57 protein-coding genes (1 of these 57 only partly in view) are annotated in these 55,884 nt (G+C 64.9%); 23 read left to right on the top strand and 34 right to left on the bottom strand.

Annotated elements, in window-relative coordinates; all coding sequences use genetic code 11:
- Positions 1-34: 34 nt before the first annotated feature.
- Positions 35-478, top strand: coding sequence for a GNAT family N-acetyltransferase (locus tag KB879_RS01400; protein WP_153954946.1), 444 nt, complete (start codon positions 35-37; stop codon positions 476-478).
- Positions 479-502: 24 nt separating this feature from the next.
- Here the strand turns inward: KB879_RS01400 and dmeF are convergent, their stop codons facing one another.
- Both dmeF and KB879_RS01410 read right to left on the bottom strand, forming a co-directional pair.
- A complete protein-coding gene (gene dmeF / locus KB879_RS01405; protein WP_211980586.1) occupies positions 503-1,492 on the bottom strand; it encodes a CDF family Co(II)/Ni(II) efflux transporter DmeF in 990 nt (329 codons plus the stop codon).
- A gap of 380 nt (positions 1,493-1,872) precedes the next feature.
- Positions 1,873-3,333, bottom strand: a complete 1,461-nt coding sequence (locus KB879_RS01410) for a PLP-dependent aminotransferase family protein (RefSeq protein ID WP_211982095.1) — start codon at positions 3,331-3,333, stop codon at positions 1,873-1,875.
- Positions 3,334-3,662: 329 nt separating this feature from the next.
- Between KB879_RS01410 and KB879_RS01415 the strand changes: the two genes are divergently transcribed.
- From KB879_RS01415 to KB879_RS01425, 3 genes are all read left to right on the top strand, one after another.
- Positions 3,663-4,994 (top strand): aspartate aminotransferase family protein, encoded by a 1,332-nt coding sequence (locus KB879_RS01415; protein ID WP_153954948.1) that lies wholly within the window; start codon positions 3,663-3,665, stop codon positions 4,992-4,994.
- A gap of 109 nt (positions 4,995-5,103) precedes the next feature.
- A complete protein-coding gene (locus KB879_RS01420) occupies positions 5,104-6,621 on the top strand; it encodes a CoA-acylating methylmalonate-semialdehyde dehydrogenase (protein ID WP_211980587.1) in 1,518 nt (505 codons plus the stop codon).
- A 79-nt stretch (positions 6,622-6,700) separates the two neighbouring features.
- On the top strand, positions 6,701-7,051 hold the full coding sequence (locus tag KB879_RS01425) for a VOC family protein (protein ID WP_211980588.1): 351 nt from the start codon (positions 6,701-6,703) through the stop codon (positions 7,049-7,051).
- A 6-nt stretch (positions 7,052-7,057) separates the two neighbouring features.
- Here the strand turns inward: KB879_RS01425 and KB879_RS01430 are convergent, their stop codons facing one another.
- Positions 7,058-8,167: a GlxA family transcriptional regulator gene (locus tag KB879_RS01430; protein ID WP_371827386.1), complete on the bottom strand. Its 1,110-nt coding sequence runs from the start codon at positions 8,165-8,167 to the stop codon at positions 7,058-7,060.
- 32 nt (positions 8,168-8,199) lie between these two features.
- On the opposite strand from KB879_RS01430, the gene KB879_RS01435 reads away from it, so the two are divergent.
- The 3 genes from KB879_RS01435 (at position 8,200) to KB879_RS01445 (ending at position 11,249) form a co-directional block, all read left to right on the top strand.
- Positions 8,200-9,450, top strand: coding sequence for an MFS transporter (locus KB879_RS01435; RefSeq protein WP_153954951.1), 1,251 nt, complete (start codon positions 8,200-8,202; stop codon positions 9,448-9,450).
- A gap of 7 nt (positions 9,451-9,457) precedes the next feature.
- Positions 9,458-9,661, top strand: a complete 204-nt coding sequence (locus KB879_RS01440; RefSeq protein WP_153954952.1) for a hypothetical protein — start codon at positions 9,458-9,460, stop codon at positions 9,659-9,661.
- A gap of 190 nt (positions 9,662-9,851) precedes the next feature.
- Complete coding sequence (locus KB879_RS01445; RefSeq protein WP_153953179.1) at positions 9,852-11,249, top strand: amino acid permease; 1,398 nt, start codon at positions 9,852-9,854, stop codon at positions 11,247-11,249.
- Between the two features lie 6 nt (positions 11,250-11,255).
- Here the strand turns inward: KB879_RS01445 and KB879_RS01450 are convergent, their stop codons facing one another.
- Positions 11,256-12,662: a PLP-dependent aminotransferase family protein gene (locus KB879_RS01450; protein WP_013955375.1), complete on the bottom strand. Its 1,407-nt coding sequence runs from the start codon at positions 12,660-12,662 to the stop codon at positions 11,256-11,258.
- A gap of 209 nt (positions 12,663-12,871) precedes the next feature.
- On the opposite strand from KB879_RS01450, the gene KB879_RS01455 reads away from it, so the two are divergent.
- From KB879_RS01455 to KB879_RS01475, 5 genes are all read left to right on the top strand, one after another.
- Positions 12,872-13,210, top strand: coding sequence for a DUF2917 domain-containing protein (locus tag KB879_RS01455; RefSeq protein WP_211980589.1), 339 nt, complete (start codon positions 12,872-12,874; stop codon positions 13,208-13,210).
- A 281-nt stretch (positions 13,211-13,491) separates the two neighbouring features.
- Positions 13,492-16,782 carry a fused isobutyryl-CoA mutase/GTPase IcmF gene (gene icmF, locus KB879_RS01460; RefSeq protein ID WP_211980590.1) on the top strand — a complete coding sequence of 1,097 codons (3,291 nt, stop codon included), beginning with the start codon at positions 13,492-13,494 and terminating at the stop codon, positions 16,780-16,782.
- A 141-nt stretch (positions 16,783-16,923) separates the two neighbouring features.
- Entirely contained in the window at positions 16,924-17,361 is a 438-nt protein-coding gene (locus KB879_RS01465) for an HIT family protein (protein ID WP_013955378.1), read from the top strand.
- Between the two features lie 52 nt (positions 17,362-17,413).
- Positions 17,414-18,268, top strand: coding sequence for a 3-hydroxybutyryl-CoA dehydrogenase (locus KB879_RS01470; RefSeq protein ID WP_153953181.1), 855 nt, complete (start codon positions 17,414-17,416; stop codon positions 18,266-18,268).
- 183 nt (positions 18,269-18,451) lie between these two features.
- The gene (locus KB879_RS01475) at positions 18,452-18,784 is read left to right on the top strand and encodes a hypothetical protein (RefSeq protein WP_013955380.1); all 333 of its coding nucleotides are present in this window, start codon (positions 18,452-18,454) and stop codon (positions 18,782-18,784) included.
- A gap of 47 nt (positions 18,785-18,831) precedes the next feature.
- Here KB879_RS01475 and KB879_RS01480 read toward each other — a convergent pair whose 3' ends face one another.
- Positions 18,832-19,254: a DUF3293 domain-containing protein gene (locus tag KB879_RS01480; RefSeq protein WP_211980591.1), complete on the bottom strand. Its 423-nt coding sequence runs from the start codon at positions 19,252-19,254 to the stop codon at positions 18,832-18,834.
- 1 nt (position 19,255) lies between these two features.
- Complete coding sequence (locus KB879_RS01485) at positions 19,256-19,924, bottom strand: Crp/Fnr family transcriptional regulator (RefSeq protein ID WP_013955382.1); 669 nt, start codon at positions 19,922-19,924, stop codon at positions 19,256-19,258.
- 276 nt (positions 19,925-20,200) lie between these two features.
- Between KB879_RS01485 and KB879_RS01490 the strand changes: the two genes are divergently transcribed.
- The 7 genes from KB879_RS01490 to KB879_RS01520 all read left to right on the top strand — a co-directional run bounded on the left by KB879_RS01490 (position 20,201) and on the right by KB879_RS01520 (position 28,947).
- Positions 20,201-22,159, top strand: coding sequence for a long-chain fatty acid--CoA ligase (locus tag KB879_RS01490; RefSeq protein WP_013955384.1), 1,959 nt, complete (start codon positions 20,201-20,203; stop codon positions 22,157-22,159).
- Positions 22,160-22,173: 14 nt separating this feature from the next.
- Complete coding sequence (locus KB879_RS01495; protein WP_153953265.1) at positions 22,174-23,136, top strand: ABC transporter ATP-binding protein; 963 nt, start codon at positions 22,174-22,176, stop codon at positions 23,134-23,136.
- An 11-nt stretch (positions 23,137-23,147) separates the two neighbouring features.
- On the top strand, positions 23,148-24,062 hold the full coding sequence (locus KB879_RS01500) for a branched-chain amino acid ABC transporter permease (RefSeq protein ID WP_013955386.1): 915 nt from the start codon (positions 23,148-23,150) through the stop codon (positions 24,060-24,062).
- 24 nt (positions 24,063-24,086) lie between these two features.
- A complete protein-coding gene (locus tag KB879_RS01505; protein ID WP_013955387.1) occupies positions 24,087-25,163 on the top strand; it encodes a branched-chain amino acid ABC transporter permease in 1,077 nt (358 codons plus the stop codon).
- 91 nt (positions 25,164-25,254) lie between these two features.
- Entirely contained in the window at positions 25,255-26,592 is a 1,338-nt protein-coding gene (locus tag KB879_RS01510; protein ID WP_013955388.1) for an ABC transporter substrate-binding protein, read from the top strand.
- A gap of 193 nt (positions 26,593-26,785) precedes the next feature.
- A complete protein-coding gene (locus KB879_RS01515; protein WP_211980592.1) occupies positions 26,786-27,604 on the top strand; it encodes an ABC transporter ATP-binding protein in 819 nt (272 codons plus the stop codon).
- Positions 27,605-27,696: 92 nt separating this feature from the next.
- Entirely contained in the window at positions 27,697-28,947 is a 1,251-nt protein-coding gene (locus tag KB879_RS01520) for a phenylacetate--CoA ligase family protein (RefSeq protein WP_211980593.1), read from the top strand.
- Positions 28,948-29,078: 131 nt separating this feature from the next.
- Here the strand turns inward: KB879_RS01520 and KB879_RS01525 are convergent, their stop codons facing one another.
- From KB879_RS01525 to KB879_RS01555, 7 genes are all read right to left on the bottom strand, one after another.
- The gene (locus KB879_RS01525) at positions 29,079-29,447 is read right to left on the bottom strand and encodes a YbaN family protein (protein WP_013955390.1); all 369 of its coding nucleotides are present in this window, start codon (positions 29,445-29,447) and stop codon (positions 29,079-29,081) included.
- Between the two features lie 132 nt (positions 29,448-29,579).
- Positions 29,580-30,557, bottom strand: coding sequence for a nitronate monooxygenase family protein (locus KB879_RS01530; RefSeq protein WP_114133818.1), 978 nt, complete (start codon positions 30,555-30,557; stop codon positions 29,580-29,582).
- Between the two features lie 125 nt (positions 30,558-30,682).
- Positions 30,683-32,119, bottom strand: coding sequence for a two-component system sensor histidine kinase CreC (gene creC, locus KB879_RS01535; protein WP_013955392.1), 1,437 nt, complete (start codon positions 32,117-32,119; stop codon positions 30,683-30,685).
- A 9-nt stretch (positions 32,120-32,128) separates the two neighbouring features.
- Positions 32,129-32,821, bottom strand: a complete 693-nt coding sequence (gene creB / locus KB879_RS01540; protein ID WP_305852186.1) for a two-component system response regulator CreB — start codon at positions 32,819-32,821, stop codon at positions 32,129-32,131.
- A gap of 9 nt (positions 32,822-32,830) precedes the next feature.
- Positions 32,831-33,958, bottom strand: coding sequence for an NAD(P)/FAD-dependent oxidoreductase (locus tag KB879_RS01545; protein WP_211980595.1), 1,128 nt, complete (start codon positions 33,956-33,958; stop codon positions 32,831-32,833).
- A gap of 238 nt (positions 33,959-34,196) precedes the next feature.
- Positions 34,197-35,522: a sigma-54 dependent transcriptional regulator gene (locus KB879_RS01550; RefSeq protein WP_041227706.1), complete on the bottom strand. Its 1,326-nt coding sequence runs from the start codon at positions 35,520-35,522 to the stop codon at positions 34,197-34,199.
- A gap of 336 nt (positions 35,523-35,858) precedes the next feature.
- A complete protein-coding gene (locus tag KB879_RS01555) occupies positions 35,859-36,068 on the bottom strand; it encodes a hypothetical protein (RefSeq protein WP_211980596.1) in 210 nt (69 codons plus the stop codon).
- Between the two features lie 106 nt (positions 36,069-36,174).
- On the opposite strand from KB879_RS01555, the gene KB879_RS01560 reads away from it, so the two are divergent.
- From KB879_RS01560 to KB879_RS01575, 4 genes are all read left to right on the top strand, one after another.
- Positions 36,175-36,396, top strand: a complete 222-nt coding sequence (locus tag KB879_RS01560; protein WP_211980597.1) for a DUF2188 domain-containing protein — start codon at positions 36,175-36,177, stop codon at positions 36,394-36,396.
- A 4-nt stretch (positions 36,397-36,400) separates the two neighbouring features.
- On the top strand, positions 36,401-37,030 hold the full coding sequence (locus tag KB879_RS01565) for a hypothetical protein (RefSeq protein ID WP_249221234.1): 630 nt from the start codon (positions 36,401-36,403) through the stop codon (positions 37,028-37,030).
- A 998-nt stretch (positions 37,031-38,028) separates the two neighbouring features.
- Positions 38,029-38,358: a hypothetical protein gene (locus tag KB879_RS01570; protein WP_211980598.1), complete on the top strand. Its 330-nt coding sequence runs from the start codon at positions 38,029-38,031 to the stop codon at positions 38,356-38,358.
- 62 nt (positions 38,359-38,420) lie between these two features.
- Positions 38,421-39,254, top strand: a complete 834-nt coding sequence (locus tag KB879_RS01575) for a hypothetical protein (RefSeq protein ID WP_211980599.1) — start codon at positions 38,421-38,423, stop codon at positions 39,252-39,254.
- 21 nt (positions 39,255-39,275) lie between these two features.
- On the opposite strand, the gene KB879_RS01580 is transcribed toward KB879_RS01575, so the two are convergent.
- The 21 genes from KB879_RS01580 to KB879_RS01680 all read right to left on the bottom strand — a co-directional run.
- Positions 39,276-39,473: a hypothetical protein gene (locus KB879_RS01580; protein WP_211980600.1), complete on the bottom strand. Its 198-nt coding sequence runs from the start codon at positions 39,471-39,473 to the stop codon at positions 39,276-39,278.
- Positions 39,474-39,483: 10 nt separating this feature from the next.
- The gene (locus tag KB879_RS01585) at positions 39,484-39,966 is read right to left on the bottom strand and encodes a glycoside hydrolase family 108 protein (RefSeq protein ID WP_211980601.1); all 483 of its coding nucleotides are present in this window, start codon (positions 39,964-39,966) and stop codon (positions 39,484-39,486) included.
- Positions 39,967-40,126: 160 nt separating this feature from the next.
- Positions 40,127-40,612, bottom strand: coding sequence for a hypothetical protein (locus KB879_RS01590; RefSeq protein ID WP_211980602.1), 486 nt, complete (start codon positions 40,610-40,612; stop codon positions 40,127-40,129).
- A gap of 44 nt (positions 40,613-40,656) precedes the next feature.
- Positions 40,657-41,013: a hypothetical protein gene (locus KB879_RS01595; RefSeq protein WP_211980603.1), complete on the bottom strand. Its 357-nt coding sequence runs from the start codon at positions 41,011-41,013 to the stop codon at positions 40,657-40,659.
- 8 nt (positions 41,014-41,021) lie between these two features.
- On the bottom strand, positions 41,022-41,420 hold the full coding sequence (locus KB879_RS01600) for a hypothetical protein (protein ID WP_211980604.1): 399 nt from the start codon (positions 41,418-41,420) through the stop codon (positions 41,022-41,024).
- Positions 41,421-41,423: 3 nt separating this feature from the next.
- Complete coding sequence (locus KB879_RS01605) at positions 41,424-42,191, bottom strand: discoidin domain-containing protein (protein ID WP_211980605.1); 768 nt, start codon at positions 42,189-42,191, stop codon at positions 41,424-41,426.
- A gap of 2 nt (positions 42,192-42,193) precedes the next feature.
- On the bottom strand, positions 42,194-43,180 hold the full coding sequence (locus KB879_RS01610; protein ID WP_211980606.1) for a hypothetical protein: 987 nt from the start codon (positions 43,178-43,180) through the stop codon (positions 42,194-42,196).
- A 63-nt stretch (positions 43,181-43,243) separates the two neighbouring features.
- Positions 43,244-43,636, bottom strand: coding sequence for a hypothetical protein (locus KB879_RS01615; RefSeq protein WP_211980607.1), 393 nt, complete (start codon positions 43,634-43,636; stop codon positions 43,244-43,246).
- Positions 43,637-43,645: 9 nt separating this feature from the next.
- Positions 43,646-44,371 (bottom strand): hypothetical protein, encoded by a 726-nt coding sequence (locus KB879_RS01620; protein WP_211980608.1) that lies wholly within the window; start codon positions 44,369-44,371, stop codon positions 43,646-43,648.
- A gap of 4 nt (positions 44,372-44,375) precedes the next feature.
- Complete coding sequence (locus tag KB879_RS01625) at positions 44,376-47,600, bottom strand: phage tail protein (protein WP_211980609.1); 3,225 nt, start codon at positions 47,598-47,600, stop codon at positions 44,376-44,378.
- Positions 47,600-48,013 carry a peptidase P60 gene (locus KB879_RS01630; protein ID WP_211980610.1) on the bottom strand — a complete coding sequence of 138 codons (414 nt, stop codon included), beginning with the start codon at positions 48,011-48,013 and terminating at the stop codon, positions 47,600-47,602. The genes KB879_RS01625 and KB879_RS01630 overlap by 1 nt, the downstream gene beginning before the upstream one ends.
- Positions 48,010-49,101 (bottom strand): DUF2163 domain-containing protein, encoded by a 1,092-nt coding sequence (locus KB879_RS01635; protein WP_211980611.1) that lies wholly within the window; start codon positions 49,099-49,101, stop codon positions 48,010-48,012. The genes KB879_RS01630 and KB879_RS01635 overlap by 4 nt, the downstream gene beginning before the upstream one ends.
- 2 nt (positions 49,102-49,103) lie before the next feature.
- Positions 49,104-49,976: a DUF2460 domain-containing protein gene (locus tag KB879_RS39195; RefSeq protein WP_249221235.1), complete on the bottom strand. Its 873-nt coding sequence runs from the start codon at positions 49,974-49,976 to the stop codon at positions 49,104-49,106.
- Positions 49,977-49,978: 2 nt separating this feature from the next.
- A complete protein-coding gene (locus tag KB879_RS01645) occupies positions 49,979-52,744 on the bottom strand; it encodes a phage tail length tape measure family protein (RefSeq protein ID WP_211980612.1) in 2,766 nt (921 codons plus the stop codon).
- A gap of 2 nt (positions 52,745-52,746) precedes the next feature.
- Positions 52,747-53,028, bottom strand: a complete 282-nt coding sequence (locus tag KB879_RS39200; protein ID WP_249221236.1) for a DUF4035 domain-containing protein — start codon at positions 53,026-53,028, stop codon at positions 52,747-52,749.
- Between the two features lie 50 nt (positions 53,029-53,078).
- The gene (locus KB879_RS01655; RefSeq protein WP_211980613.1) at positions 53,079-53,435 is read right to left on the bottom strand and encodes a hypothetical protein; all 357 of its coding nucleotides are present in this window, start codon (positions 53,433-53,435) and stop codon (positions 53,079-53,081) included.
- A gap of 10 nt (positions 53,436-53,445) precedes the next feature.
- On the bottom strand, positions 53,446-54,081 hold the full coding sequence (locus tag KB879_RS01660; protein ID WP_211980614.1) for a phage tail tube protein: 636 nt from the start codon (positions 54,079-54,081) through the stop codon (positions 53,446-53,448).
- 62 nt (positions 54,082-54,143) lie between these two features.
- On the bottom strand, positions 54,144-54,431 hold the full coding sequence (locus KB879_RS01665; RefSeq protein WP_249221237.1) for a DUF3168 domain-containing protein: 288 nt from the start codon (positions 54,429-54,431) through the stop codon (positions 54,144-54,146).
- 28 nt (positions 54,432-54,459) lie between these two features.
- The gene (locus tag KB879_RS01670) at positions 54,460-55,059 is read right to left on the bottom strand and encodes an HK97-gp10 family putative phage morphogenesis protein (protein WP_211980615.1); all 600 of its coding nucleotides are present in this window, start codon (positions 55,057-55,059) and stop codon (positions 54,460-54,462) included.
- Positions 55,049-55,402, bottom strand: coding sequence for a phage head closure protein (locus KB879_RS01675; protein ID WP_183282317.1), 354 nt, complete (start codon positions 55,400-55,402; stop codon positions 55,049-55,051). The genes KB879_RS01670 and KB879_RS01675 overlap by 11 nt, the downstream gene beginning before the upstream one ends.
- Positions 55,399-55,884, bottom strand: the 3' portion of a protein-coding gene (locus tag KB879_RS01680) for a phage head-tail connector protein (RefSeq protein ID WP_211980616.1). Its footprint extends 363 nt past the window's final position; 486 of the gene's 849 nt are visible here — the last part of the coding sequence; the start codon falls outside the window, past its right edge; the stop codon is at positions 55,399-55,401. Before KB879_RS01680 ends, KB879_RS01675 begins: the two co-directional genes overlap by 4 nt.

A 55,884-nucleotide genomic window follows, 5' to 3' on the forward strand; every position in this document is an offset into this window, starting at 1 on the left:
CGTCGCGAGGTGATGTGAAAAAGAGAGGCTCCAGATGATCAAAGACTTGCGGATCCGGGCGGCCGTGCCCTCGGACGCGCCAGCCGTGGGCAGCGTGCTGGAACGCTGCGGCCTGCCCGTGGACGATGTGGCCCGCTTGCTCGAGCACTTCCACATTGCCATCCTTGGCGCGCAGATCATTGGCTGCGCTGCCGGCGAGCGTTTCGGCGAGACCGTGGTGATCCGCAGTGTTGCCGTATTGCCGGAACACCGCGACCAGGGCGTGGCCACGCATGTGGTGCGCGCCGCGCTGATGCGCGCGCGCGCCAATGGCGCGCGGCGCGCGGTGCTGCTGGCCTCAAGCTGCCCGAGCTATTTCGCGCGCTACGGTTTTACGCTGGTGCCGGCCGCGAAGCTGCCGGCCGAGGTCATGTCATCGAGCGAATTCCACCGCCATACCGATACACCGCCGCTATGCATGTGGTGCGAGCTGGACTGAACCCGCAAGCACCGATGACACGCCTCAGTGCGCGCCGTCGCAGCGGCTGATCTCCACCGTTACGTGCACCAGTTCCTCATGCACGGATAGTGCCTCGCGCACGCGCTGCGGGGTCAGCACCGGATCGTGCGTGACCAGGCAGGCGATGCAGGCAAACTGCTGCCGGCCCACGCGCCACACATGCAGGTCGGTCACGCGGGTGCGCTCCTCGCCGTTGGCGTAGGCAGGGTCCAGGCCCGCCAGCACCTCGCGCACTTCTTCCACCACCGGGTGGTCCATCTCGCGGTCCAGCAGCACGGTGCCGCTCTGGCGCAGCAGGCCGACGGCCCACCTGCCGACCAGCGCGGCGCCCACCAGGCCCATCACCGGATCCAGCCACGCCCAGCCCAGCCACCAGCCGCCGGCCAGCGCGACAAGCGCCAGCACCGAGGTCGCGGCGTCGGCCAGCACATGCATGTAGGCGGCGCGCAGGTTGATGTCGTGGTGGTGGCCGTGGCCGTGATCATGGTCATGGCCGTGGTGATGGTGGCCATGGTCGTGCCCGTGGTCGTGCCCGTGTGCATGGCCGCCAAGGATCAGCGCGCAGCCCAGGTTGACCAGCAGGCCGAGCGCGGTCACGGCCATGGCCTCGCGGTAGTGGATGGCCTGCGGGCTGAACAGCCGCTCGACCGAGCCGGCCGCCATCAGCGCCGCGATGCCTAGCAGGAACACCGCGCTGGCAAAGCCGGCCAGCACTTCGATTTTCCACGTGCCGAAGGCAAAGCGCCGGTCGCCGGCGTAGCGGCGCGCGGCGGCATAAGCGACGGCCGACAGGCCGATGGCCAGGGCGTGCGAGCTCATGTGCCAGCCATCGGCCAGCAGCGCCATCGAGTTGAACCAAAGGCCGGCGGCGATCTCCACCACCATGGTGGCGGCGGTGATTGCCATCACCAGGCGCGTGCCGCGTTCGGCGGCGCGGTTGCCGGCGTCGAAGGCGTGGCTGTGGGTCCAGGCGGACAAGTCGTGGCTATGCATGGTCGGGTTCTGCTGAGCGCTTGAGAGGTGAAATCCTCACCCTGCGTGGGGTAATGCAGTCACAAGGGTAGCAGAGCCCCGGCGCTTCGGCGGCCGCGTCCCTGACGGTTGCAAGGGACAGCTGGCGCGTATTTTGTGTGCCCCCCGCGATACAAATAGCCCTTGATTGTCCGCGGGAATTCCATGCGAGCCTTACATACATTCATGAATGGATGTATGATCCAACGAAGAATTCACACTGCCTTAACGATTTTGTTGTCCATTCCGAGATGAGTTATCGATTTATCGCTATCTGCCTGACCGCCTGGCTGGGCCTCTGCGCCACCGCGGGCTGGTTTGTCGAGCGCCTCTGGAGCTGACCCCTGCGTCCTGCGCGGATGCTAGGCCGCGCGCGGCACCTGTGCCAGCCGGTCGAAGAATTGCCACAGCTGTGGCGCATCGCCGGTGGCCACGTTGAAGCGGATCCACGGCGAATCGGTCTCGTCCGGCTCGAAATACGACCCTGGCGCCAGCCAGATGCCATGCTCCAGCGCCAGCGTGGCCAGCCGGTTGCCGTGCAGCGGCTCGCCACGGCGGCTGGCCTGCAGCCGCGCCTGTGCCGCCTCGTTCAGGCGTGCCCAGGCGAACATCCCGCCCTCCGGGCGCAGCAGCACCTCCAGCCCGTGGGCTTCCATCTTTTCCGTGACGCGATCCTGCTGCGCGCGCAGGCGCTCGGCCAGCGCCGCCACGTGGCGGCCGTAGTGGCCGCTGGTCAGCACCGAGTAGACCAGCCGCTCGGTGACTTCCGATGAGGTCAGGCCGACCGCCATCTTGGTGCGCGCGAAGGCCTTGGCCAGGTCGGGGCTGGCGGCCAGATAGCCGACCCGCAGCGACGGCGTGATGGTCTTGGAAAAGCCATTGATATAGACCACCTGCGACAGCCCGTCCATGGCCGCCAGCATCGGCGAGCCGGCCGGCGCCAGCTCGCGGTAGATATCGTCCTCCACCACCAGCAGCCGGTACTGCTCGGCCAGCTGCAGCACGCGGAAGGCGTTCATGCTGCTCAGGCTGGCGCCGGTCGGGTTCTGCAGCACGGTATTGATAAAGAGCGCGCGCGGGGCGTGGGCGCGGATGGCATCGTCCAGCGCATCGGTATCGAGCCCCGCCGCCGAGCGCGGCACGCCCACCACGCGCAGCCCCGCCAGCCGCAGGATCTGCAAGAGGTTGCAGTAGCAGGGCGATTCCACCAGCACCGTATCGCCGGCACGCAGCAGCGTGCGCACCACCAGGTCTAGCGCCTGCGTGGCGCCCTGCGTCAGTACCACCTGCTGCGCCTGCAGCGGGATGCCGTACTGGCCCAGGCCTGCGGCGATATGCTCGCGCAGCGGCGCAAAGCCGTAGGGATGGCCGTAGCCCGACAGCTGCGCCGCCGGCACGCGCGCCGAGGCGCGCATGGCCTGGTGCAGCCCTTCCTCGTTGAGCCAGTCGCCGGGCAGCCAGCCAGCGCCAGCCTTGATCGGCACCGAGTGGTCGGCGAACACATCCGACAGCAGCCACGCCGCGTTCAGACCCGGCGCCTCCCAGTGCGGCGCGCGCGCGCGCCCGGCGGGGGCATGGCGGTGCGCCACGGTATAGCCCGAGCCCGGGCGCGCTGCCAGGTAGCCCAGCGCGGTCAGCCGGCCGTAGGCCTCGGCCACGGTGAAAGTGCTGACGTGGTGGTGCTGCGCAAAGCGGCGCACCGAGGGCAGGGCGGTGCCGGCGCGCAGCGCGCGCTGCTCAACCAGTGCGGCGATGCCGGCAACGATCTGCTCGGTCAGGGTGTCGCCGTCGCGGCGGCTGCGGGACAGGTTCAGGATCAGCATCAGGCACTCAGGCAGGCGTGAACCTGTACAGTTTAGCGGCTGGAGGCGGGCCAGGCTGCGGTGGCTTTCCGCAAAGCGAAATTTGCCGCAGTGCAGCGTGGGATGAAACCCCGCGGTCCAGGGCGGGTCGTGGCACTGGGGCGGGCTGGTGGCACCCCGATGGCGCTTGCCTGTACGGTTTGGCATGTTCAAACTGCACGGTAAGGCAGTCTTGTCCGGACTGTATATTTTGTCGGCCAGACGCCGCCGGTAGAGTGACCCTCATTGCCGACGCGCTGCCCGCCAGCGTGCTACCCGCCAATCCGACCCGATTCCCCCTAGGAGGACGTATGGACGCCGCCAAGACCGTGATTCCCGATCTCGATGCCCTGTGGATGCCCTTCACCGCCAACCGCCAGTACAAGGCGGCGCCGCGCCTGCTGGCGTCGGCCAGCGGCATGTACTACACCACCCACGACGGCCGCCAGATCCTGGACGGTTGTGCCGGCCTGTGGTGCGTGGCCGCCGGCCACTGCCGCAAGGAAATCTCCGAGGCCGTAGCGCGCCAGGCCGCCACGCTGGACTATGCGCCGCCGTTCCAGATGGGCCATCCGCTGTCGTTCGAGGCCGCCACCAAGGTGGCCTCGATCATGCCGCAGGGCCTGGATCGCATCTTCTTCACCAACTCGGGCTCGGAGTCGGTCGACACCGCGCTGAAGATCGCGCTGGCCTACCACCGTGCACGCGGCGAAGGCCAGCGCACGCGTTTTATCGGCCGCGAGCGCGGCTACCACGGCGTGGGCTTCGGCGGCATGGCGGTGGGCGGCATTGGCCCCAACCGCAAGGCGTTCTCGGCCAACCTGATGCCGGGCACCGACCACCTGCCGGCCACGCTGAATATCGCCGAGGCAGCCTTCTCCAAGGGCCAGCCGCAATGGGGCGCGCACCTGGCCGATGAGCTGGAGCGCATCCTGGCGCTGCACGACCCGTCCAACGTTGCCGCCGTGATCGTCGAGCCGCTGGCCGGCTCCGCCGGCGTGCTGGTGCCGCCGGTCGGCTACCTGGAAAAGCTGCGTGAAATCACCAGCAAGCACGGCATCCTGCTGATCTTCGACGAGGTCATCACCGCCTTCGGCCGCCTGGGCGCCGCCACCGCGGCGGAGCGCTTCAAGGTCACGCCGGACCTGATCACCATGGCCAAGGCGATCAACAACGCCGCGGTGCCGATGGGCGCCGTCGCCGTGCGCCGCGAAGTGCATGACACCGTGGTCAATTCGGCCGCGCCGGGCGCGATCGAGCTTCTGCATGGCTACACCTACTCCGGCCACCCGCTGGCCGCGGCTGCCGCCATCGCCACCCTCGACCTGTACCAGCGCGAAAACCTGTTCGGCCGCGCCGCCGAACTGGCGCCGGTGTTCGAAGCCGCGGTGCACGGCGTACGCAGCGCGCCGCACGTGAAGGACATCCGCAACTACGGCCTGGTCGCCGGCATCGAGCTGGAGCCGCGTCCCGGCCAGCCCGGCGCGCGCGCGTATGAGGCCTTCCTGAAGTGCCTGGAGCTCGGCGTGCTGGTGCGCTACACCGGCGACATCCTGGCGTTCTCGCCGCCGCTGATCATCTCTGAAGCCCAGATCGGCGAACTGTTCGATACGGTGAAGAAGGCGCTGCAGGACATCAAGTAAGCGGCGCGCGCCGCATCGCATTGCCGCCGGACCTGCGGGTCCGGCCTCCCTGACTGCACGCCGGGGCGCGCGCTGACTTGCGTGCCGCGGCAATCGAAGGAAATCCCAAGTGAGCATCGCAGAAAACCGGCAACTTGCCGAGATCCACCATTTCATCGGCGGCGCCGTGCGCCGCGCCGGCGGCCAGCGCCTTGCGGACGTATTCAACCCCGCCACCGGCGAGGTCGCAGCGCGCGTGGCGCTAGGGACCACGCAGGACGTGGCCGATGCCGTCGCCGCCGCCCAGGCCGCGTTCCCCGCCTGGGCCGACACGCCGCCGCTGCGCCGCGCGCGCATCCTGTTCAAGTTCAAGGAACTGCTCGACCAGCACCACGATGACCTGGCCGCGCTGATCACGCGCGAGCACGGCAAGGTGTTCTCGGACGCCAGGGGCGAAGTCACGCGCGGCATCGAGGTGGTGGAATTCGCCTGCGGCATCCCCAACCTGCTCAAGACCGATTTCACCGACAACATCGGCGGCGGCATCGACAACTGGAACCTGCGCCAGCCGCTGGGCGTGGTGGCCGGCATCACGCCGTTCAACTTCCCGGTGATGGTGCCGATGTGGATGTTCCCGGTGGCAATCGCCTGCGGCAATACCTTCGTGCTGAAGCCGTCGGAGCGCGATCCGTCGCCGAGCCTGCTGATTGCCGATCTGCTGCGCCAGGCGGGATTGCCCGATGGCGTGTTCAATGTCGTGCAGGGCGACAAGGAAGCCGTGGACGCGCTGCTCGCGCATCCAGACGTCCAGGCGCTGTCGTTCGTCGGCTCGACGCCGATCGCCGAGTACATCTATACGGAAGGGACCAAGCACGGCAAGCGCGTGCAGGCCTTGGGCGGCGCCAAGAACCACCTGGTGGTGATGCCGGATGCCGATCTCGACCAGGCGGTCGATGCGCTGATCGGTGCCGCGTATGGTTCTGCTGGCGAACGCTGCATGGCGATCTCGGTCGCCGTAGCGGTGGGCGATGTCGCCGACAAGCTGGTGCCGCGCCTCGCGGAACGCGCGCGCACGCTGAAGATCCGCAACGGCATGGAGTCCGATGCCGAGATGGGCCCGCTGGTGACCGGTGCGCACAAGGCCAAGGTCGAAGGCTATATCGACAAGGGTGTGCAAGAGGGCGCGACGCTGGTCACCGATGGCCGCGGTCACAAGGTCGATGGCCATGAGAACGGCTTCTATGTCGGCGGCACGCTGTTCGACAACGTCAAGCCGGATATGACGATCTACAAGGAAGAGATCTTCGGTCCGGTGCTGTCGGTAGTGCGTGTGCATGACTTTGCCGAAGCGGTGTCGCTGATCAATGCGCACGAGTACGGCAACGGCGTGTCGTGCTACACCAGCGACGGCGGCATTGCGCGTGCGTTTGCGCGGCAGATCCAGGTGGGCATGGTCGGCATCAATGTGCCGATCCCGGTGCCGATGGCCTGGCACTCGTTTGGCGGGTGGAAGCGCTCGCTGTTCGGTGACCACCATGCCTATGGCGAAGAGGGCGTGCGCTTCTATACGCGCTACAAGAGCGTGATGCAGCGTTGGCCGGATTCGATCGCCAAGGGCGCTGAGTTCACCATGCCGGTGGCTAAGTAGTTTGTTGTGCCTATTGGCGGGGACCGGTTGGCGGTCCCCGCTCCGTTCAGGGCGGCCCGCTTGTTCAAGGAGGCAGGGGATGAACGTCAGACGTATCGTCGCCAATATCTCGGCCGCGGAGCCTTCGCTTGCGCGCGCCTTCTACCAGGACGTCCTTGGTCTCGACCTGCTGATGGATCACGGGTGGATCCAGACTTATGGCCGCGACACTGCCATGTCCGTTCAGGTCAGCGTGGCGTCGGAGGGTGGCAGCGGTACACCCGTGCCGGACCTGTCCATAGAGGTTGACGACGTCAATGAAGCGCATCGCCGCATGGTGGCCGCGGGCTTTGCCATCGAATACGGCCCGGCCGACGAGCCGTGGGGCGTGCGCCGTTTCTATGTGCGTGATCCGTTCGGGCGACTGGTGAATATCCTCATGCACGCCTGAGCGCGGCTATTCCGCGCTGCACGTGCTGGCCTGCCGGTAGGCGCTCGGCGTGCCGGCTTCTCCCTTGTTCCAGCAGGCGCGGAAGGCCTGCACGCTGGCGAAGCCGCTCTTCAACGCGATCGCTTCCACCGGCAGCGTCGATGCGGCCAGCAGCTTGCGCGCGCGTGCCATGCGCAGGGTCAGCTGGTATTGCTTCGGCGTGAGGCCGGTTTCCTCATGGAACAGGCGCGACAGGTGCCTGACGCTGACCGCGAAACGCTGCGCAAAGCGCGGGTCAGCGACGTTGGCTTCCAGGTCGCGCGCGATCGCATCCTGCACTGCATGCACCAGCGGATTGCCGTGCGAGCGTGCGCTGAACTGCGGTTCAAGCTGCGGATCGGCGCCGAAGCGCCGGAACGGCACGACGTTGTCGCGCGCCACCGCAATCGCGGCCTCGTCGCCGCAGGCGTTGGCCACCAGCCGCAGCGCCAGGTCGATGCCGGAGGCCACGCCGGCCGAGGTCCAGACATTGCCGTCGCGGACGAACACTCGGTTGTCGATCACCGAGGCATCCGGATGGCGCGCGCGCAGGCGCTTGATATGTGCATGGTGTGTCGTGCACAGGCGCCCGTCGAGCAGGCCCGCTGCGCCGAGCAGAAAGGCGCCGGTGCAGACTGCGGCCACCTGCACGCCGCCATTCCTGCCCTCACCAAAGCTATCCCTCAACCATGCCGCGCTATCGTGCCACGCAGGCGATGTCGTCAGTGTGTCCAGAAGTTTGCTGCCAACGGCAATGACCACGTCGCCGGCTTCGAGCCGGGCGGGCAGGCGTTCAACCCGGCCAAGCGCCGGACCCTGGAAGGACGTGACACTGGAATGCGGGCCGACGCAGCGCACAGTGAGTGGCGCAAGGCCAAGTTCTGCCACGCTCGACAGGATCTGTAGCGGCCCGCCGAGGTCGAGCATGTGGACATTGGGCAGCACCAGGAAATAGGCGGTAGTCATCACCAGTGTGGAGATCGCGAGGCCGATGCCGGCATTCTCGCGCGAATTGCAGGCTTTGTAGCGGCGATGGCCGAAAATTTGCTTTTCTGGTCCAAGGCGTTGTCCCGGCAGGCGGCCGGCCTTCCTTAGCATGGTCAACGAACCCCTGCCAAAGAGAGATCGCCATGCACCGCACCCGCCTGCCCGCCATCACCGTGGCCCTGGTCGCCATCGGCTTTGCCGTGATGTTCGTGTCGACCGCGGTGAAGGGCCTCTACCAGGTGTACTTCATCGACCTCGCCACGCACTTCGGGCAGGGCCGTGCGCAGTTTGCCTGGTCCGGTAGTGTCTTTATGCTGGCCACCGGGCTGATGTCGCCGGTGGTCGGCGCGTTCAGCGATCGCGTCGGCCCGCTGCGCACTGCGGCCGCCGGTGCGCTGGCGGCAGGCATTGCGCTGGGCAGCGCGGCGCTGTGGCCGGGATCGCTGACGTTTTTCGTGCTGATGTTCGGCCTTGCCGGCGCGTTCGGGCTGGCGGCCATGACCTTTGTGCCGATGGGTATCCTGGTGGACCGGCTGTTCGAGGAACGCAGGAAGGGGCTGGCCTATGCGGTGGTTACCAACGGCACCGCGATAGGCTTTGTCGTGCTGTCGCCGCTGTGGATCTGGCTGCAGCCGCAGGCGGGCTGGATCACCGCGTTCGGCGTGGCGGGTGCGGTGTTTGCGTTGCCGGTGGCAGGCGCCTTGTGGCTGGCTTCGCGCTGGGAGCCGGCGTCCGCACCGGCGCCACGCACGGCCGAGGCCGACGTGCCGGCATGGACGGTGGTGCGGCGTGACCCGGTGTTCTATGCGCTGGCAGCCGGCTTCTTCGGCTGCGGCGCCACCATGGCCTTTATCGACGTGCACCTGATCGCGTACTGGCAGGGGCAGGGCGTGCCGCGGCTGGCGATGGGCTATGCGATGAGCACGCTCGGTGCACTGGAGCTGGCCAGCGGCCTAGTCTCCGGCGCGCTGGCACTGAGCTGGGACAAGCACCGGCTGCTGGCCGCGTTCTACGCGCTGCGCTCGGCGTCGATGCTGTTGCTGCTGGTGCCGGGCCTGGGCGTGCTGCCGTTTGCGGTCGGCTTTGGCGCCAGCTACCTGGGCACGGTGATCCTGACCTCGATGTTCTGCTTCGAGCGCTATGGCAGCCGGATCAAGGGCAAGGTGTTTGGCCTGCTGTTCCTGGGGCACCAGCTGGGTGCCTTCCTGACGGTGCAGCTGGGGGCGTGGTCGTTCGATGCCACGCGCAGCTACCAGCACAGCATCACGGCGCTGGTGGCGGTGACGCTGTGCTCCGCCGCGTGTTCGTGGTTTGGCCTGCGCCGCGCGGGACCGTTGCCGGCACTGGCCAAGGGCCCGGCGCACGCCGCGGTGCCCGAGGCTGCGAGCCGCTGAAGTGCTGATGCTGCCGCGGCTCCTGCTTGCATGCGCGGCCCTAGCTCCGCTGGGGCTGGCGGCCTGGGCGATGCCGTGGGCGCTGCGCGCAAGGATTGCCGCGCTTGCGGCACTGGCTCTTGCCGGCGCCGCACTGCTGGCACTCGATCCGCTTGCCGTCGCACTAGCGCGCGTGGACGGCATCCTGTCGGCGCCCGGCTGCGGGGGCTGACATCCTCCCTCTGCAGTTTGTCTGCGGTCAGTGCCGGCCAGCCTGGCCTTTCCTATCATTCGATGACGCGCCTGCCTCGCGCGGGCGCGCAATGTGACGCCTTCGCGCCGCGGCGGGCGTAAACTACCGCCCTTTTTCCAGGCCGCGCGCCTCCCCGCCGCGTGCCCGGCCACAGTTGCAGGGAGTCTGAATGAGCTTGTTCCGAACCAAGGACATCGACGCGATGCTGGCCGTCGCGCGCGATGACGGCCTGAAGAAGGTGCTGGGTCCGATCGACCTGGTGATGATGGGCATCGGCGCCATCATCGGCACCGGCATTTTCGTGCTGACCGGCACCGGCGCGCTGACCGCGGGGCCGGCGCTGACGGTGTCGTTCGTGATCGCGGCGCTGGCCTGCGGCTTTGCCGCGCTGTGCTACGCGGAGTTTGCCTCGGCGATCCCGGTGTCGGGGTCGATCTATACGTACAGCTACGCCACGCTGGGCGAGATCGTCGCGTGGATGATCGGCTGGGACCTGCTGCTGGAATACGGGCTGGCCACGTCCGCCGTGTCGGTGGGATGGTCGGGCTACTTCCAGTCGCTGATGGCGGGCTTCGGGCTGAAGCTGCCGGCGGCGCTGAGCGCGGCGCCAGGGTCCGTGCCGGGGGTGAAGACCATGCTGAACCTGCCGGCGTGCCTGATCATGCTGGCCATCACCTGGGTGGTGTCATATGGCGTGCGCGAATCCACGCGCATCAACAACCTGATGGTGGCGGTCAAGATTGGTGTGGTGCTGCTCTTTATCGCGGTGGGCGTGTGGCATGTGCAGCCGGCCAACTGGCAGCCGTTCGCGCCATTCGGCTTTGCCGGCATCTTCAATGCGGCGGCGCTGGTGTTCTTTGCCTTTATCGGCTTCGACGCGGTGACCTCGGCCGCGGAAGAGGTGCGCAACCCGCGCCGCGACCTGCCGATCGGCATCATCGGTTCGCTGGCGGTGTGCACGGTGCTGTATGTGGTGGTGGCCGCCATCATGACCGGCATCGTGCCGTTCGCGAAGTTCGCCGGCGTGGACCACCCTGTCTCGCTGGCGCTGCAGTTCGCGGGCCAGAACTGGGTGGCGGGCTTTGTCGACCTGGGCGCAATCCTGGGCATGACCACGGTCATCCTGGTGATGACCTATGGTCAGACCCGCGTGATCTTTGCGATGTCGCGCGACGGCCTGCTGCCCGAGCGGTTGTCTTCCGTGCACCCGGTGCATGCCACGCCGTATTTCGCCACCTGGACCGTGGGCATCGTGTTTGCCGCGATTGCCGCCTTCGTGCCGCTGAGCGTGCTGGCCGAGCTGATCAATATCGGCACGCTGGCGGCCTTCACGCTGATCTCGGTGGCGGTGCTGGTGCTGCGCAAGACCCGGCCCGAGCTGCCGCGCGCGTTCCGTTGCCCGGGCGTGCCGGTGGTGCCGCTGCTGTCAATCGGCTTCTGCCTGTTCCTGATGGCACACCTGCAGGCGCTGACCTGGATTGCCTTCCTGGTGTGGCTGGCGGTGGGGCTGGTGATCTACTTCGGCTACGCGCGGCGCAATGCCGTGCTGCATAACCACGGCGGCTGAGCGCCTTCAGCTGCCGCGCCCGGCCGCGGCCTTCATGAAGGCCACCGCGCGCGGCTCGTTGGCGTAGGCGGCGTTGATCCGGATCCATGCCGAGGTCTCGCCGCCCGGGCGGAAGTAGTTGCCTGGGGCCAGCGTCACGCCGTATGCCTCGCCCAGCGTCACCAGTTCGCGCGAATCCTCGATGCCGGGCGGGCGTGCCCACAGGAAGTTGCCGCCGGACGGCTGGCAGAACACCTCCCAGCCGTTGCCGGTCAGCTGCCGCACGGCATTGGCGGAGGCCTCGCGCACGCGCAGGCGCAGCCGCTCCACATATTTGCGGTAGCCGCCGCGTTCCAGCAGCGCCGCCGTCACCGCCTCGGCGAAGTGCGAGCCGGCCACGCTGGTCAGCACCTTCACATCGACCAGGTCCTTGACCAGCGCCTTGTCGGCCACCAGGTAGCCGACCCGCAGCGAGGCCGACACCGTCTTGGAAAAGCCGCCGATGTAGATCACGTGCTCAAGCTGGTCCAGCGTGGCCAGTCGGTCGGTGAAGTGGGTCTGGAAGTCCGAGAAGATGTCGTCCTCGACAAAGCGGAAGCCATGCCGGCGCGCCAGCTCCAGCAGCCGGAATGCCACCGGTGGCGCCAGCGTCGACCCGGTCGGGTTCTGCAGCACGCTGTTGGTGAAGAACAGCTTGGGCTTGTGCTGGCGCAGCAGCGCCTCGGTGGCGTCTGGGTCGGGCCCGTTGGCCGTGTGCGGCACGCCCACCAGTTGCACCCCATGCAGCCGCAGCAGGCCGAACAGGTTGTAGTAGCCGGGATCTTCCACGAACACCGTATCGCCGGGCTTGAGCAGGTGGCGCACCACCAGGTCCAGCGCCTGGCTGGCACCGGTGGTGATCAGCACTTGCGGCAGTTCGGCGGCGATGCCCAACTGGCGCACGCGCAGCAACACCTGGCGGCGCAGTTCCGGATGCCCCATCGGCGTGGCGTAGTGGATCACGCTGTCGATCTCGTTGCGCGAGATCGCGCGGATCGCCTGCGTCAGCCCCTCAACGTCGCGCCAGGTTTCCGGCACAAAGCCGCCGGCCAGCTTGAGCGTGCCGCTGGGGTGGTTGAACTGCTCGAGGATGTGGTCGGAAAGATCCTCGGCCAGGCTCGGATCCGACCAGCCGCACGCTGAGCGCCCCGCCAGCGGACTGTCCGCCACATAGAAGCCAGAACCCTGGCGCGAATCCAGCAGCCCCTGCGATACCAGCCGGTCATAGGCTTCGATCACCGGGAAGCGGCTGATGCCGTTCGCGGCTGCCAGCTGACGGATCGACGGCAGCTTTGCGCCGGGCCGAGCCTCGCGGTTGCCGATCCACGACTTCACGCCGTTGACGATCTGATCGGTCAGTGGAATTCCGGTAGAAGCATCTAAGATTAGTTTCATAAGGCAGGGCAGCCGGGGGAAACCGGAGGACGCAACTGTCAGGGAAAACTACTGAACAGTTCATCGAAAACTGTTCACAACTGTACATGGGATTGTAGTGAGGGATGCGAATAATGGAAGCATGGCGGAGAAAGGCGCCGGCTCCTGTGGTCATTCGGCGTCCAGGAGTCGGCACCGGACCAGACCGCCGGGCTGATGAGGAGTGCGACATGCGCGAACTACGGACTTTCGAACTGGACGAGCCCGGACAGCCAGTGAGCTGGCGCGCCGGTTACGGGCAGACCGTCTGCGCGGCGGTGGGCAAGCTGTGGGTGACGGTGGAAGGCAATCCCACTGACATCTGGCTGGAGCCGGGCGCCGAACTGCCGTTGCCGGAGGGCTACCGGGTGTGGCTGTCGGGCGATGGCGCGGGCGCGCGCTTCGCGCTGGCCCAGGTGCCGGCGCCGTGGTCGCTGCGGCGGCTGGCGGCGTGGCTGCGGGCGATGCGGCACCGGGTGGAGGAGCACAGCACCGATGCGTTCGGGGAGTGCCCGAGGATCTGGGCCTGAGCGGCCACTCACGCTGTGCCGGAACGGCCACCTGCGGGTGGCCTTTTGTTTGCCCGGGGGCTTGCGCGGCGCCTGCCGCGGGCGCCTACTCTATAAGGACTGCCCCGCCCCACGCACGCCGGTATCGGGGTTCCGCCCCATTGCTTTACGTTAACGTCAACTTCATATAATCGATCGGCCCCGACCCGGGGCGCAGCCCGCGCATTTGCAGCCAAGCCGGCACAAAACGGCACGTCCGGCGCACGCCGCGGCAGCAGCCAACACCAGAAACGGTGGAGACAATGACCGACCTTTCCGATGTGCATGATGTGCGCCGCGGTGCGCCCCAGCCCAAGCCCACTGTGCAAGGCCGCGGTCCGGTCAACAAGGTGCGCTTTGTCACGGCGGCGTCGCTGTTCGATGGCCATGACGCCTCGATCAACATCATGCGCCGCATCCTGCAGTCGCATGGCTGCGAGGTGGTCCACCTCGGCCACAACCGCTCGGTCGAGGAAGTGGTGACGGCGGCGCTGCAGGAAGACGCGCAGGGCATCGCGATTTCCAGCTACCAGGGGGGACATGTCGAGTTCTTCAAGTACATGGTCGACCTGCTGCGCGAGAAGGGCGGCGAGCACATTCAGGTCTTTGGCGGCGGCGGCGGCGTGATCGTGCCGGACGAGATCCGCGAGCTGCAGGCCTACGGCGTGGCGCGCATCTTCAGCCCCGAGGACGGCCAGCGCATGGGCCTGGCCGGCATGATTGCCGACATGGTGCAGCGCTGCGACATCGACCTGTCGCGCTATGCGCCGGCCACGTTGGAACCCGTTGCCCGTGGCGATCGCCGCGCGCTGGCCCAGCTGATCACCGCGCTGGAGAACGGCAAGGCCGATCCCGCGCTGGTGGGCGCGATGCATGCGCAGGCAAAGCAGGCATCGATTCCGGTGCTCGGCATCACCGGCACCGGCGGCGCCGGCAAGTCGTCACTGACCGACGAACTGATCCGCCGCTTCCGGCTGGACCAGCAGGATGCGCTCTCCATCGCCGTGATCTCGATCGACCCGTCGCGGCGCAAGTCTGGCGGCGCGCTGCTGGGCGACCGCATCCGCATGAACGCGATCAACCACCCGAACATCTTCATGCGCTCGATGGCGACGCGCGAGGCGGGCTCGGAGATCTCGCAGGCGCTGCCGGACGTGATCGCCGCGTGCAAGGTGGCCGGTTTCGACCTGGTGATCGTCGAGACCTCGGGCATCGGTCAGGGCGATGCAGCCATTGTGCCGCACGTCGACCTGTCGCTCTATGTGATGACGCCCGAGTTCGGCGCGGCCAGTCAGCTCGAGAAGATCGACATGCTGGACTTTGCCGACTTCGTCGCCATCAACAAGTTCGACCGCAAGGGCGCGCAGGACGCGTGGCGCGATGTGGCCAAGCAGGTGCAGCGCAACCGCGAGCAATGGCACGGCAAGGCCGAGGACATGCCGGTGTACGGCACGCAGGCGTCGCGCTTCAATGACGATGGCGTGACCATGCTGTACCAGGGACTGCGCGCGGCGCTGGCCGAACGCGGCCTGAAGCTGCAGCCGGGCGTGCTGCCGGCGCAGGCGGGGCGCATCTCCACCGGCCAGAATGTGATCGTGCCGCCGGCGCGCAGCCGCTACCTGGCGGAACTGGCAGACACGGTGCGCGGCTACCACCGCCGCGTGATGACGCAAAGCCGCCTGGCGCGCGAGCGCCAGCAGCTGCGTGAATCGAGCCGCATGCTGCAGGCCGCGCAAGGCGATGGCGCGGCGCTGGACGCGCTGGCCGCCGAACGCGACAGCGCGCTGGGCCAGGTCGAACGCAAGCTGCTGGCGATGTGGCCCCAGATGCGCGAAGCCTACAGCGGCGACGAATACGTGGTCAGGATCCGCGACAAGGAGATCCGCACGGGGCTGGTCACCACCACGTTGTCCGGCACCAAGGTGCGCAAGGTGGTGCTGCCGCGCTTCGAGGATGACGGCGAGGTGCTGAAGTGGCTGATGCGCGAGAACGTGCCCGGCAGCTTCCCCTACACCGCCGGCGTGTTCGCCTTCAAGCGCGAGAACGAGGACCCCACGCGCATGTTCGCCGGCGAGGGCGATGCCTTCCGCACCAACCGCCGCTTCAAGCTGGTGTCCGAAGGCATGGATGCCAAGCGCCTGTCGACGGCGTTCGACTCGGTCACGCTGTATGGCGAAGACCCGCACGTGCGCCCCGACATCTACGGCAAGGTCGGCAACTCCGGCGTGTCGATCGCCACGCTCGACGACCTGAAGGTGCTGTACGACGGCTTCGACCTGACCAGCCCGAGCACCTCGGTGTCGATGACCATCAACGGCCCGGCCCCGACCATCCTGGCGATGTTCATGAACACCGCCATCGACCAGCAGCTCGACAAGTTCCGCGCCGACAACCAGCGCGAGCCCACCGCAGACGAGGAAGCCAAGATCCGCGCCTGGGTGCTGCAGAACGTGCGCGGCACGGTGCAGGCGGACATCCTCAAGGAAGACCAGGGCCAGAACACCTGCATCTTCTCCACCGAGTTCTCGCTCAAGGTGATGGGCGATATCCAGGAGTACTTTGTCCACCACCAGGTGCGCAACTTCTACTCGGTGTCGATCTCCGGCTACCACATCGCCGAGGCCGGCGCGAACCCGATCTCGCAGCTGGCGTTCACGCTGTCCAACGGCTTCACCTATGTGGAGGCGTACCTGGCGCGCGGCATGCATATCGATGATTTCGCGCCCAACCTGTCGTTCTTCTTCTCCAACGGCATGGACCCCGAGTACAGCGTGCTGGGCCGCGTGGCGCGCCGCATCTGGGCCGTGACCATGCGCGACAAGTACGGCGCCAACGAGCGCAGCCAGAAGCTCAAGTACCACATTCAGACCTCGGGCCGCTCGCTGCATGCGCAGGAGATCGACTTCAACGATATCCGCACCACGCTGCAGGCGCTGATCGCGATCTACGACAACTGCAATTCGCTGCACACCAACGCCTACGACGAGGCCATCACCACGCCCACCGGCGAGTCGGTGCGCCGCGCGCTGGCGATCCAGCTGATCATCAACCGCGAGTGGGGCGTGGCCAAATGCGAGAACCCCAACCAGGGCAGCTTCCTGATCGAAGAGCTGACCGACCTGGTGGAAGAGGCGGTGCTGCAGGAGTTCGAGCGCATCGCCGAGCGCGGCGGCGTGCTGGGCGCGATGGAGACCGGCTACCAGCGCGGCAAGATCCAGGAAGAGTCGCTCTACTACGAGCAGCTCAAGCACGACGGCACGCTGCCCATCATCGGCGTGAACACGTTCCGCAACCCGGACGGCGACCCGACCCCGCAGAAGCTGGAACTGGCGCGCTCCAGCGAGGCCGAGAAGCAGAGCCAGCTCGACCGCCTGCAGGCGTTCCAGCAGGCCCATGCGGCCGAGGCCCCGGCCATGCTGGCGCAGTTGCGCCAGGCGGTGATCGACAACCAGAACGTATTCGCGGTGCTGATGGACGCAGTGCGGGTTTGCTCGCTGGGGCAGATCACGCACGCGCTGTTCGAGGTGGGCGGGCAATACCGGCGCAATATGTAGAGCCGGCGGCACCGCGTAGCAAGCAGTGCCCGATTACCGCGCAGGGCGGCCGCAGTGAAGGGCCGCCCTGCGTTACACTCGAAGGCTGTGCCGGCGCCCGCGCCACGGCAAACGTATTCGAGACAAAGCAAGCCAAAGATCATGGACACCCAGTACAACCCGACCAATATCTTCGCGAAGATCCTGCGCGGCGAGCTGCCGTGCATCAAGGTCTACGAGGACGACGACACCATCGCCTTCATGGACATCATGCCGCAGGCCGACGGCCATACGCTGGTGGTGCCCAAGGAAGCCGCGGTCAACCTGTTCGACCTGTCCGAGCAGGGCGCGCAGGCCGCCATCGTTGCCACGCAGCGGGTGGCGCGCGCGGTGCGCGCGGCGTTTGCGCCCGACGGCATCTCCATCGGCCAGTTCAACGGCGCGGCCGCGGGCCAGACCGTGCCGCACGTGCATTTCCATATCGTGCCGCGCTATGCCGACAGTGCCCTGCGCGGCCACGCGCGCGAGATGCAGGACCCGGAACAGCTCAAGGGTCATGCCGAGCGCATCATTGCCGCGCTGCGCGAGCAGGGCGCCTGAACCCGCGCCTGAACCGATTTATCAGCAATCCAACCAAGCAGAGGAAGACAAGATGAGCATCAGGACAGTGGGCATCGTCGGTGCCGGCACCATGGGCAATGGCATCGCCCAGGCCTGCGCAGTGGTAGGTCTCAACGTGGTGATGGTCGACATCAGCGATGCCGCCGTGCAGAAGGGTGTTGCCACCGTGGCGGGCAGCCTGGACCGGCTGATCAAGAAGGAAAAGCTGACCGAGGCCGACAAGGCCAGCGCGCTGGCGCGCATCAAGGGCAGCACCTCGTACGACGATCTCAAGGCCACTGATATCGTGATCGAGGCCGCGACCGAGAACTACGACCTGAAGGTCAAGATTCTCAAGCAGATCGACAGCATCGTCGGCGAGAACGTGATCATCGCGTCCAACACCTCGTCGATCTCGATCACCAAGCTGGCCGCCGTGACCTCGCGCGCCGACCGCTTTATCGGCATGCACTTCTTCAACCCGGTGCCGGTGATGGCGCTGGTGGAACTGATCCGCGGCCTGCAGACCAGCGACACCACCCATGCCGCCGTCGAGGCCCTGTCGAAGCAGCTCGGCAAGTACCCGATCACGGTCAGGAACAGCCCGGGCTTCGTCGTCAACCGCATCCTGTGCCCGATGATCAACGAGGCCTTCTGCGTGCTGGGCGAAGGCCTGGCCTCGCCGGAAGAGATCGATGAAGGCATGAAGCTGGGCTGCAACCACCCGATCGGCCCGCTGGCGCTGGCTGACATGATCGGCCTGGACACCATGTTGGCCGTGATGGAAGTGCTGTACACGGAGTTTGCCGATCCGAAGTACCGCCCGGCGATGCTGATGCGTGAGATGGTGGCTGCCGGCTACCTGGGCCGCAAGACCGGCCGCGGCGTGTACGTCTATAGCAAGTAAGCTTCCCGGCACTTGCTGCGTGGCACGGCGGCCGCCTGCGGGCGGCCGCCGCTTTTTCCGGTGCCGGTTCCGGTCGCCGCCAAATCCCGCTTACACGGCGTTATATGCCGAAACACTCCGCCGCATCCGGTAACAGGAATGCGCGGTAGAGTGCACCGTTCCGTTTACGACAAGACAAGTTCCATGGCTCACCCGATTCTCTTTGCTGCGCTGCTCGCGGGCGCAATGTCCCTGCTGGCGGCCCGTTCGGCGATGGCTCATGTGGATGTGGGCGTGCAGGTCGGCGCGCCGGTCTATGTGGCCCCGGCCCCTGTGTATGTGGCGCCTCCGCCGCCCGTGGTCTATGCGCCGCGCTACCACGGCTGGCATGGCGACCGCTATTGGGACGGACGCCGCTGGTATGGCCGCGGTGAGTGGCGCGGGCGGCATCACCACTCTCATCACTATCGGGACTACGATCGCCATTACGGGCGCGGCCACGGCCATGGGCACGGGCACCGCGGCCACGGCCACTGACCCTCTCGCCGGCTGACGCGTCGCCACGACGCGGCGCGTCGCGGCGTTCAGCGCAGCAGCACCAGACGCGGCACCGCGTCCGCGCCGCTCCAGACCACCGCGTTCTGTTCGTATTTCTCGCCGAGTGCCCGGGCATCCTCCAGCGACAGCCCCGGCACCAGGAAGCTCGGCTCTGCCGGCCAGCCGTTGGCAGGATGCTCGCCGGCGGCTTCGATTGCGCGCAACCCCATCTTTGCCACGTCCCGCGCCAGCGCCTGCTGGCGCCGTGCGTTGGCGTCGTCGTCGCAGCGCAGGCTGAACGGGTTGGCGGCGGTAATGAAGGCGCTCGATGCCACGCCCAGCGCGCGGTGCAGCGCCGCCAGCGGGGCGCTGGGTTGGTCTACCAGCAATATCATCGGCAGGTCGCCCAGCACGCGGTAATGCGTCTCGCGATAGGCCTGCAGCGTGGCGGCATCGATGGCGCTGGCCATGTTATTCGCCGTACTGGCGCAACCCCTCCAGGTCCAGCACCTCGATCACGCCGTAGTCCACCCGCACCAGGCCCTGCTGTTCCAGCACCTTGAGCGCCTGGTTGGCGCGCTGGCGCGAAATGCCTGCAAGCAGGCCGATCTCTTCCTGCGAGATCTCCAGCGTCGTGCCGATCCCCGGATACAGGTGCTCATTGAACAGCGACGACACCGCGCGCGCCACGCGCGAATCGATGTCGAGCAGCCGTTCATATTCCACCGCCGCGATGAACTGTCCCAGGCGTTCGTTGAACTGCGTCAGCAGGAAGCGCGTGAACGGCAGGCTGGTATCCAGCAACCACAGAAAAGTGTCGCGCGGCAGGAAGGCGATGGTCGAGCGGCGCAGCGCCATCACGTCGTACTTGCGGATTTCCGACTTGAGCACCGCGCCTTCGCCGAACCAGCCGCCGGTGGGCACGCCGGTGAAGGTGACCGACTTGCCCGAGGGCGACACCGTGGTGATCTTGACGATGCCTTCGAGCACGCCCATCCAGTGCTCAGCCATGTCACCCTTGTGACAGACGTAGTCGCCCTGGGTGTACTCGTGCACGAACATGGCGCGGCGCACGCGTTCGCGCTGCTCGGGGCTCAGGTCTGCTGCCCATACGCAGCGGTCGACAAAATCGTTCAGCATGGCCTGCAGAAGCTCCCGTAGGGATTAACCCGGAATTGTCACCGGCGTGACAACCGGGGTTGTTGGCATGGGCTATCGTACGATCACAACGGAACCGCGGGTGCCACCAGCGGCACGCCGGGGCAAGGCGCAAGCCTTCCCGGCGGCCTGATGCAAGGCACACCGGGCTTGATGCCGGGCGGCAATTGCTGCCGGGCAAAGCAAGCCAAGTATAACGACCGGACCGGCGCTTGACACCGGGCGTGGATCCCCACGCCGGAGGGACAGGAGACAGCGATGCAGGAATCGTCGGCGACGACCTTCCCGCGATGGCTGCTGGCGCACGCCCAGCAGCGGCCGGATCATCCGGCTCACCGCGAGAAGGATCTCGGCATCTGGCAGACATACAGCTGGGCCCAGGCGGCCCAGCAGGTGAGGGCGCTGGCTTGCGGGCTGGCCGCGCTCGGCTTCAGGCGCGGCATGAACCTGGCGGTGGTGGGCGACAACCGCCCGCGGCTGTACTGGGCCATGACCGCGGCGCAGGCGCTGGGCGGCGTGCCGGTGCCGCTGTACCAGGACGCCATCGCCAACGAGATGGTCTACGTGCTCAACGATGCGGAAATCGAGTTCGCCATCGTCGAGGACCAGGAGCAGGTCGACAAGCTGCTGGAAGTGGAGGCGCAGCTGGCCGAGTCCGGCCGCGCCGTGCGCCACGTCATCTTTGAAGACCCGCGCGGCCTGATGGACTACGACCACCCGTCGCTGATGTCTTATGAACGGCTGCAGGAACTGGGCCGCGAGTTCGACCAAGCGCACCCGGGCTTCTATGACGAGGCCATCGCCGCCGGCCAGCCCGACGACACCGCGATCATCCTCTATACGTCGGGCACTACCGGCAAGCCCAAGGGCGTATGCCATTCGCACTACGGCCTGATCGGCGCGGCGCGCAACGGCTGCGCCTTCGACAAGCTGAGCGCTGACGACGACGTGCTGTCCTACCTGCCGATGGCATGGGTGGGCGACAACCTGTTCTCCTACGCGCAGGCGATGGTGGCGGGCTTCACGGTGAACTGCCCGGAATCGCGCGAAACGGTGATGACCGACCTGCGCGAGATCGGCCCCACCTACTACTTTGCGCCGCCGCGCATCTATGAAGGGCTGCTGACGCAGGTGATGATCCGCATGGAGGATGCCGGCTGGATCAAGCGCAAGCTGTTCCACTGGGCCATGGATGTGGCGAAGCGCTGCGGCACCGATATCCTTGACGGCCAGCCGGTATCGCTCGCGGACCGCGCGCGCTACGCCCTGGGCGAAGTGCTGGTCTACGGCCCGCTGCGCAATGTGCTGGGCATGAGCCGCATCCGCGTGGGCTATACCGCGGGCGAGGCGATCGGACCGGACCTGTTCCGCTTCTACCGCTCGATCGGCGTGAACCTGAAGCAGTTCTACGGCCAGACCGAGACCTGCGCCTATGTGTGCCTGCAGCCGGACGGCAAGGTCAAGTTCGATTCCGTAGGGCCGGCCGCGCCCGGCATGGAAATCCGCATCGCCGACAACGGCGAGGTGCTGGTGCGCGGCGTGGGCCTGCTCAAGTCCTACTACAAGCGCGACGACGCCACGCGCGAGGCCATCAACGACGAGGGCTACTTCATGACCGGGGACGCCGGTGTGATCGACGCCGACGGCCACCTGAAGATCATCGACCGCGCCAAGGACGTGGGCAAGTTGGCCGATGGCTCGATGTTCGCGCCCAAGTACATCGAGAACAAGCTCAAGTTCTTCCCGTACATCAAGGAAGCGGTGGCCTTCGGCAGCGACCGCGACCAGGTCTGCGCCTTTATCAACATCGACTTCGAGGCCGTGGGCAACTGGGCCGAGCGCCGCCACCTGCCGTATGCCGGCTATGTCGACCTGGCCGCGCAGCCCGACGTGCTGGAAATGATCGGCGAGTGCGTGAACCAGGTGAATGCCGACCTGGCCAACGACCCGATGCTGGCCGGATCGCAGGTGGCACGCTTCCTGGTCCTCCACAAGGAACTGGATCCGGACGACGACGAGCTCACGCGCACGCGCAAGGTGCGCCGCGGCTTTATCGCCGACAAATACGGCGTGCTGGTGGAGGCGCTCTATGCGGGCAAGTCCGAGCAGTTCATCGAGACGCGCGTCAAGTTTGAAGACGGACGCGAGGGCAGCGTGTCGGCCACGCTGAAGCTGGTCAATGCGAAGCGCCTGCCTGTGGCGGCGCGCGCGGCATGAGCGAGGGCAGCAAGATGACGCAAGTAGCCTGGCAAGGCCCGGGGCAGCGCGAATGGGCGGGGACGGCACGCACGGATGCCAGCGGCACGGGCAGCGGCGGCGCGATCGCCCCGGCAGGCCCGATGTCTCCCGCGGGTCTGGCGGATGACAGCGGCGCGCATCCCGGCACGCAGCGCGCACAGCGCACCGGCGAGCAGGCGCGCACCGGCGGCGAGGTGATCCTGGACCTGCAGCATATCTCGCTGTCGTTCGGCGGGGTCAAGGCGCTGACCGATATCTCGTTCGATGTGTGCGAGCACGAGGTGCGCGCCATCATCGGCCCCAACGGCGCCGGCAAGAGCTCGATGCTCAACGTGATCAACGGCGTCTACCACCCGCAGCAGGGACGCATCGTGTTCCGCGGCGAGGAGCGCAAGCAGATGCACCCGACCGCCGCGGCGCGCCAGGGCATTGCGCGCACCTTCCAGAACATCGCGCTGTTCAAGGGCATGACGGTGCTGGACAACATCATGACCGGGCGCAACACGCAGTTCCGCACCGGGCTCTTCGCCCACGCGCTGTGGTGGGGCCCGGCGCGCAACGAAGAGATGCGCCATCGCCAGAAGGTCGAGGAAGTGATCGACTTCCTCGAGATCCAGTCGATCCGCAAGACCCCGGTGGGGCGCTTGCCGTATGGCCTGCAGAAGCGCGTGGAGCTGGCGCGCGCGCTCGCGGCCGAGCCCTCGATGCTGCTGCTGGACGAGCCCATGGCCGGCATGAACGTGGAAGAGAAGCAGGACATGTGCCGCTTCATCCTGGATGTGAACCGGCAGTTCGGCACCACCATAGTGCTGATCGAGCACGACATGGGCGTGGTGATGGATATCTCCGACCGCGTGGTGGTGCTCGACTACGGCAAGAAGATCGGCGACGGCACGCCGGACGAGGTCAAGGGCAACCCTGACGTGATCAAGGCGTACCTGGGCACTTCGCACTGAGGCTCTGAACCATGACGTTCTTCTTTGAAATCCTGATCGGCGGCTTGCTCTCGGGCCTGATGTACTCGCTGGTGGCGCTGGGCTTCGTGCTGATCTACAAGGCCTCAGGCGTGTTCAACTTCGCGCAGGGCGCGATGGTGTACTTCGCCGCGCTGGCGGTGGTGGGGCTGATGGACAAGGGCCTGCCGATGTGGGCCGCGGTGATCGGCGCCTTCGTGGTGATGATCCTGGTCGGCATGAGCACCGAGCGCTTCGTGCTGCGCAAGCTGGTCAACCAGCCGCCGATCACGCTGTTCATGGCGACCATCGGGCTATCATTCTTCCTCGAAGGCCTGGGGCCGCTGCTGTTCGGCAATGAAGTGCGCCCGATCAACCTGGGCATCGTCGACGAGCCGATCGAATCGATCCTGACCAACTTCAATATCGTGCTGTCCAAGTTCGACATCGCGGCGGCGGCCATCGCCGGCGTCCTGGTGGGATCGCTGGCGCTGTTCTTCCAGTACACCAAGGTCGGCCGCGCGCTGCGCGCGGTGGCCGACGACCACCAGGCGGCGCTGTCGCTGGGCATCCCGCTGCAGAACATCTGGGCCATCGTCTGGGGCGTGGCAGGCTTCGTTGCACTGGTGGCCGGCATGCTGTGGGGCTCGCGCAATGGCGTGCAGTTCGCGCTCACGCTGACCGCGCTCAAGGCGCTGCCGGTGCTGATCCTGGGCGGCTTCACCTCGGTGCCGGGCGCCATCGTCGGCGGGCTGATCATCGGCGCCTCGGAGAAGCTGGCCGAGATCTATATCCCGCCGGTGTTCCAGTCGATGTTCGGGGGCAACTTCGGCGGCATCGAAGGGTGGTTCCCGTATGTGTTCGCCCTGCTGTTCCTGCTGGTCCGCCCCGAAGGGCTGTTCGGCGAGAAACACATCGATCGCGTCTGACCGACTTCGCACAGGAGACTTACCATGTTTTATCGTGAAGCCGGCCAGTTCAAGACCAGCTACGTCGCCGACAGCCAGATCTTCCCCATCCGCCAGGACCGCATCGGCTTTGCCGTGCTGATGGCCGTGGCCTTCGTGGCGATCCCGTTCGTCGGGTCGGAGTACTGGTTCTCGGCCATCCTGATCCCATTCCTGATTTTCTCGCTGGCGGCGCTGGGCCTTAATATCCTGACCGGCTATGCCGGCCAGCTGTCGCTCGGCACCGCAGCCTTCATGGCCGTGGGCGCCTACGCGGCCTACAACTTCCAGCTGCGCATCGAAGGCATCCCGGTGCTGCTGTCATTCCTGCTGGCCGGGCTGTCGGCGGCGCTGGTGGGGGTGGCCTTCGGCCTGCCGTCGCTGCGCATCAAGGGCTTCTACCTCGCCGTGGCGACGCTGGCGGCGCAGTTCTTCGTGGTGTGGGCGCTGACCAAGTTCCCCTGGTTCTCCAACAACAGCTCGTCGGGCGTGATCACGGCGCAGCGGCTGGACCTGTTCGGCGTCGCCATCGACACCCCGCTGAAGAAGTACCTGTTCGTGCTGGCCATCGTCACGGTGCTGGCGCTGGCCGCCAAGAACCTGGTGCGCTCGGCCACCGGGCGCGCGTGGATGTCGGTGCGCGACATGGACGTGGCGGCCGAGGTGATCGGCATCCCGCTGATGCGCACCAAGCTGCTCGCGTTCGCGGTCAGCTCGTTCTACTGCGGCGTGGCCGGCGCGCTGTATGCGTTCTGCTACCTGGGCTCGGTCGAGCCCGACGGCTTCTCGCTGGACCTGTCGTTCCGCGTGCTGTTCATGATCATCATCGGCGGCGTGGGCAGCATCCTGGGCTCGTTCCTGGGCGCGGCCTTCATCCTGCTGCTGCCGATCTTCCTGGACAACGTGCTGCCGCCGCTGGCCGCGCTGCTGCACCTGCCGTTCACCAATGCCACCGTGTCGCACATCCAGCTGATGGTGTTCGGCGGGCTGATCATCTTCTTCCTGATCGTGGAGCCGCACGGGCTGGCCCGGCTGTGGCAGATCGCCAAGGAAAAGCTGAGGCTGTGGCCGTTCCCTCATTGACGGGAGGGGTGCCTGTGTTACCGCAGTTCCTGTGTGAAGTTCTGAAGCTTACGCATAACGAAACGCTCCCTTGAGGGCGATGGAGACTGTCATGACCAACCTGATTCGCAATGTGCAACGCGCCGCCCTGGTGGTCAGCGCCGCGGCGGCACTGCTGGCGCCGGCGGCGCCGGCCATGGCGCAGAGCAATGAGCAGTTCGTGGCGCTGCCAAGCTACCGCGTGGGGCCGTATGGCGCCAACGGGCAGTCCTGGTATGGCGGTTTCATCGACTACCTCAACTACGTCAATCTGAAGGAAGGCGGCGTCAACGGCGTCAAGCTGTCGTGGGAAGAGTGCGAGACCGAGTACAACAACGCCAAGGGCGTGGAGTGCTATGAACGCCTGAAGTCCAAGAACGCCACCACCAAGGGCACCGCCTACCACGCCATGTCCACCGGCATTTCGTACGCGCTGGTCGACAAGACCGCCGCCGACAAGGTGCCGCTGGTGATGATGGGCTACGGCCGCACCGACGCGGTGGATGGCTCGGTGTTCCCGTACGCGTTCCCGCTGGTGACCACGTACCAGATGCAGGTCTCGGCCATCGTCAAGTACCTGGCCTCGAAGAACGGCGGCTCGCTGGCCGGCAAGAAGATCGTCTACCTGTACCACGACTCGGCCTATGGCAAGGAGCCGATCGTGGCGTTGCAGGCCGAGGCCAAGCTGGGCAAGTTCAACCTGGTGGAGATCCCGGTGGCGCACCCGGGCAACGAGCAGGGCGCGCAGTGGCTGAAGATCCGCCAGGAGAACCCCGACTACGTGATCTTCTGGGGCTGGGGCGTGATGAACCAGACCGCGCTGAAGGCCGCGCAGAAGGTGGGCTTTGCGCGCGACAAGATAATCGGCTCGTGGTGGGCCGGCTCGGAAGAAGACACGGTGCCGGCGGGTGATGCGTCCAAGGGCTACATGAGCGCCACCTGGAACGTGGCGGGCCGCAACGTGCCGCTGATCGCCGATATCGACAAGGTGGTCTACGGTGCCGGCAAGGGCAATATGCAGGACAAGAACAAGGTGGGTTCGGTGCTGTACAACCGCGGCGTGTCGGCGGCGGTGGTGACGGTGGAAGCGGTGCGCGTGGCACAGGCCAAGTTCGGCAAGGGCAAGCCCATGACCGGCGAGCAGATGCGCTGGGCCTTCGAGAACCTGAACCTGACCAACGCGCGCCTGCAGCAACTCGGCGCCACCGGCCTGCTGCCCGAGATCAAGACCAGCTGCGACAACCACGAGGGTTCGGGCAAGGTCAAGATCCAGCAGTGGGATGGCACCAAGTGGGTGGTGGTGTCGGACTGGATCGAGGGCAACAAGAGCCTGATCCACCCGCTGTTCAAGGCCACGGCGGCGCAGTACGCGAAGGAGAAGGGGATTACTCCGGCTTGTTCGAAGTCTTGAGAGGCCGCCCGAATCCCGACTGGGTTCTCCCCTCTCCCGCTTGCGGGAGAGGGGCGGGGGTGAGGGCCGGCGCTGGCAATAGCGAGCGCGTTCACTTCGTGGCAGCGCCCGCCCTCACCCCAACCTTCTCCCAGAGGGAGAGGGAGTACCCAATAGGCAAGCTGGAAACCGCAACACCAACACGAGCCGCACCATGAGCCTTCTGTCCGTCAACAATATCGAAGTCATCTACGATCACGTGATCCTGGTGCTCAAAGGCGTCTCGCTCGAAGTGCCGGAAGGCAAGATCGTGGCGCTGCTCGGCGCCAACGGCGCGGGCAAGACCACCACGCTCAAGGCCATCTCCAACCTGCTGCAGGCCGAGCGCGGCGATGTCACCAAGGGCTCGATCGAATATCGCGGCGACCGCGTCGACCAGCTCACGCCCAACGACCTGGTGCGCCGCGGCGTGATCCAGGTGATGGAGGGGCGCCACTGCTTCGCGCACCTGACCATCGAAGAGAACCTGCTCACCGGCGCCTACACGCGCGGCCTGTCGCGCGGCCAGACGCGCGACGAGCTGGAAAAGATCTACGAGTACTTCCCGCGGCTGAAGACGCGCCGCAAGTCGCAGGCCGGCTACACCTCTGGCGGCGAGCAGCAGATGTGCGCGATCGGCCGGGCCATGATGGCCAAGCCGGCGATGATCCTGCTGGACGAGCCTTCGATGGGGCTGGCGCCGCAGATCGTCGAGGAGATCTTCGAGATCGTGCGCGGCCTGAATTCGCGCGAGATCGTCAGCTTCCTGCTGGCCGAGCAGAACACCATGGTGGCGCTGCGCTATGCCGACTACGGCTACATCCTGGAAAACGGCCGCGTGGTGATGGACGGCGACGCCGAATCGCTGCGCACCAACGAGGATGTCAAGGAGTTCTACCTGGGCGTGGCCGCCAACGATGCGGACGACGGTGCCGGGCGCAAGTCGTTCCGCGATGTGAAGAGCTACCGGCGCAGGAAGCGCTGGCTGGCCTGAGCCGACGTAAGCCGACCCAATTTATCCGGCATTGCCACCACGCGCCTGTGGCGCGACGGCATGCCGCATCCCATTCCCTGACGCACAGCACCATGCCAGAACACTTCGATTCGCTCGAAACCCGCGCGCCGGAAGTCCGCGAGCAGGCGCTCCTTGCCGCCCTGGCACGCCAGGTGGCCCATGCGCGCGACAACGCCCCTTACTTTGCCGAGATGCTGAGCGGGGTCGATCCGCGGCTGCTGACCTCGCGCGCGGCGCTGGCGGCGCTGCCGGTCACGCGCAAGTCGGACCTGACCGCGCGCCAGCGCTTGCTGCCGCCGCTGGGTGGCCTGAACGCGACCCCGCTGGGCAAGTTGCGCCATGTGTTCCAGTCGCCCGGCCCGATCCACGAACCCGACGGCCACGACGCCGACTGGTGGCGCGTGGCCCGCGCCATGCATGCGGCGGGCTTCCGCGCCGGCGAGCTGGTCTACAACACCTTCTCCTACCACTTCACCCCGGCCGGCATGATGATGGAGACCGGCGCGCACCGGCTGGGCTGCTGCGTGTTCCCGGCCGGTGTCGGCCAGACCGATTCGCAGGTGCAGGCGCTGGCCAGCCTGCAGCCCAAGGCCTACGCCGGCACGCCGTCGTTCCTGAAGCTGCTGCTGGAGCGCGGCGACGAACTGGGCACGCCCTGCACCAGCCTGGCCAAGGCGCTGGTCTCGGGCGAGGCGTTGCCGCCGTCGCTGCGGGCCTGGTTCCAGGCGCGCGGCGTGCGCGTGCAGCAGATGTATGGCACCGCGGACGTCGGCCTGATTGCCTATGAGACCGAGGGCGGCGACGGCTGGGTGGTGGACGAGGGCGTGCTGGTAGAGATCGTCGAGCCCGGCGGTTCCCGGCCGATGCCCGAGGGCGAGACCGGCGAGGTGGTGGTGACGGTGCTGGGCAACGGCGACTACCCGCTGATCCGCTTCGGCACCGGCGACCTGTCGGCCATCGTGGCGGAGTCGTCGCAACGGCCCAGCCCGTGCGGGCGCACCAATATCCGGCTCAAGGGCTGGCTGGGCCGTGCCGACCAGGCCACCAAGGTCAAGGGCATGTTCGTGCATCCGGGGCAGGTGGCGGACGTGCTGCGGCGGCATCCGGAGATTCGCGTGGCGCGGCTGGTGGTGACTGGCGACCCTGGCGCGGACGTAATGACGCTGCGCTGCGAGGCTACGCGCGAGGATGGTGACTTGCAGCGTGCGGTGGCGGAATCGCTGCGCGAGGTGATGCGGCTGCGCGGTGAAGTGGCCTTCGTGGCGGCGGGGTCGTTGCCGCAGGATGGGAAGCTGATCGAGGATGCGCGCAGCTACGATTGAGTTGGGTGGCGGCTGGCAGGATCGACTTCGTTGATACCCCGGCCGTCTCCCCCAGCCCTCTCCCGCAGGCGGGAGAGGGCTGGGGGAGAGGGCCGGTGCGTGGAGTGACGCGCCTTAGTACGCCCGCGCTTTCAAGACTTCCCCCCCTCCACCGGCCGCGTCGGCAGCCTGACCATCCACACACTCACCCCCACCGCACAAGCCAGCAGCGCCGCCGAAGCAATCGGCCGCGCCCGCAGCAGCCACGCGGTCGTCCCCATCGACGCCCACATCATCGACAACGCCAGGCATTTGGCCCGCAAGGGAATGCTGCGATAGCGCTGCCAGTCGCTGACCAGCGGCCCGAAGCGCGGATGCCCTAGCAGCCACTCATGGAAGCGCTGGGACCCCCGCGCGAAGCATGCCGCGGCCAGCAGCACGAATGGCGTGGTTGGCAGCACCGGCAGGAAGATGCCGATCACCCCCAGCAGCAGGAAAGCCGCACCCAGCACCACCCACATGGCGCGCAGCGCCTGCTGCCGGCGGCTCAGTGTGGCGACGGCGTCTGGAGCGGAATCGGGCGGGGTGGCGGGGCTAGGACCAGGCAATGGATGGAGCAAGGGCCGCAACAGCGGCCCGGTGGTGACTGGGGTTTAGCGCGCGATACCCAGGCGCGCCTTGGCGGCATCGTACTCCGCTTTCATGCGCACGACGATTTCGCCGGCGGTGGGGATGTCGTGGATCTGGCCCACGCCCTGGCCGGCGCCCCACACGTCCTTCCACGCCTTGGCCTTGGAGGCGCCGCTGGAGAAGTCCATCTTGCTCTTGTCGGCCACCGGCAGGTTGTCCGGATCCAGCCCCACGTTGCTGATGCTTTCGCGGATGTAATTGCCGTGCACGCCGGTGAACAGGTTGGTGTAGATGATATCGGCGGCGGCCGAACTGGTGATCGACTGCTTGTACGTCTCTGCCGCGTGGGCCTCCTGCGAGGCGATAAAGCGCGTGCCCACGTAGGCAAAGTCCGCGCCCATGGCCTGCGCGGCCAGCACCGCCTCGCCGGTGGCGATCGAACCCGACAGCGCGATCGGGCCGTCGAAGATCTTGCGCACCTCGCCCACCAGCGCGAACGGCGACAGCATGCCGGCATGGCCGCCGGCGCCGGCCGCCACCAGGATCAGGCCGTCGACGCCGGCCTCGATCGCCTTCTCGGCATGGCGCAGGCTGATCACGTCGTGCAGCACGATGCCGCCGTAGCTGTGCACCGCGTCGATCATTTCCTTGACCGGGGCGCGCAGCGAGGTGATGAAGATTGGCACCTTGTGGTCCACGCACACCTTCACGTCGTGTTCCAGCCGCGCGTTCGAGGTATGCACGATCTGGTTGACCGCGACCGGGCCCACCTGCGCGCCCGGGTTGGCGGCCTTGAAGGTGGCCAGCTCGCCTTCGATCTGGGTGAGCCACTCGTCGAGCAGCTCCGCCGGGCGCGCATTGAGCGCCGGGAATGAGCCGACGATGCCGGCCTTGCACTGCGCCAGCACCAGCTCCGGGTAGCTGACGATGAACATGGGCGAGGCGATGACGGGCAGGGCCAGGTTCTGCAGGGCCTGGGGCAGTTGCTTGGCGGCGGGCATGGTGTCTCCTGAACTACTGGGCGGGCCTCGCGGGCGCCCTAAATGAACGGTCGTTCGATTATAGGGAGTTTCAGCGCGATCACGTTAGAAGCCCCAGTCTATGCCGGTTCGGTCACCTCGTGGAACTATGCTGCCGGAAGGGTCAGTTCCGCCAGCGCGCCGCCGCCGGGGCGGTTGGCCAGCGTGACATCGCCATGATGCAACGTTGCCACCTCGCGTGCAAAGCACAGGCCCAGGCCGGTGCTCTTGTCCGCACCGTGCGGGCGCGGCAGCGAATAGAAGCGCTCGAACACGCGCGGCAGGGCGTAGTCGGGGATGCCCGGGCCCTGGTCGGCGACGGCGATGGCCAGCGCGCCGCCGCGGCGCTCCAGCCGCACCGTGACTTCGCTGTCCGGCGGGGCGAAGTCGATGGCGTTCTCCAGCAGGTTTGCGATGGCCTGGCGCAGCAGGAACGGATCGCCGGCGACCAGGTCCGGGCTGGCGTCGGCGGCCAGCCGCAGCGTCACGCCGCGCTGGCGCGCGCGCGGCTCCAGCTCGCTGCCCAGTTGCGCCAGCAGCGGGGCCAGCCGCACCGGCTCGCGCACTTCCAGGCGCTGGCGCTGCTCCACGTCGGCCAGCGCCAGCAGCTTGCGGATCATGGTTTCAAGCCGTCCGGATTGCGCACGGATATTGGCGACGAAGCGCTGGCGGTCCGCCGCCGGCATCTCTTCCTGCAGCAGCTCGGCGGCACCGCCGATCGCGGCCAGCGGGCTTTTCATCTCATGGGTCAGCGTGTGGATGTAGTGCTCGACATACTGCTTGTCTTCCAGCCGCTCGCGCATGCCCTGCACCGCGCGGCCCAGCTCGGCCAGCTCGCTGCCGCCGCGCAGCGGCATCTCGGCGCGCTCGCCGGCCGCCACCGCGCGCGCGTACCCGCGCAGCCGGCTTAGTCCATGCGCCAGCCACAGCGTGCAGGCCAGCCCGATCACGCAAGCGGCGCCGATCAGCAGGCCGCCGTAGAGCAGGATCTTGCGCTGGCTGCGCTCGATAAAGGGCGCCATCGCCGCATTGGGCTTGGCCACGGTCAGCACCCCGATGATGCGCTCGCCGTCCCCGTCGCGTATTGGCGCGGCCACGTGCATCACGGTGCTGGCCTCGTCGTCGGGGTCGGTGCGCGTGCTGCGCGCGCCGTACTTGCCGCGCAGCGTCAGGTAGACATCGTTCCAGCGCGAATAGTCGCGGCCCACGTCAGTGCCGGTGGAGTCAAAGCGCACGATGCCCCTGGCATCGGTCACGTAGATGCGGTAGCCGATGCTGTCCTTGTGCAGGCCCGACACATCGGCGTCCACCGGCAGGTCGCGCAGCGCCGCCATGTGCCGCGCGAATTCGCCGTCGGCAATGCGGCCGGCCTTCATGTCGTCGGCGGCAAGCGCCGCCAGCACGTGCGCGGTGTCGATCAGCGTGTCTTCCATGGCCTGGCGCACGCCGGGCTTGACCTCCTGCACGAACACGCGCAGCGTCAGCACCGTGGCCAGTCCCACGATCAGGAAGAAGCCGAAGAAGATGCGCAGGCCGATATGCATGGCGTGCGCTCACGGTTCCAGCGAATAGCCCATGCCGCGATGGGTGCGGATGCGATCGGCGCCGTCTGGCGAGGCCTCCCGCAGCTTGGCGCGCAGGGTCTTGATATGGGTGTCGACGGTGCGGTCGCTGGTGTCGAGCGCGTCTTCCCAGACGCCCTCCATCAGCTGCGCTCGCGAATAGATACGGCCCGGATGCGCCACCAGCCAGGCCAGCAGCAGGTACTCGTAGCGGGTCAGCTCCAGCCAGCGGCCGCGGTAGGCCAGGCGAGCGCCGTCCTTATCGTGGGTGAAGCCGGCGACCTCGTCGCCCTTCGCTGTGCTGCCGCCGCGCGCCCGGCGCAGGATGGCGCGCACGCGCGCGGCCAGTTCGCGCGGCGAGAAGGGCTTGACCACATAGTCGTCGGCGCCGATCTCCAGCCCGACGATGCGGTCGATCTCTTCATGGCGCGCGGTCAGGAAGACCACCGGCGCATTGCTGAAGGTGCGCAGCGTGCGGCAGACCTCGAAGCCGCTCAGGTCCGGCAGGCCCACGTCGAGGATCACCAGGTCGGCCGCGCCGGCGCGCATGCGCTCGAGCGCGGCGCCGCCGAGCGTGCAGTGCTCGGCCAGCATGCCGTTGGTGCGCAGGGCATAGAGGATGGTGTCGGCGATGGCCTGCTCGTCTTCCACCACCAGGATCCGCGGTTGTTCCATGCCCGGCATTCTAGCCGGTTAGGCGCTGGCCGCCGTGCGGGCCGGCGGCGCGGGTTCGTCGCCCTGGCGCTTGTGGAAATAGATCTGCTCCGCCGCCCAGCGCAGCGGCGGCGAGTACAGCATCAGGTCAAAGGGCCAGTCGCATTGGAAGCGGTCGAACATCCAGCGCAGCGCACGTTTGGCGCGAAAGCGCGGCGCGCTGGCGGTGGCGACGGCTTCCGGCGCCGGGCCGCCGCGCAGCAGGTGCGCGGCCACGGCCTGGCCGACTGACTCGCCATGGGCAAAGGCATAGTGGATGCCGCCGGCGGTGACCGGCGAGACGATGCCGGCGGCATCCCCCGTCAGGATCACGCCGTCGCGCGCCAGCGGGAAGACCGGGCCGCCGCACGGGATCAGGCCCGCGCGCGTCGCCGCAGGCTGCGCCAGCTGCGGCAGCCCGGCGCGCTCGCGCACATGCGCCAGCAGCCCGTCCAGGTCCGGCGCGCGGCCGTGACGCGGCAGGTAGCGCAGCGCCAGGCCGGCCTGCACGCCGGTGGGGTTCTGCGCGATCCAGCCGATATAGCCGGGCGCGAAGCGCCGGGTGATAAAGCAGTGCAGCGCGCCGGGCTCGGGCAGCGCCAGTCCCGGGAACTCGTATTCCACGCCATACAGGAAGCTGTGCACGCGCCCCAGCCCGGCACACTGTGCCACGCGCGACTTCGCGCCGTCCGCTCCCACCAGATAGCGCGTATTGCCCACGCCGGTCACATGCCATCCGCCGTGGCGCGGCACTGCGCCCACAAACGCCTGGCCCAGGCGCAGTTCGACCCGGTGGCACACCAGTTCGGCGGCCAGCCAGCGCATCAACCGCGGCGTATCCGTAGTGTGGAAGTAATAGCCCGGCGCGCTCAGGTCGATGCTGCGCAGCTTGGGCGAGTACAGCCGCACCTGCTCCACCCGGTGCACGCAGTCGGCCGGCGCGCGGCCCAGCCAGGTTTGCTCGATGGCTTCCTTGACCAGGATGCCGGTGGTGTGGAGCTTGTCGCCCGGATCGGTCTTGCGTTCCAGCACCAGCACGCGCAGGCCCGCGCGTGCCGCGGCCAGGGCGCAGGCTGCGCCGGCAAAGCTGGCGCCGGCGATGACGATGTCGTAGTCGAAAGAGGGCATGGCAGTTCCCGGAGATGGAAGGGCTCCAGTCTGGCCAGCGGGGGTGAGGGGAGTGTGTGGGCAGTGTGAAGTGGCGGGGCGGGGTGAATCACCCAAAAAAACGCCCCGCATACGCGGGGCCATCAATTACCACGAAGATTGATACACACGGCGGGCACCTGCCAATGCCACAACCGCCACCGAAGGATAGTCCGCCAATGTGACGGCCCCGTGGCAGCGGAATGAAGGCAGCGTGACATCACAGCCCGTAGCGCTTGATCTTGTCATAGAGCGTAGCCTTGCCGACTTGCAGCAAGTCCGCCGCCTGGCTGACCGCACCACCGGTGCGCGCCAGTGCATCTGCAATCACGGCGCGCTCGAAGTGCTCCATCCGCTCGCGCAGCGGCGCGGCTTCATCGGGGCCCGCGGCCTGCGCACCTGCCTGCCCGCCCTCCGGCACGCCCAGCACCATCCGATCCGCGGCATTGCGCAGCTCGCGCACATTGCCAGGCCAGGGCCGCTGGGCCAGTGCCTGGCGTTGCGCCTCGGACAGGATCGGCGCCGGCCGCTGGTAGCGCACCGCAGACACCAGCGAGAAATGCTCGAACAGCGGCACGATGTCCTCGCGCCGTTCGCGCAACGGCGGCAGCGCAATGGTGACCACGTTCAGCCGGTAGTACAGGTCCTCACGGAAGCTGCCCTGCGCCACCAGCGCATCCATGTCGCCCTTGGCCGCGGCGACGATGCGCACATCGATCTTCACCGAGGCATTGGACCCCAGCCGCTCCAGCGAGCCTTCCTGCAGCACCCGCAGCAGCTTGACCTGCAGCGCCAGTGGCATGCTCTCGATCTCGTCGAGGAAGAGCGTGCCGCCCGAGGCATGTTCGAGCTTGCCGATGCGGCGCTTGCCGGCGCCGGTGAAGGCGCCGGCCTCGTGGCCGAACATCTCGCTCTCGAAGATGGCCTCGGGCACCGCGCCGCAATTCAGCGCGATAAACGGGCCTTCGGCACGGCCGGACAGCGCATGCAGGCTGCGCGCCACCAGTTCCTTGCCGGTACCGGTCTCGCCGTTGATCATCACCGGCACGTCGGTGGGCGCGACATTGGCCACCAGCGCGCGCACCTGCCCGATCGCGGGCGAGCGGCCGATGATACGCGTGCCCGCCGCAGGGCCGGCCAGTTCGCGGCGCAGCGCCTGGTTTTCCAGTTCCAGCGCGCGGCGTTCCAGCGCGCGGCGCACGGTGTCGGTGAGGCGGTCGGCACCGAAGGGTTTTTCGATAAAGTCGTAGGCGCCTTCGCGCATGGCCTGCACGGCCATGGTGATGTCGCCATGGCCGGTCACCAGGATCACCGGCACGCCCGGCGCGGCGTTGCGGCAGTGCTGCAGCAGGTCCAGGCCGCTGGCGCCGGGCAGGCGCACGTCGGTCACCACCACGCCGGCAAAGGCGCCGTGCAGGTGCGGGATCGCGGCCTCGGCGGAGGGCAGCGCCAGCACCGCGAAGCCGGCCAGCTCCAGGCTCTGCGCGGTGGCCTGACGCACCAGCGGCTCGTCTTCGACAAACAGGACACGCAGACCGTCTTGCATGGACAGTTTCCTTCAATAAAATCAATGACTTAGCCTACTTTTTGGGGCAATTCGGGGCGCGGCTATAATCGCCCCGGTGATAGACCCATGCAGACTTTCTTTTTTGGGGAAGTATGAGCGCCAGATCACACAGTTGTGCACCCCTCTTGCCGGGCAACCCTCCCAAGGGTCTGGCAAGCGAGGTTTAGCGCCCCGGCACCGCTCGGGGCGTTTTTTTTGAGCGCTCAGAACGCCGCACAATGGACGGGGTGCCGGTCGCTATTCTGCCAGTCAACATGAGGCGTGCGGCGAATGTAGCGCGCGCTGGCGTGAGGCAGCCAGCAACCGATCGGTGATCTAATCCACCCCCGGCTCCCGGCTGAAGTCGACGCACCACATTAACTTCGGGCGCGACGGGTCAATCTGGCACTCGTAGACCACTCTGTTATGCGGATACTCGACCACTACCGCGACGAGCGCGCGCGAGCATTTCTCGCAGAGGAATTTGTCGGAGATCGTGTAGTCGGGCGGCGGCTCGGGAGGCGGGCAGAAGACGGTGGAGGACATGAATCATACCTGTATATACGTACAGTATAGGCATGTCGGACAGAGCCTGATACCCGCCCGCGGGAAGCGCGCAGAGACTGGGCTCCATAAACTTCAGGAGACAGCCATGCCAGGACAAAACATCCACGTAGTACCCGCCGGTGACGGCTGGGCCGTTGAGATAGAGGGTGGCCACGGCAAAGAGACGTACGACACGCAAGCGGAGGCCATCGCCGCCGGCACCGAGAAGGCCAAGCAGATGAAAGTCGAGTTGTTCATCCACGGCCTCGACGGGCAGATCAGAGAGCGCAACTCCTTCGGCAACGACCCGCGCGACATCCCGGGCTAATGACATGGCCAGCCGGCAGCCGCCGGCGCCGACGCTGGACGACCTGCAGCCGATGCTGCTGACCGAGCGGAAGACCCTCCCGCGCGAGCCCGGCTGGCACTTCGAAATTAAGTACGACGGCTATCGGATGCTGGCAACGACTGGCACGCCGCGACTGAAGTCACGCAACGGGGCCGACGCGACGGCTTGGTTCCCCGAACTGGTCACGACCCTGTCTGCCCTGCCGGCCGGATACATCCTAGACGGCGAGGTCTGCGTGCTAGACGACATTGGCCGGAGCGACTTCGAGCGGCTGCACGCCCGCGCGCGTCGACGAGGCTGGCACAAGGGCGCTGCCCACGTTGCCTACTGCGTGTTCGACCTGCTGGTCGGCAAAGGGAAGGATTTCCGAGGGCAGCCCATTGAGCGGCGCAAAGCCGCTCTGCGGAAGCTATTGGACGAGCCGCCGGCGGGGCTGCTGTATGTGGACAGCGTCGAGGATGGCGCCTGGCTGTACGGCCATGCCCTCACGCTGGGGCTGGAGGGAGTGGTGGGGAAGCGCGCCGGCTCGCTGTATCAGGGTGGCGAGCGCTCGCGCGACTGGATAAAAATCAAGCGGCCCGGCGCCGTACCACACCAACGCTTCACCCGGTAACCGGATGGCCCTTTTCGCCGTTGAAACACACTTAAATGGGCAGCGGTGTAGACATTCCGGCGGATGCCGATTCAGCGACTATCGTTCAGCATGGAAGGCGCGGGGCTGCTGTTTCGCCCCGCGTTTGACGGCCCTTGGGGCACCCCCCCGGACCCCGAGGCCGTTTGACGGCCCTCGGGGCACCCCCCGGACCCCGAGGGCTCTTTTTTTGTCCTTAAGGAGAGGGCAGCCACTGAATGACGCGCGGGCACCCTCTCCGTTTTCCGCCAACTTCTTTTCCGCCAACGTCGAAGCGACGGAGGATTGTCGAGTCATGCGCTGATGCTGAGGCGGACGGTGCGGGTAAAGCGCGCCGGAGCCGGTATGCCGGTCCGACGGGCGCTCGCGCGACCCCAAGCGTCCAGGTGCAGTGCCGCCGAAGCGATTTGATCGTTCATCGTAATTGGCCACATGCTACTCTTAGGCCTCTTCCAAGACATGAGAGATTCAGATGAGGCTAGCGAGTCTGATAATTGCCATCAGCCTTCTTCCGGCCCCCGCTATCGCCGAATGCTGGGTTGCCGGCGGCCTGAAAGGCTACAGCGCGCTTTCTGGAGAGCAGTACGCCATCACTAAAGATGGAATTTCCTCCACCGATTTTCAGGTCAGGGTCGATCCTTCGCGAAGCAGCGTTTCCCCGTCTAATCTCCCCTGCAACTACCTCACGCCAAATTCCATTGTCTGCGGAACCGTTGAGAACGGAAGATCGACTATGGAAGTTTGGGCCGTCGATGCGACGGCAAGAAAAGTTACTTACACGAAAGCAATGTCTGGCTGGGGTCCATTTGATGGTGTTCGCGCATTTGTAGGCGACCTCCGAGGTGTTTGCCGGTAGACATTAGGGATGCGCGCCGGCTCGCTCTATCGGGATGGCGCGAAGCGGTTCGCGCGCTAGTCGAACTCACCCCGAGCCGATAGACTGCCGCTGTTACAACAAAAAGATCGGGGGATCATAAGGTATGAGAAAAACAAAAACGGCGGCGCTTGCGCTCTGTATCGGTATGACGCTGAGCATGCCAGCGTGGGCAGTTTCTACCTTCGGCGACAGATCATGCGGACAGTGGATCGCAGCCCGTACAGAAGGGGGGGTCGCCGGGGTGGCGGCGCTAAATTGGCTCACGGGTTTTGCATCGGGCTATGTCATAGGGCGCGACATTGATCCCTTTAAGGGCGTGGACGTCGATACGATCTTGCTCTATACGGACAACTATTGCAGAGCTAACCCCCTCAACCTAGCCGTAAACGCGATTGTTTACCTCGTCGCCGATCTACAGAAGCGCCGGCAATAGAGCTTCACCAGCCGTAGCTTATTTTTTAAAACTATCGACCCCGGACTCACTAGGAAGTGCCAATGCTCACAACCGCTGAGGAAGAACTGTTGCGCCATCGCATTGCCCACGATACTCACGGATGGCAAGATGAATTGCACAAAGCTTATGGTTCACATAAGGCAGAGTGCGCGCACAAAGGCATGATAGGTAGCGGCTATTTCTCTCAACAAGCCGGCAATCTCACAATTGAAGCCTACCGCAAGCTAAATCGGAATATCGCGCAGAGCCTGTCAACGGCCCTCTCCGAACTCGACTTGGCCGCGACTGAAGAAGATGAGACACGCCTGATAACAATCTCAGGCGGAATTGCGCCAAGCCCTGAGCGGATGCAGGAATTTTTCCTCCAGCAGCACCCGTCCGATGCCTTTGGTGAAAAACCGATGGCTCATATCTCGGAGGCAGTCTACGCAGCCTGCGCAAATGCACGGTCTGAGCTTCATGGAGAAATCCGGTACACGATCGCACGGCACGAACAACTCCTGAAAAGGCGAAAAGAACAACAAGCCATGAGTATCGTTTTTAACGGCGCAGCCAACATCGGCGCCTTACAGACCGGTGCAAGCTCTATTGCACATGTAAGCCAAACGACAAATTCGTCGCCTAGGGTAGCGGAGATGTTGGATGAGTTATTACCGCTCATTAAGGCCACCAGCATCAGCGAAGGCGAAAAGAAGGAGTTTTCTGAAGTGGTTAGCGAGTGCTCCGGCGCGGCCCGTTCAGGGAAAATCAACAAGTCCAAAATTTCGATGCTGCTTGGCGGGCTAAAGGCCGCCGCGGGAGCAGCGAAAGACGGACAAGCACTCTTTGAGGCTACAACGAAAGGCTTTGAACTATTGAGCAATTTCAACGTGTAAGGTTTCGGGGTTGCCCTGCGCTCAGCTCTTGGGCGGGACGATGGCCTTTGATGCTGTGACGCGACCGACGATAGACAGCACGGCGCCGAGGATGCTTGCGGCGTCGTTCGCGTAGCCGCTAGCGTCCGTGATGCCGGCAAGCTGCAAGCCGGTGGAGACGAGCACGATGGCGGCGCCCCAAAAGGTCTTGCTCGCAAGGATTGATTTCGTGTCTTCCATGGCGTGCCTCTCATACGTTCAAGGTGACAAGGAACAAGCGCGTAAACCAGCCGCGCCCGTTGGGGGGAAAGTTGGGGGCGATCATGTATTGGAAGGCGCGCATCATCATGAAGCGTGCGAGCGCTTCCCGTTTCGCGATGATGGCGGCGCCGACAGTCTTCGGGCCGATGACGCCGTCGACAGTCACGCCGAGCGCGCGCTGTAGCAGCCGCTTAGCTGTCAGCTGGCCCTGATTGACCGCGCAGTCGAAGACGAACAGCGACAGCGGCCACGGCATCAGATGGCAAGAGCAAACGCGCCAATAGTCGGCGAGGTAGATTTGCCGCGCGTCGTCCAGGGTAAGGCGGGGAATGTCGAGATGGGGATAGGCACGCTTGCTGATGCCGTATTTCGTTTCGCCGCCGGGGTCGACCTTTGGGTCGGGGTTTGTGTACCCGGCTTCGATGCCGACAACAATGTCGAACGCGCGCGCGAAGTAATAGTCGTCGGTCATGGTGCACCCCGGCAGAGCTTGTACCGCTGCACCACGTCAAGCGTGTACTCCTGCAAGGTCTGGCCGTCAGCCATCTGCGGCAGCGGGTCGCAGTGTCGCGCCGTTGGCGTCGTGCAGCAGCCGGCGAGCAATAAGGCAGCCGCGATAAGGGCTAGCGTCTTCATTTCTTCGGAGGCTGTGGTTGCGGTGCAGGGCGGGAAATCGCGCGATTGATGAGCGCGCGCGCTTGTTCGTTCGTCTCGTCCACGGTCTGCTTTGCAGCTTCCTTGGCGACGGCCTTTGCCACCGCTGGCGATGCCACAGCCGTGCGCTGCTTGCGCTGAATTTCGCTCGTCGTCCTGCCGACTAGGGCAAGTTCGTGCGTCAAGTCTTTGATGCGGTCTGATTGCTCGCTGATGCGCGCCGACTGTTCGGTAATGCGGTCGGTCTGTTCCTTCATGAGCGCATCCACGGCTTGCTGGCGAAGGTTGTACGCATTCGTGAGGTCTGTCACGCGCTCGGTACAGAGTTGCGACATGGACGCCTGTACGCTATGCACGCGCGAGTCTATTCGATTGATTTCGGCGTTGTCTTGCCAGGCGCGCAGCGACCAACCCAGCGCGAAGACAGCGATTAGCACAAGCAAGATGCCGAGCGGGCCATCCATGTGTGACCAAATCCGCCGCGCACGTTCCCGAAAGGCCATCATCGCTACTCCTTTGGAATCCGGTTCACAGCAACGGTGAGGCGCTGCACCTCGCGCTTAAGCTCAGCGACCTGCGCGCGCAGCTCTTCGAGTTCGCGCGTGGTTTCCGTAGCGCGATGCTCGGCAGACTCGCGCAGCTCCCTTTCCTTTACGACCTGTTGCCATGCGGTTTCATAGAGACCTTTCCAGTTCTCGACAGCAGCGGTAAGCGTCTTGAGCGCAGCCTCTTCCGACGACCCTATTTGATGGTCGAGCTTGAGCCGGGTCCACGCCCGGAAGATGAGCGCTGAGCCGACAACGAGCGTGCCGGCGATAGTGCCGAGAACCGCGCCAATGTCTTTGAAAACAAGTTCGCCACCCATTGCGCCCCCTATGCCACGATTGCGAACACAGTGCGCCGCTTGCGACCGGATGAGCCGACCATGTTTGCGGTCATGTTGTCGAGCGTGGCGCCGAGCGTGCCACTAAAGACTTCCGCACCTGATGCGCTCATCGTCGCGCTATCAAGCGTCACGGCAATGGCGCCGGTGATTGGCGGCGTGCCTTCGTCAAAACTCGCGGTGGCGTCTGCAAGCGTGGCGCCGATGGTGCCGTTAAAGGTCTCTGCCGCTGTAAAACTCGCGGTCGCGTTGTCGAGAGACGCGCTTATCGCGCCGCTGTATCCCTCGGGCGCGAAATCGAGATTGACGGAGCTGTGCGCCGGGGGCGTGTAGCTGCCGCCAGTGAAAGCAACGTTGACGGCGTCATGTGCGGGCGGCGTGTATGGCATGGCTTACCCCGGCACAATCTGATCGTAGGTAACGGCGCGGTACGTCGTCGGGTCAAAAGCGATGACGTACACATCGGCCCATACGTTGCCGCAGTTGATTGAGTAGGTGCCATCGCCCGCGCTGGTTGCCTGCCCGATATACTCGCCGGTCAGCTTCGCATAGGCGCGCACAAGCAAGCCGCCCGTTGCCACGCCGCCGACTGTGACGGTGCCTGATACCGTGCGCGCAGATGTGGCCGGCGCCTTGCCGAGCGGTTGCACGCTCGCACTCGGCGGCGCCGCCTCTATAGCGGGAAACATCACGTCTATTCGCTTCCCGACCGATAGCCCGGAAGGGTTGCCCGTATTTGCGCCGACCGTAAACGTCTTCTGCTCACTGAGCGCCCATGACTGATTTCGTACGCTGTCTGCCAGCGTCCAGTTCACGTTGTCGTCGGAATACTCTAAGTTCCACGCCGACCATAGCTCGTTCAGGAAGGACGAATTATCGTTGCGGCCATAGATGGCGTACTCGACAATATCGGCGGCGCTCGATAACTGATAGCCGATGGGACTGCTGTTTAAGTTGCTGCTGATCGCCCGCGTACTGTCATTGCCATCGAAAGCGTTCCCGATAGGGAAACTGCCTTGATAGTTCGAGCCAATAGCTGTGCCACCGGTCGCTAAGTTCGCGCCGCCCGCTGACGACCGGAGAATCAGCGAGGACACCGTGTACACACTGCCCCCGCCGTTCAATTGTGGAACAAAGCGCCAATAGACGTGCGCGGCCATGTTTAGCTCCAGGTATCCGAATATTCGGCGAGCAGTTGCCCGTACTGCCATCCGTTCGAGCCACTGGAATTCGACCGGGTATTGATGGCGATGAAAGACTTGGCCGACATGACGCCAGTACCGCTAACCTGATCGCCATGGCCGCACGGTTGAAAGTGGCAAGGAACCCAAAGCCCTTTGAAGTAGCCGCGCACATAACCGTTATGGGCGATGAACAGAGGGGCGAGCAACAGGCCGCTATCAGGGTAGTTCGGGTAACTGATAGCAGCACCCGAGCCGCCAGCCGCACAGTACCCGCTGCCAGAAGTGGTGGCTACGCCGACCAGAATGGAAGTGAACTTCCCAAAGTTGACGCTACCCGCTACACCAGTCGCGGCGCGCGCGAGGAAGCAACCGGTTTGAACCTGCGTGGTGACGTTGCTAACGCAGATTTCGCCAAGCTTCTCTTGGTAGGCGTTGTTGTCATTCTCAGCCTGCCGGCTGACGATGCAGCAGTTATAAGCGTCGCCGCTCTTGTAGCTGAAAAAGTCGCCAAACTGGAATGCTGTGGAATAGTTCGGAGCCGTCCAGTCCCCGGTATCAATGAACAGATAGAAGCATGAGCCATCAGCCACCATGTACCAGGGGCGAGCTGTTGCGTCTGCGCTTGTGGATTTGCGGCAGACTAGGCCGAACGAAGACTGCGCCGACGTTGGGAACGCATTCGTGCCAGTCGCTACAGCGGTCATCGCTTCGTAGCCGCGCATGCGCGCCTCGCGGGCAGTCGATGGCGCGTTGTCATTCACGTCCAGATAGAACCCGGTGTTGCCACTCGTCGCCATGCGATAGCTAGCCGAGTTCGTACCGCTGAATGCTTTTGTCCAGCCGGCAGCGGTCTTCGACCCGTACCCATTAACGAGCACCGCATCGAGCAGGGCAACCAGTGAGCCGACTTGACCCGTCAGCGAGGGTGCCGACGCATCGGTCGACTTGTAGAGCCGCACTGTCATTTCGGACGCTCCAATAGAAAAAGCCCCGCGTTTGCGGGGCTTCGGGTGCTAGGGATGAGTCGGTTACGGATTGCCGGCGGTAATCGTCGCTGAGGTGACGCTGACCGTGGCGCCGCTCGAAATCGCGGTGGAATTGAGATTGCAGTCGGCGCCGGACGTGCCGACGCTCATGTCTGCAATGACAGTCGAACCGTCCGATTTAAGCAGCCGCGCCCATGTGGCCGTGCCACTGGCGGACGCCGCAGCGCTCGTAATCGAGTTGAGCGTCAGCACGCCGCCAGAGGCCGCCGGGGCGAACGTCGCATTGCATGTCAGCTCAGCCAGTATCGTTGTCTCGGCGCCGCCGGTGGCCGGGCGCGTGCCTGAGTAAATGCGCAGCTTCGCGGAGCCGCCTGTCTGCGTCGTAATCGCGTCCAGCATGGCGTTACGGACAGCCGCAACAAAACCGATGGTCATGATTCCTCCTTATGGCCGCGTGCCGGCGAGCGTGAAGGCAATATCAGCTAGCGTTGCGTCAGCCGGGGCCGGCGCAGTGAGGGTGAGCAAGTCGCCAGCCGCGATGCTTGTCGATGACGTAATAGAAAGCGTGGCGACGGTGCCGCCCGCCGACCACGAAAGGGTGCCGATGCTTGTCCCGTTCTTGGCAAAGGTGAAAGCCGATGAGCCAGTCGCGGCAGCGCCGGACTTAGCTCCGCCTGGAGCACCGGACGGCAACGTCCACGCGCGCGGCGAATAGAATTTCCATACGACCTCACCGTCTGCCGGCGTGCCGCCGATGTACCCGCCAACGTCATAGACGCCGCCGGCAGCGCTTGCTACAGCGCTCGGCTGATAGCTGCGCACGTCGGTATAGCTCGACACTGTGGTCGAGCCTGTGACGATGCTATAGAGCGGGATCGAACCGGCTGGAAAGCCTGTCGTATTGACCGACACGGCGCCGGTGCTCGCGTCGGCGTAGACATAGTTTGTCGTGCTCGCTGTAAGCGTTAGGGTGCCGTTAGCGATGGCGTGTGCGGTGCTGCCGGTCTGATAGTTGCCGCCGTAGTAACCCCACGTCAGGCCGTTGCACGCGCTCGCGTGCCTGCCCCAAAGCATCGCGGGGCTGGCGGCGTCGAACAGCGCATTTACGACGACTTCCTTACTTGCCTGATTCGCCGCGATGGTGTCGAGTAGCGTCGTGCTGTTTGACATTGCATCACCTCACGATAGACGCCGTGGCGGCACGACCAACCACGCCTAAGTCACTGTTCTGGTAAATCGAAAAGCTGATGGTGTTGCCGGAGCTAAACCCATCGGCAGTGATGTTTGCTGCTGTGTACACGTAGGTTTGTGCAGCCGTCACAATGACGGTGCGCTTGACCGTTGAGCCGCTCTTGATCGTGAGCGTGTAGCTTTCCGTTTGCTGGTCGAGCGGCACGTCGGTGCCGTTGCGCCACGATGCATTGACGCGAGCGCGTCGCGTCCAAAAGAGCGAAATGTCGGACGTACTCGCTGCTGAGCCTTTCAGCGCGCGGAACATGACAGGCGCGAGCGGCTGCACGCGCTCATTGACCGGCACTAGCGTTTGTTTCGGGCCGGGTTGCGTGCCGTTGATGTTCGCTAGCCGCGCCTCAAAGTAAAGCGTCGTGCCAAGGTCGCTCGAATTGATGGCGGCGGCTACGATCTTGCTCGGGTCAAGAAGGACGAATCTGTCGCCGTTGCCGTGCGTCGTCATCGCCCATTCAGTACCCGCGACGCCACGCAGGAGGCCGCTTAGCTGGTATGTTTTCGCCGAAGTCAGCGTCGCATTGCGGAAAAAGACAATCTCGTCGCCAATGATGGCGGCGTTCGCGCCAGCGAGGAAGTTCGCATAAGTGACCGACGACAGCGAGCCAGACAGCACGCTAACCGTTACCGTGCTCAGCTCGTCGGGCTGGTTGCCGCCGGTGAAGTTCGGCAGCACGCCTAAAACTGTGCCAATCACCGACGCCTGCGATATCGCGACGAGGTCAGTAAAGCTCAAGCCGTCGCGCGAGATTTCGACAATGCACCCCGGCCACGAATCGGCGTAACCGCAAGCGCCCAGGTACAGGCCCGGCGTGGCGTCTTGATCGCGCAGCGGCGGCACGTCGAGCACAGCGAGCGCTGTAGCGCCGGCGTATGCGATCGGTTGCGGCGTGAAGCCTGCCGGCGGCGCACCGACTGCGGTCGATATGTAGACCGCCGGCAGCTCCGACACTGCGCCCCATTTCAAGACGCCTTGACCGTCATAGCTGACCGAAGTCAGGCGCACGGTGTGGCTGACGCCGTCGCCTTCAAGCGTTACAACGTCGTTCGGCTCGTACTTGAGATAGCCAAGCCGCGTCTGGAAGGTGAATTGCTCGCGCGCAAGCCACGTCGCCCACAGCAGCGATTGCGCTTTCTGCATGGCTTGATCGTCCGTGAGGACAACCGCCAGATTCGCCGCGCTTTCCTTGTTCGAGAGCGTTGTCGTGCGGAATGCCGTTTGCGTGCCGGGGTGGTAGTCCGAATGCGCGCCGATGTACGTCAGCGCGAGCGACTTCGGCAGGTCGATTTCTTGCAGGCGAATGACTTCAATCGGCGTGCTGTTGGTGTCGTCGCCGATAGCAGTCGACGCGCCAAGGTCGGCATACGCGAACGTGCCGACCGCAGCGCCGCCGCGCTTGACGAACTTAAGTTTGCCGTCCGAGTCCGTAACGTCGAAGAAATACGCCGCCATGAGCGCGGCCAAGTTGTCGCGCGGCGTCGCGTTCGTCGTGATGGCGTAGCCGATGACACGGTCAGTCAACTGGGCCACATCGTATTGCGATGGCGAAAGACCAGCCCGCGCGCAGATATCCGCGACGACGGTCGACAGTGGTATCGACGCGTCCGTCGTGGTCGCGTAGCCCAATTGCAGGTAGCTGAAAGATGCGTCCGAGTCCCCCCCGTAGCCGAACAGGATAAAGCCCGGTGATACGACTTGCATCATGCTCGGTGCAAAAGGTAGACCGGTGACACCGTCGGCAAGTTTGGTTATCACGCCGGCCACGGCATCAAAGACGTAAAGCCGACTGCCGCCGTACATGTAGATATGCCGGTCGTCCACAACGTGCCCAGCAGACGAGAAGCCGAGCCGTGTGCTATCCAGTCCAGAGCCGGGCCATGTATTGACCAGCGCGAGAGTATTCGCGTCAAACTGATAGATGCTGCCGCGCGTCGTTTCTGCGCTCACGTCTACGGCGTACAGATACGCCGACGTGACGCCCAACAGAAGCACGCAATACGTCGGAGCTGTCGACGCGACGATTTGCCCAGTCTGCCCGGCGAGCGCAAAACCGTCCGAGTCTGTAGGCATGAGCGAGCATTTGACAATCGGCCAATCGGGGCCGGCAATCGCGCAAGTAGCGTAAAGCCAGACGCCGCTCTTGATGTAGTTGCGCCCGGTGCCGGCGACCCAGCTCGGCAGACCGGCGGCGCCGAGCATGACCGTGCCGTCTGGCTTGTACCAGCCCCATACGCCGTACACGGAGTCAGGGCAGAGCATGCCGGGTTCGTCGGCCCAGCCCCCAGCCTCTGCAACCCAGTTCGGCGCGTTCGTGGGCGTCAGTCTCGCCGTGTAGCTGAATGGATTCGTAAAGCTGCTGCCGTACGGCGTGAGCTGGCCGACGTAGAGGCCTGAGTAGTTCGTCCAGTAGCCGAGGCTCATGAACGTTGCGCCCTGCGGCGTCAGGCCGCTTATCTGGCCCATGTCCTGCCCCGGCGTCTGCGTGTACGTCGACATGGTCGCGCCGGTGTAAGTGGGCGCGACGTTCGTTATGACTTCGAACGAGAATGACGGCAGATAGCTGCCCCACGGTGACAAGTCGAGTTCATTGAAGACCACGTAGGCCAAGCCCCGATGTGCCGGCACGTTGCCGATGCCTAGTGCCGACTCCATCGTCGGGTCAGGCAATTGCGTTTCGTCGCCGTTGTAGACCTTGAAGTTGTCCACCATCTGATTGCTGCCGCTGATGGCTTCGAAGTTCGACGGGTTCGAAATGTCGTAAATCAGTTTGCCGTTAGCCCAGATGCGACGCACGCCAGAAATCGGCCCTTCACATAGGCCGATGGCAAAGCTCATCGTTACTGTGGATTGCTGCGGACCCTTGCCGCCGGCGCCCTTGCCGCCGGAGGTGTGCTGCGACGGCTGGCCCGCCCAAATCAAATTGCCCCCGACACGAAACAGGCCGTACACGCGCGGGATAAATTTCCCGTATGCGCTGTCTTGCAGGCGCAAATCATTGATGCGCGGCGCTGGCGTCTTCGGAGGAAAGACTACGCCGCCGATTGCAGCGCCGATCATAAAGCCGGCTTGAATAGCCATCGGGTTGCCATAGCTGACAACCCCGCCGATGACGGCGCCGACGACGCCTAGCGCGAGCTGCCCGACCTGACCCATTATTCAACCCCAGCGATGTGATAAGCGGCGGCAATCTGCACGCGCCAGCGCTCGTCTATGCGATGCTCGATCACGCGCCTATTGATCGCGAACGCGTGAATAATCGTGTCTTGCCCGGTCACTATTGCGAGGTGGATCGGGCTGTTATTCCAGGCGAACAGCAGCACATCAGCGGGGCCAGCCACCGCGACCGGTATCGGCTGCATCAGCCGATTGCAGTGCTCACGCAGCGAGACCCCATCTGGCCGGCGCTCATAGTTCGTGAAGTCAAAGTCGATCAGGCCGAGCGCGCGCGCTGTTCCCAAGACGAGGCCGACGCAATCACACGCAAGACCTTTAAGGCGGCCTTGATGCTGCCACGGCGTGTGTAGCCATGTGCGAGCCTCGCCGACGAACTGGTCGCGCGTAATCATTTGCTTTGCGGGCGCAGGATCGTGTCGAGGCCGGGTACATACGGCTCGCCGCGAAAGTTGACGACGTTGTTAAAGCGGTTCTTACAGGTGCCGAAAGTGCGGTCGCAACCGGCGCTGATGGTGTAGGTATCCCCCGGCTCGACCGGGAACGGAAACGGCAGGGCGACAGTAACGAAGCCCGGCGCGAACGCCTTTACCTCTGCGCTGTACCCGGCGTTATCGCCGCTGGTGAATGTCACCTTGCCGTATGCGAAGTAACCGATTGAATAGCTGTACGAGAGGAAAAGCTGTTTCGTCGCGTCGCCACTATTGAACGTGTAAGTACCGTCGCCGGCCACGCTGTATTGCTTGCTGCCGGGCGAGCCGGCGACTTGTGTCCATGCCGAGCCTGCCGCGTCCTTTACGCTCAAGTTCGCAACGAAAGCGCCGCCAGTCGGCGGCACGACTTTGATCGTGTACGGCGCCGTCGTGGGAATCGTGCGGCCTGTCGTGTCGGCAAAGTCGACGGTCGGGCCGGTCTGCGTCAGGCTCGGGTCCGCCCAGGTGTAGGCGTCCGTGACCGTGTCGACAGTGCCGCTAGCAGTCAGCGGCCCGAGCGCGACTTTGCAGCGTGAATCGCCGAGTGTTGCGCGACAGCTCGCGCCGTAGAGTTCGCCCGATGGCTGCTGCATCAGTTGCGAGAGCGACCGAATTTCAACGCGATACTGCCCGTTAAGCAGCGTCACCTGCCCCAAGACGCCAGACGCGAGCACGGCCTCGCCCATGCTCAAATCGGCGTAGTTGACGAGCGAAATAGAGACCGTGGCGTAATCCCACACGCCTGCCTCAAGGTCGACTTTCGTTACGGGGCTTAGCTCAAAGATCGCGGAGAGTTCAAGATTGCCGGTCGACAGGTCCGAACTCGTTTCGACTTGCGAATGCGTATAGCCGCCTGTCGACGTGTACGTCAGACCGCTATAGGTCACATCGCGGTCAAGATCGGTAAAGCCGAATACCTGACCATCCCGCCGCGTGACTTTCCACAGCGTGCAAATGGTCTGCACGTCGCCGGCAAGATGCGCGGCGAGCGGGGCAGATATCGAGCGCATGACTAGACCCGGATTTCGATGATCGGGACTGAACCCCAATCGACAAGTAGCTCGCCGTTGGAGCCGCTACGGTCCACGATTTGCTTTTTCATCTCGTCAATATCGAAGCGAACAGGCACGTCGAACTGGCCCGCCCACGTCAGCACGTCCGAGCTTTGCGGATAGAGTTTCGCCGCGCCACCGGTGCCGGTGTTGCCGGTAGTGTTCGCCGCGATGGTTATTTGATTCGTGCCGACCGCTGTGATTTGCCACAGCTTGCCGTTTAGCGTCGTGCCTAGCGTGCCGCTAACGCTGCTCACGCCGACGTACTTGCCAACGGCTGCGCCAGTGAGCGCCGCCCCGAAGCTAAGCACCGTCACTGCACCAGGTGTAAAGCCGGTGATGTTCTGCGACGCGTCGGCGCCGAACGTCACGAGGCCGGTTGAGGTGTCGAGCGAATATTGGCCGGCGCCACCGCCAGCAGTCACCGGCGCCGCATTGCGGAAGAGCTGCGCAGTGCCGACGACAGGCTTTGTGATGGTGCGCAGCTCACTGAGGGCGCCGCTAACGTATGCCTTGCTGAGCTGAAAGACGCCCGGCGTGACCGTCGACGCAATGACGCCGTTTGCAGTCGTCACGCTGTAGTCAGTCCAGTCCTTGATGCGGAAGCCGTGCGCGCGGCCTTTCATGACGCGAAAGAACGCGTCGATGGCGGCAGTGTCGGCGACGCTCATCAGGCGGCGGCCCACTTCGAAATGGCAGCGGGGTTGCGTCCATGCGATAGCGCGCGATTCCCGGCCCGAGTGCACCGGCGTAACGACCGTCATATAAGCCGGCCCGACAGTCGCGCCGAACGCGATGTTGTCGGGAAAACGGGGGGATTCAAGGAAAGCCATGTTTAGGTGTTCCTCGCTTGCGAAATCGACGCGTGACGCATGATTGCCGCTGCCTGCTGCTGCGCGCTTTGCCGCGTCGTGCCCGGCGGTACGTTGATGTGCATGTTAAAAATTGACTGGCGGCCACCGCCGCCGCCGGCTTGCATCGGTACGACGGTGCCGCCTTGCTGGCCGGCAATCAGAAACGTGCGGTTCGCGACGTTCAGCAGCTCGGGGCCGTTCTCCGCGACTTCGTAGAAATGGCCGGGCCGCACGTCGCCACCATCGGCCATGCCGCCGCCCCACATCTTCGAAATGAACGAGACAGCAGTCCCTATCCATGAGTCGGAGCCGTCTGCGCCCTTCGTCTGGAATAGCTGTTTCGCAAAGGCGTTCGCGGCAAGCTGCGTCAGCGTGCGGGTGATGCTGCCGGCGAAGTCGTTCACGGCGTCCTTGAGCGACTTCGTGTGATTAACCATGTCGGTAAGCATCGTCGCGAAGCCGCCCGAGAATGCTTCGCTGAGCTTGGTAGAGAGCACGTCCGCGCTGGCTTCGAGCTGCTTAACCTGAATGTCGAACTGTTGCGCGAATTGCAGCATCTTGGGGTCGCCCGACTGCATCGCGATTTCCGTCATCTTGTCAGCGATGGCGCCGAGTTCGCGCGCAGCGTTCTGGCGCGCAACGCTCGTACGCGCGAGCGCTTCCATTTCATTCATCGCGCCTGTTTGCGCGCGTACAGCGTAGCCATCCTGCGCGATGTTCAGGCGGTCGATGACCTGCTGCGCCAGTGCCTTTTGTTCGTTTAGCTCGCCCTGCGCGATGGTGAGCTGCCGGGCGCGATCAATGTCGGCGGCAGTCTTGTCGTCGCCGCGCAAAAAAGCCTGCTGCGATAGCCTGGCATGGGCGCGGTCAAACGTGGCGGCGGCATTCTCGCCAAGACGGCCTTGCAGCTTCGCGAGTTCGCTATTCAGCTTCTCGACTTCAATCCGATAGGCTTCGGTGTCGCGCGCCTGTTGCGGCGTCAGCTCGTTGAGCTTTGACAGGCTTTCCGCGATGGCGCGGTTCATCCTGTCCTCAAGCTCTTTCGCCTTGGTGGTGGCGTCAATGCGTGTCTTCGCATCGCCGGCACGCTGCGCGTACTGCTGCGTGAGCGCTATCTCTTGCTCATAGTTCGCGCGCACTTTGGCGATGTGCTCTTCAATCGCATTGCGCTGGCCTTGATAGTAGTCCGCCGATGAAATCATGTCGGCGCGGTAGTGATTCGCCAGCATGCGCTCACGCTGCTTGAGCAAATCGTCTTCGCGCTTAATGGCGTCTTCAATGGGGCGAAGCTGCGCGTCCAGATTCGCCTTGTCGATGCCCGCTGCTTTCGTGTCCTTGAAACGGTCATTGATGCCGGCGAGCGCTTTGTCATACGCGCCGCCAGAGAACTTGAACCCGGTTTCCTCGCTGCCGCTGACCTTGACGCCCTTAAGCATGGGCGAGTTCGGGTTAGCGACTGCGAGCGCTGAAAAGTCTTGCTGTAGCTTCGTGATTTCCTTCTGTTTCGCGTATGACTTGTCGAACTGCACGCGCAGCTTTTCAAGATCATCGGCCGCCTTAATTGCCGCTGACTGCTGGCGCGCAATCGACGCCTGCCGCGACGCTTGCGAGTTCTCTAGCCGCTGCATCTCGCGCAAGTTCGCTAGCTCTTGCTCGTTCTCGCGCGTCCAGACAGTTGCATTGGTGCCGGCAGTGTCAAAGCGGCGCTGTGCTGCCGCACGCTGGCGCTCTAGCGCTTCGATTCGGTCGCCTGTAGTCTCGGGTCGACCGATGGCTTTCATCGCCTCCCAGGTGCCGCTAATCGCTGCCTTGACCCCGAGCCACATACGCTCGATGACGCCGAGCTTTTCTTTCGACACGTCGGCGAATCGGTTATGCAGCGCTTCAAGGTTGAGCATCAGCGCCTGCTCAGTGCGCCCGGCGTCTTCAAGTGCCTTGATGCGGTCGTACGTCGCCGCAGTCATGTAGTGCATGCTGCGGTTATGCTCTGCCGCCCACTTGGCGACACCATCAGTCATCTTTGCGTAGTCTTTCGCTACGTCTTCGACCTTCTCGCCGCTGACGCGGGCATAGGCAATGATGCCTTCGGCGGCGGCGCTCATCTGCTGCCGCGTAAAGGCGCCGGTCGAAACCAGCGCCTGTATTGCTTCGCGCGATGCGCCGACAGTCGACTGCGTCGACTCGGCGACGCGCTTCGACATGTCATTAAAAGAGTCCGCAGTCATCCCGGCATAGTTGCCGGTTAGCAATAGCGACTTGCTGAAAGCCTCCGCCTCTGCATGACCCTTGTACATCGCGAACGCTAGCCCGCCGACTGCCGCAATCGCGAGATTGACCGGCGTAAGTAGCGCGGCAATGTAGGTGCCTACGCCCTTGATAGCTGGCCCGATGCCGCCAAACATGTCTTTCAGTTGCCCGCCTTGCTGCGTAAGCACCAACAGCGGATTCTGACCGCCGGCAAGCTGCGTGACTATGTCCGTCATCTGCGCCGGCACCATGCGCATGGCGTTTGCCGCTTGCGCTGCCGATACGCCGACACGCCCGAAAGCCACTTCGGCATTGCGCATGCGGTCGGCAAATTGCGAAGCGTTCGCCGCGCCGCCGGCTTCGACCGCGCGCGAGATTTGCGCAATCTGTGACTCAATGCGCTTGACCCGATTGGCGACGACGCTCTCAGCCGCGCCCATGTCGGTATCAAGGCGCGCGACGTTCGCCTGCAGCTCAATGATGAGAGAACCGAGGGACATAGCTAGACCTTTCGCCCGAAGACGGCAGTAAGAATCAGCGCGGATTGCTTTTGCGGGTCGTCAAGCAAGACCGGTTTGTCAGGCTCACGCGGCAGGAACGGCATGAAGTGCGACGGCTGGTAAGGCTCTGGCAGCGCCACAGAACCATGATTCGCCGCAGCGGACGCGATAATGCCGGCGCGCAAATCGGCGCGACCCTCGCCGAACGGGTCGATGCGGTCGAACGCCATCCACTCGGCAAGTTCGGCGCTGTCGATCACGGCGAGCAATTGCCTTACGGTCATGCCGAGCGCGAGCGCGAGACGAAAATAGAAACGCCGCTCGGGGCGGCGCTCTAGTTTTTTTGCGCTTCCTCTACGCTGTCATTGCCGAGGCCGTTGATGCGCTGCGCGACCTTAAACAAGCGTTCCAGGGCAGTGGCGCTTTTTGCGGCCAGCGCTGCAATCTCCGCTTCGCTGGTGAAGAGTGGTTCGCCGCTCTCATCGACCAGCGTCGCCGCGACGAGCTTCGCGCGCATGTTCGTCAGGTCTGCGACGCGCTGCCCGTTCTTGAAGCCGACCATACTTGCCTCGTATGCGTCGCGCGCTGTCCCGCTCATCATCCGAATGATGACCGAGCCGCCCCACTCGGGAACGTCGACGGTTTCGGTCTTGATATCGTCTGCGGTGAGGATTTGCTCTTTGCTCAGCATGGAACGCCCCTTACGCATAGGTCACAGGACCGGTGATGATGATATTCACGCTCGCCGAAACGATCTTGTCGACGCCGCCATCCCACGGGAACGTTTCAACGAAGCCCGAGAACGTCGCCGTCTTGCCGTTCGGCAAGGTCAGCTTGTAATTGGCGAGCGTCGCGGCAGCCTTGTACTCCTGCAACGCCACTTGGCCGGGGTCGGTCGCGTCCACGTCCACATCGAAGCCGAACGAGCCGGGGTCAAAGAGGCCAATGCGGAACTCTTTCGCAGTGCTCGACAGGTTCGTCGCGTCGAGCTTCGCATTCTTGCCGTCGAAGCCTTTGATGGTCTTGAAGTTGCCGATACCCAGCCATGCAACAGGCGTGGCTGTGCCGCCGCTCGTGTACGCGGCGCCGCCGGTCGTATCAACGTCAACGGCGAAAGTGTTCGTCGTCTTGTTCTTAACGACGAGCTGCAAGCCGTTGAGCACGGTCGTGCCGCCGATGCCGGCCAGCGTCACCACATCGCCGTTATTGAAGCCGTGCGCGGCGGCGGTGAGGATGGTCGGATTGCCAAGCGCAATGCCGGTGATGTTCTTGGCAGCGCCGTTGCCGCTCGATACTTGAAGCGTCGAGCCTTGCGAGGAAATAGCGGTGGTTGGCATTTCGCTTTGCTCCAAAAAAAGAACGGCCCGCACGAGACGGGCCAAGGGGGGCGGGGTGATGCTTAGTAGTGCCAGACTGAGTAATCGAGCACGACGCGATAGAGCATTACGTCTGGCTCGTATTCGTCGTTTTCGAGGTTGAGCACGTTCTGTACAGCCCATGCATGCATGAGCGCGCGAACGCTTCCAGCGAGGGCGACAGCCTGTGCATAGGTGTTCGCCCACACGTCAATCTGGAAGCGGGTATTAGCAATCGGCGGAGTGCCATTGCCGGCGAGGGTGTTCTCGACGGTCTCGGCGACGCGCTGATAGACCAGGTACGGCGGCGCGGCGTTCTGCGCGGCGGTCATCGGGAAGATTCCGCCAGACGCAACGCCACTAAGCAGCGTGGTTAGCTGTTCCTGTATCGACGGCATAGGTAATGCCCAGCTTGCTCGCCTCGCGCGGGATGCGCTCGCGTAGGTATTGCTCGATGGCCTGAATCGCCGCGTTTTTCTTCGCTTCAAATGCAGGCCGCATGAACGGCTGCGCCGGGATAAAGCGGCCCGGCGGCGCTGCGTACTTCGCGCGATGCGCCTTGCGTGTGCCGGTCGTGCGCGGCGGTACGTACCAGTGCCCGAACTCGACCCATTTCGCGTAATGGGCGTCAAGGTTCATGACACGCTTACCGCGCCGCTTTGCGCGCTGGTCTTTGCCTTGACGAACACCGACCAGCACCGTTTGCACGATGGCGCTAGAGCGCTCGGGCGCATGCGTCTGATAGATGGCACGCTTTAGCCGACCGGGGTCGACGCGCTCGTCAGGTGCGCCGTACTTGCCGGGCTGATACACCGGCGCGCGGAGCGCCGCCTCTTTGCGAATGACAGCGGCGCCGGCATTCACAGCGCCGCGAAGGATGTTCTTTGCGATGTTCTGCGGCAGCGCGTTTAGCGCGTCGTTTAGCTCGCGCAGACCTTTAACGTACTGGTCAGCCATCATTCATCCCCTCTGCCGCCAACAGCTCAATCGTGCGATTGGCTTCGTCAAGGTTCATTGACGCCTGAATATTGAAAGTGCGGGCGCCGTAGACCACGCGATACGCAGCGACGACACGCGGGTCGGCGAATATCGCGTCGTAACGCACGGTGATGCGGTGAGACACTTCGGTCGACACCGACATAGCGGCGATGCGCTCATTCCCGGCCAGAGGCTCGACGTACGCATAGACTTTCTTTACGTCAGTCCAGGTCGTGACCTGTTGCCCGAACCCGTCTTGCGATGTGCCGCGCTGCTGAATCGTGATGAGCCGATTCAGGGTGCCAGCCCGTATGCGCGCTGTCATGGCAGGGAAATCCGGTAGGGGTCCAGCAGGCCATCAATGAACGGCAATTCTTTGATGCCGCCGCGAGTCAGAAACGCGACTTCCTCGCGGTTCTCGTACAGCGAGCCGAGCCGAATCAGAATCCAGTTACGCAGGCCTTCGGGCACGACGCCGATAAAGTTCGAGCCGCTGCCGTTGTCGGTGAAGACGACCGGCACCCCTTCAAGGTCAGTCAGCGTGTAGACGCTTGCCATCGCTGAGCCGATGAGGTAGTTCGTTTGCGCTTGCAACCCGGCAGGCAGTGCGCCGCCGGAGTTGTAGAACTGCACCACAGCGCCGACCGGATAAGAAACCGGGCCGCTAATCCTGAATGTGCCAGACGACGCCGCTACGACGCTCACAGGCGACGCGTAGCCCGCGTTATAGGTCACGCGTACTGCGCCGCTCTCCGGGCGCGCTACGGGCCAGATTTCGCCAAAGCGCGGCGTGATGATGCCCGGCAG

Source organism: Cupriavidus sp. KK10 (assembly GCF_018223725.1).
Lineage (GTDB): Bacteria > Pseudomonadota > Gammaproteobacteria > Burkholderiales > Burkholderiaceae > Cupriavidus > Cupriavidus necator.

Bases quoted from the DNA above. Each gene is read 5' to 3' on its own strand.
- KB879_RS01580 (WP_211980600.1), bottom strand. From the start codon at position 39,473: ATGGAAGACACGAAATCAATCCTTGCGAGCAAGACCTTTTGGGGCGCC.
- KB879_RS39195 (WP_249221235.1), bottom strand. From the start codon at position 49,976: ATGGCTTTCCTTGAATCCCCCCGTTTTCCCGACAACATCGCGTTCGGC.
- KB879_RS01665 (WP_249221237.1), bottom strand. From the start codon at position 54,431: ATGACCGCCGCGCAGAACGCCGCGCCGCCGTACCTGGTCTATCAGCGC.
- KB879_RS01605 (WP_211980605.1), bottom strand. From the start codon at position 42,191: ATGGCCGCGCACGTCTATTGGCGCTTTGTTCCACAATTGAACGGCGGG.
- KB879_RS01595 (WP_211980603.1), bottom strand. From the start codon at position 41,013: ATGGGTGGCGAACTTGTTTTCAAAGACATTGGCGCGGTTCTCGGCACT.
- KB879_RS01455 (WP_211980589.1), top strand. From the start codon at position 12,872: ATGCGCGAACTACGGACTTTCGAACTGGACGAGCCCGGACAGCCAGTG.
- KB879_RS01615 (WP_211980607.1), bottom strand. From the start codon at position 43,636: ATGACCATCGGTTTTGTTGCGGCTGTCCGTAACGCCATGCTGGACGCG.
- KB879_RS01470 (WP_153953181.1), top strand. From the start codon at position 17,414: ATGAGCATCAGGACAGTGGGCATCGTCGGTGCCGGCACCATGGGCAAT.
- KB879_RS01575 (WP_211980599.1), top strand. From the start codon at position 38,421: ATGCTCACAACCGCTGAGGAAGAACTGTTGCGCCATCGCATTGCCCAC.
- KB879_RS01660 (WP_211980614.1), bottom strand. From the start codon at position 54,081: ATGCCAACCACCGCTATTTCCTCGCAAGGCTCGACGCTTCAAGTATCG.
- icmF (WP_211980590.1), top strand. From the start codon at position 13,492: ATGACCGACCTTTCCGATGTGCATGATGTGCGCCGCGGTGCGCCCCAG.
- KB879_RS01415 (WP_153954948.1), top strand. From the start codon at position 3,663: ATGGACGCCGCCAAGACCGTGATTCCCGATCTCGATGCCCTGTGGATG.
- KB879_RS01495 (WP_153953265.1), top strand. From the start codon at position 22,174: ATGACGCAAGTAGCCTGGCAAGGCCCGGGGCAGCGCGAATGGGCGGGG.
- KB879_RS01510 (WP_013955388.1), top strand. From the start codon at position 25,255: ATGACCAACCTGATTCGCAATGTGCAACGCGCCGCCCTGGTGGTCAGC.
- KB879_RS01625 (WP_211980609.1), bottom strand. From the start codon at position 47,600: ATGGGTCAGGTCGGGCAGCTCGCGCTAGGCGTCGTCGGCGCCGTCATC.
- KB879_RS01570 (WP_211980598.1), top strand. From the start codon at position 38,029: ATGAGAAAAACAAAAACGGCGGCGCTTGCGCTCTGTATCGGTATGACG.
- KB879_RS01410 (WP_211982095.1), bottom strand. From the start codon at position 3,333: ATGCTGATCCTGAACCTGTCCCGCAGCCGCCGCGACGGCGACACCCTG.
- KB879_RS01485 (WP_013955382.1), bottom strand. From the start codon at position 19,924: ATGCTGAACGATTTTGTCGACCGCTGCGTATGGGCAGCAGACCTGAGC.
- KB879_RS01430 (WP_371827386.1), bottom strand. From the start codon at position 8,167: ATGCTAAGGAAGGCCGGCCGCCTGCCGGGACAACGCCTTGGACCAGAA.
- KB879_RS01600 (WP_211980604.1), bottom strand. From the start codon at position 41,420: ATGCCATACACGCCGCCCGCACATGACGCCGTCAACGTTGCTTTCACT.
- KB879_RS01465 (WP_013955378.1), top strand. From the start codon at position 16,924: ATGGACACCCAGTACAACCCGACCAATATCTTCGCGAAGATCCTGCGC.
- KB879_RS01670 (WP_211980615.1), bottom strand. From the start codon at position 55,059: ATGATGGCTGACCAGTACGTTAAAGGTCTGCGCGAGCTAAACGACGCG.
- KB879_RS01445 (WP_153953179.1), top strand. From the start codon at position 9,852: ATGAGCTTGTTCCGAACCAAGGACATCGACGCGATGCTGGCCGTCGCG.
- KB879_RS01400 (WP_153954946.1), top strand. From the start codon at position 35: ATGATCAAAGACTTGCGGATCCGGGCGGCCGTGCCCTCGGACGCGCCA.
- KB879_RS01585 (WP_211980601.1), bottom strand. From the start codon at position 39,966: ATGACCGACGACTATTACTTCGCGCGCGCGTTCGACATTGTTGTCGGC.
- KB879_RS01520 (WP_211980593.1), top strand. From the start codon at position 27,697: ATGCCAGAACACTTCGATTCGCTCGAAACCCGCGCGCCGGAAGTCCGC.
- KB879_RS01475 (WP_013955380.1), top strand. From the start codon at position 18,452: ATGGCTCACCCGATTCTCTTTGCTGCGCTGCTCGCGGGCGCAATGTCC.
- KB879_RS01505 (WP_013955387.1), top strand. From the start codon at position 24,087: ATGTTTTATCGTGAAGCCGGCCAGTTCAAGACCAGCTACGTCGCCGAC.
- KB879_RS01590 (WP_211980602.1), bottom strand. From the start codon at position 40,612: ATGGATGGCCCGCTCGGCATCTTGCTTGTGCTAATCGCTGTCTTCGCG.
- KB879_RS01555 (WP_211980596.1), bottom strand. From the start codon at position 36,068: ATGTCCTCCACCGTCTTCTGCCCGCCTCCCGAGCCGCCGCCCGACTAC.
- KB879_RS01490 (WP_013955384.1), top strand. From the start codon at position 20,201: ATGCAGGAATCGTCGGCGACGACCTTCCCGCGATGGCTGCTGGCGCAC.
- KB879_RS01435 (WP_153954951.1), top strand. From the start codon at position 8,200: ATGCACCGCACCCGCCTGCCCGCCATCACCGTGGCCCTGGTCGCCATC.
- KB879_RS01620 (WP_211980608.1), bottom strand. From the start codon at position 44,371: ATGTCAAACAGCACGACGCTACTCGACACCATCGCGGCGAATCAGGCA.
- dmeF (WP_211980586.1), bottom strand. From the start codon at position 1,492: ATGCATAGCCACGACTTGTCCGCCTGGACCCACAGCCACGCCTTCGAC.
- KB879_RS01530 (WP_114133818.1), bottom strand. From the start codon at position 30,557: ATGCCCGCCGCCAAGCAACTGCCCCAGGCCCTGCAGAACCTGGCCCTG.
- KB879_RS39200 (WP_249221236.1), bottom strand. From the start codon at position 53,028: ATGACCGTAAGGCAATTGCTCGCCGTGATCGACAGCGCCGAACTTGCC.
- KB879_RS01630 (WP_211980610.1), bottom strand. From the start codon at position 48,013: ATGATTACGCGCGACCAGTTCGTCGGCGAGGCTCGCACATGGCTACAC.
- KB879_RS01525 (WP_013955390.1), bottom strand. From the start codon at position 29,447: ATGTGGGTGGTGCTGGGTGCGGCTTTCCTGCTGCTGGGGGTGATCGGC.
- KB879_RS01675 (WP_183282317.1), bottom strand. From the start codon at position 55,402: ATGACAGCGCGCATACGGGCTGGCACCCTGAATCGGCTCATCACGATT.
- KB879_RS01450 (WP_013955375.1), bottom strand. From the start codon at position 12,662: ATGAAACTAATCTTAGATGCTTCTACCGGAATTCCACTGACCGATCAG.
- KB879_RS01480 (WP_211980591.1), bottom strand. From the start codon at position 19,254: ATGGCCAGCGCCATCGATGCCGCCACGCTGCAGGCCTATCGCGAGACG.
- KB879_RS01635 (WP_211980611.1), bottom strand. From the start codon at position 49,101: ATGCGCTCGATATCTGCCCCGCTCGCCGCGCATCTTGCCGGCGACGTG.
- KB879_RS01515 (WP_211980592.1), top strand. From the start codon at position 26,786: ATGAGCCTTCTGTCCGTCAACAATATCGAAGTCATCTACGATCACGTG.
- KB879_RS01550 (WP_041227706.1), bottom strand. From the start codon at position 35,522: ATGCAAGACGGTCTGCGTGTCCTGTTTGTCGAAGACGAGCCGCTGGTG.
- KB879_RS01500 (WP_013955386.1), top strand. From the start codon at position 23,148: ATGACGTTCTTCTTTGAAATCCTGATCGGCGGCTTGCTCTCGGGCCTG.
- KB879_RS01440 (WP_153954952.1), top strand. From the start codon at position 9,458: ATGCTGCCGCGGCTCCTGCTTGCATGCGCGGCCCTAGCTCCGCTGGGG.
- KB879_RS01645 (WP_211980612.1), bottom strand. From the start codon at position 52,744: ATGTCCCTCGGTTCTCTCATCATTGAGCTGCAGGCGAACGTCGCGCGC.
- KB879_RS01610 (WP_211980606.1), bottom strand. From the start codon at position 43,180: ATGACAGTGCGGCTCTACAAGTCGACCGATGCGTCGGCACCCTCGCTG.
- KB879_RS01545 (WP_211980595.1), bottom strand. From the start codon at position 33,958: ATGCCCTCTTTCGACTACGACATCGTCATCGCCGGCGCCAGCTTTGCC.
- KB879_RS01655 (WP_211980613.1), bottom strand. From the start codon at position 53,435: ATGCTGAGCAAAGAGCAAATCCTCACCGCAGACGATATCAAGACCGAA.
- creB (WP_305852186.1), bottom strand. From the start codon at position 32,821: ATGCCGGGCATGGAACAACCGCGGATCCTGGTGGTGGAAGACGAGCAG.
- KB879_RS01565 (WP_249221234.1), top strand. From the start codon at position 36,401: ATGGCCAGCCGGCAGCCGCCGGCGCCGACGCTGGACGACCTGCAGCCG.
- KB879_RS01425 (WP_211980588.1), top strand. From the start codon at position 6,701: ATGAACGTCAGACGTATCGTCGCCAATATCTCGGCCGCGGAGCCTTCG.
- creC (WP_013955392.1), bottom strand. From the start codon at position 32,119: ATGCATATCGGCCTGCGCATCTTCTTCGGCTTCTTCCTGATCGTGGGA.
- KB879_RS01560 (WP_211980597.1), top strand. From the start codon at position 36,175: ATGCCAGGACAAAACATCCACGTAGTACCCGCCGGTGACGGCTGGGCC.